This window comes from Rhodococcus sp. AG1013 (genome assembly GCF_003350365.1).
Lineage (GTDB): Bacteria > Actinomycetota > Actinomycetes > Mycobacteriales > Mycobacteriaceae > Prescottella.
The window spans coordinates 343725-400851 of the sequence record NZ_QQAT01000002.1; the positions used below are offsets into that span (position 1 = coordinate 343725).

A 57127-nucleotide genomic window follows, 5' to 3' on the forward strand; every position below is an offset into this window, starting at 1 on the left:
CGGTGGCAATTCGCTGCTGGGTACGCAGGTGGTGTCGCGGCTGGGTGTCGCGCTCGATGCGCAGGTGCCCGTGCGGACCCTGTTCGAGGCGTCGACGGTCGGTGCGCTTGCCGCGCACGTTGCCGCGCTGACGGGTTCGGGTTCACGCCGCCCGCTCACCGCGCGGCCGCGCCCCGAGCGGATCCCACTCTCGCTCGCGCAGCAGCGCATGTGGTTCCTGAACCGGCTCGATCCCGAGTCCGCCGTCAACAACATTCCGCTCGCGATCCGGCTGTCCGGCGAGCTGGACACCGAGGCCCTGCAGGCAGCGGTGCGGGACGTCCTGGCGCGGCACGAGTCGCTGCGCACGGTGTTCCCCGACACGGACGGGGTGGGCCACCAGTCGATCCTGTCCGCCGACGAGGTGGACTTCGGCCTCGGGATCGAACCGCTCACCGACGACGCACTCGTCGCGCGGATCGAGGATTGGGCACTGGCGGGCTTCGACCTGACCACCGAACTCCCGGTCCGTGCACGGGTTTTCGCCCTGTCGTCGACCGAGCACGTTCTTGTCCTGGTGCTGCACCACATCGCATCGGACGGCGTGTCGATGGGCCCGCTCACCCGGGACGTGATGACGGCCTACGCGGCGCGCGCGGCGGGGCAGGCACCGAGTTGGGCTCCGCTCGACGTGCAGTACGCCGACTACGCGCTGTGGCAGCGTGAGGTACTCGGCTCCGAGGACGATCCGGGCGCCGTGATCTCGCAGCAGGTCGAGTACTGGAAGACGGCCCTGGCCGGTCTGCCCGACCAGCTCGATCTGCCGTCGGACCGACCTCGACCCGCAGTGGCCTCCAACAGCGGTGCCACGCATCGGTTCTCGATCGGCGCCGAGCTGCAGGCCGGCATCGACAGCGTGGCCCGCGCGCACGGTGCGACCCCGTTCATGGTGGTCCACGCCGCGCTCGCGGTGCTGCTGTCCCGGCTCGGCGGCACCTCCGACATTGCCGTCGGCACGCCGGTCGCGGGCCGCGGCGAGGCGGCCCTGGACGACCTCATCGGCATGTTCGTCAACACGCTGGTCCTACGCACCGAGGTCGACGGGGGACAGTCGTTCGCCGACCTCCTCGCGCAGGTCCGATCCGCCGATCTGGCAGCGTTCGAGCGCGCCGATGTGCCGTTCGAGCGGCTCGTGGAGATCCTCGACCCGGAGCGGTCTCAGGCACGTCACCCGCTGTTCCAGGTGGCACTGGCCTTCCAGAGCGGGGTGGCCCGGCAGTCCCTCGAACTGCCCGGACTGACGGTCTCCGGTGTCGACTTCGACATCGCCCTCGCGAAGTTCGACCTGCAGGTGACGGTCGCCGACCTGTCCGTCGAGATGACCTATGCGACAGACCTGTTCGACGAGCCGACCATTCAGGCCGTCGGCAGGCGTTTCCGCGCGGTGCTCGAATCGGTGGTCGCGGATCCGTCGGCCGCAGTGGGCGACGCGATCCTGCTCGACGCGTCGGAACTCGACACCCTGACCCGCGTCGCGGGACCGGACGTGGCCTGCCGCGAGACGTTGACCGAGATCCTCGGGCGCCACGTGGACACGAACCCGGCGGCACCCGCACTGAGTTGCGGTGACACGACGCTCACCTATCGCGACCTCGACGAGCGGTCGAGCGCGCTGGCCCGTGAACTGATCGCCCGCGGGCTCGGTCCGGAGAGCGTCGTCGCGCTGTCGTTCCCGCGTTCGTGGGAGATGGTGCTGTGCGTGTGGGCCGTCGCGAAGACCGGCGCCGCCTTCGTCCCGGTGGACCCGACGTACCCCGACGATCGCATCGAGCACATGGTCACCGACTCCGCTGCCGCACTGGGTATCGCGGCGGCGGACGCAATCGACGACCTGCCCGAGGCCGTCTCGTGGTGGTCGCTGGGTGAGCTCGAGCGCGCGGCGGCCGACGCCGGCCGCGCGGTGACGCCCGTCGGCGACACCGACCGGACGAGTCCGCTGCGCCTGGACCACACCGCCTACGTGATCTACACGTCCGGATCGACGGGCAAACCGAAGGGCGTCGTCGTGACGCACCGCGGGCTGTCCGGCCTGGTGGATCAGTCCGTCGAGCTGTACGACGTGGATGCCTCCGATCGCGTGCTGCACATCTGCTCGCCCAGCTTCGATCCGTCGGTGTTCGAATGGGCGCTGGCCGCTGCTGCCGGCGCGGAGCTGGTGGTGGTTCCGCCGTCGATACTCGGCGGCGAGGAACTGCACGCGCTCCTGGCGCAGCGCCGTGTGACCGCCTCGATCATCACCCCGGCCGTGCTCGGATCGATGGACCCCGCGGGTCTCGACGACCTGCGCCTGCTGTCGGTCGGCGGTGACGCGTCGACCACGGAACTGGTGGGACGCTGGGCGCCGGATCGGCAGTTCTTCAACGCATACGGGCCCACCGAGACGACGATCGTGTCGACCCGTGGCGAGCTGTTCGCGGGCAAGCCGATCACGGTCGGCGGACCGGTACCCGGGGTCGGGGCGCTGATCCTCGACACCCGACTGCGGCCCGTCCCGGTGGGTGTCGCGGGTGAGCTCTATCTGTCGGGCGGTGCTCTCGCGCGCGGCTACCACGGCCGTCCGGCGCTCACGGCGGACCGCTTCGTCGCGAACCCGTTCGGGGAGGCCGGTGAGCGGATGTACCGCACCGGCGACGTCGTGCGGTGGACCGCATCGGCGAGCGGAGCGACGGGGGGTGTCTCGGCGAGCGGAGCGACGGGGGGTGTCTCGGCGAGCGGAGCGACGGGGGATGCCACCGACCTGTCGATCGAGTACGTCGGCCGGTCCGACTTCCAGGTCAAGGTACGCGGGTTCCGCATCGAACTCGGCGAGATCGACTCGGCGCTCACCGACTGCCCGGGCGTGTCGTTCGCGACCACCGTCGGGCATCGGATGCCTTCCGGGCAGACGGCGCTCGTGTCCTACGTCCTCGCAGACGACGGTGTCGACACCGACACGATGACGCGGCACGTGGAATCGCTGTTGCCGTCGTACATGGTCCCGGCGTCCATCGTCATCCTCGACGAGGTTCCGTTGACCGCGGTGGGCAAGTTGGACCGGCAGGCGCTGCCGGAACCGGTCTTCGAGGCCAAGGCATTCCGCGCGCCGGTGACCCGTGCGCAGGTGCTCGTCGCGGACGCCTTCGCCGACGTCCTCGGCGTCCATCCGGTCGGGCTCGACGACGACTTCTTCGACCTCGGCGGCAACTCGCTCGTCGCCACGCAGTTGGTGTCACGTCTCGGTGCGGTGCTCGAGACCCGTGTACCGGTGCGGGAACTGTTCGAGGCCTCGACGGTGGAGACCCTCGCCGCCCGACTGGGTTCGCAGTCCGGCGGCGGCCGCAAGGCTCTCTCGCCGCAGCCTCGGCCCGACCGCATCCCGCTCTCCCTCGCGCAGCGGCGTATGTGGTTCCTCAACCGGCTCGAGCCCGGATCGGCGGCCGACAACATCCCCACGGCGGTCCGCCTGTCCGGCAACCTGAACGTCGATGCGCTGCGTTCGGCGGTCGTGGACGTGGTGAGCCGGCACGAATCGCTGCGTACCCGGTACCCGGAGGAGGCCGGCGTCGGCTATCAGGTGGTGCTCCCGGTCGAGGAGGCGCTGTCGGGGTGGGACTTCGGTCCCGAGCGGGTCACCGCCGACGACGTGCGTGACCGCGTGGTCGCGATCGCATCGACCAGTTTCGATGTCACCGCCGAGGTGCCCCTGCGCATCCGGCTGTTCGAGTTGTCTCCGTCCGAGTACGTGCTCGTCGTCGTGGTGCACCACATCTCTGCCGACGGCGTCTCGATGGGTCCGCTGATCCGCGACGTGATGACGGCCTACACCGCGCGGTCGGCGGCGACGGCCCCGACCTGGGCGCCGCTGGACATCCAGTACGCGGACTACGCTCTGTGGCAGCATGATTCGCTCGGTGACGAGGACGACCCGACGTCCGTCATCGCCCAGCAGATCGCATTCTGGCGCGGTCGCCTCGCCGGCATTCCCGATCAGCTCGATCTCCCGACGGATCATCCGCGGCCCGCGCAGCAGACGTATGCCGGCGCGACGGTCGGCGCCGAGGTCGACGCACAGACCCACCGCGGCCTCGTCGAGCTCGGGCGGGCACACAACGCCAGCTCGTTCATGGTCATGCATGCCGCGCTCGCGGTGCTCCTCGCACGACTGTCGCGGTCGCAGGACATCGTGGTCGGCACCCCGATCGCAGGCCGCGGCGATGCCGCTCTCGACGATCTCATCGGCATGTTCGTCAACACGCTGGCACTGCGGGTCCAGGTGGATCCCGCGGAGACCTTCGTGGATCTGTTGGCGCGGGTGCGCGGCTCGGATCTGGACGCATACGCTCACGACGACCTGCCGTTCGAGCTGCTGGTGGAGGTCCTCAACCCGGTCCGGTCCACGGCCAGGCATCCGCTGTTCCAGGTCGGATTCTCGTTCCAGAACATGCGGATCGGGTCGCTCGCCCTGCCCGATCTCGAGATCGCGCCGCTCGAGATCGACTCCGATCTCGCAAAGTTCGACCTGCACGTGACCATCGTCGACAGCACCGACGAGGACGGGAACCCGGCGGACTTCACCGTCCAGTTCACGTACGCGACCGATCTGTTCACCGAGACCACCGCCCGGCGTTTCGCGCAAATGTATGCGCGCATCCTTCGGGCCGTGGTCACGAATTCGTCGGCGCCGGTCGGTGACCTCGAAATGATCGACACCGACGAGCGTGAGCAGGTGCTCGGACGGTGGAACACGACGCAGCGTCCTGTCGGTGCGGACCTCACGTTGGTCGATCTCTTCGACACGCAGGTCGCCGATGCTCCGGACGCGCCGGCGATCGTGGCTGCGGCCGAACGACTCTCGTACGCGGAGTTCGACGCACGGGTGAACCGCCTGGCCCGCCGTCTCATCGAGATGGGCGTCGGACCGGAATCTCGTGTCGCGCTGGCGATGCGGCGGTCGGTGGAGCTGCTCGTCGGCATGTACGCCGTCGCGAAGGCCGGTGGCGCGTACGTACCGATCGATCCGGACCATCCCGCGGACCGCACGGCCTACATTCTCGACACGGCGCAGCCCGCCTGCGTGCTGTCCACCACCCGAGAGGGTGTCGAGGTCGCCGCGCACATCCCGGTGCTGCACGTCGACACGTTCGACGGCGCAGAGTTCGACGCAGGCCCGATCGTCGGTGACGAGCGCACGTCGCCGCTGCGACCGACCAACACCGCGTACGTAATCTTCACGTCCGGTTCGACGGGACGGCCGAAGGGTGTCGCCGTCAGCCACGCCGCGATCGTCAACCAGCTCGAATGGAAGCGTGCCGAGTACGGTCTCGACTCGTCGGACGCCGCGCTGCTCAAGACCGCGGCCACGTTCGACCTGTCGGTGTGGGAGTTCTGGTCCGCGCTGACGTCCGGCGGACGGCTCGTCGTCGCCACGGCAGACGGCCACCGCGATCCCGGCTATCTCAACGCACTGATGCGCAGCGAGTCCGTCACCACGCTGCACGTCGTGCCGTCGATGTTGCAGGCGCTGCTCGTCGAATCCGGGGACCGGCTTCCCGAGTCGCTGCGCCGGGTCCTCGCGATCGGTGAGGTGCTGCCTGCCGACACCGCGGCGCGCTTCGCATCCGCGGGAACCGCAGACCTGTTCAACCTCTACGGTCCCACCGAGGCCGCGGTGTCGGTCACGGCGCAGCGCGTCGAGGACACCGACGGATCCGCGGTGCCCATCGGCGGCCCGGAATGGAACACGCGCCTGCTCGTCCTCGACGATCGGCTCCGCCCCGTCCCGGTCGGTGTGCCCGGCGAGCTGTACCTCGCCGGTGCGCAATTGGCCCGAGGCTACTTCGGCCGTCCGGCGCTGACGGCCGACCGTTTCGTCGCCGACCCGTACGGGCCGGCGGGGGAGCGGATGTACCGCACCGGCGACGTCGTCGCGTGGCGCACCGACGGCACGCTCGACTACGTGGGACGAGCCGACTTCCAGGTCAAGGTGCGCGGCTTCCGCATCGAGCTGGGTGAGATCGAGGCCGCGCTGCGGTCGTCGGACCGCGTGAAGGACGCGGCGGTCACGGTGTGGGCCGACGCCCGGGTGGGTGACCGGCTCGTGGCCTACGTGGTCCCGACGGACTTCGCGACCTTGGATGCTGCTGCGCTCGAATCGGAACTGTCGCAGTCACTCCCGTCGTACATGGTGCCCTCCGCCTTCGTCGGACTCGAGGCGCTGCCGCTCAACCTCAACGGCAAGATCGACCGCAAGGCGCTGCCGGCACCGGTTCTCGAGGCCCGGCAGTTCCGGGCACCGGTCACCCCGATCGAACAGACCGTGGCGATCGTGCTGTCCGAGGTCCTCGGTGTCGACCGCGTCGGTCTCGACGACGACTTCTTCGAACTGGGCGGCAACTCGCTGATCGCAACCCAGGTGGTGTCCCGGCTGGGCTCCGCCCTCGACACCCGGGTGCCCGTGCGCGTGATGTTCGAGGCGTCGACCGTCGAGCGCCTCGCGGCGGCGGTGGGTTCGCTGACCCAGGATCGAACCCGTCGGCCGCTCACGGCTTCCCCGCGGCCGGAGCGGATTCCGCTGTCACTGGCGCAGCAGCGGATGTGGTTCCTGAACCAGTTCGATCCGGCATCCGCCGTCAACAACATTCCGGTCGCGGTGCGGCTGTCGGGTTCGTTGGACCTGCCGGCGCTGCAGCATGCGGTGCGGGACGTCGTCGCCCGGCACGAGGCGCTGCGAACCGTGTTCCCCGGGCAGGACGGTGTTGCCTACCAGCAGGTCCTGTCCCCGTCGCAGGTGGATCTCGACCTCGCGCCCGTTGCGATCGAGGACGCGCAGGTCCTGGCCGCCGTGACCGAACTGGTGTCCACCGGCTTCGACGTGACGAGCGAGGTCCCGCTGCGGGTTCGCCTGTTCGCGCTGTCCCCGGTTGACCACGTGCTCGTGTTCGTCATCCATCACATCAGCGCGGACGGCTGGTCACTCGGACCCCTCACCCGAGATGTGGTGTCCGCGTACCTCGCCCGCTCTACGGGTGACGTACCGGCGTGGGCGCCGCTCGAGGTTCAGTACGCGGACTACGCGCTGTGGCAGCGTGAGGTCCTCGGTTCCGAGGACGACCCGGAGTCGATCATCTCGCGTCAGGTCGACTACTGGGAGACGGCGCTGTCGGGTCTGCCCGAGCAGTTGGATCTGCCGACGGACCGTCCACGTCCAGCGGTGGCGTCCGGTGCGGGTCGCTTGCACCGCTTCGAGATCGGTGCCGGTCTGCATCGCGGGGTGACCGAGTTGGCACGGCGCTGCGGCACGACGCCGTTCATGGTGGTCCACGCCGCGTTGTCGGTGTTGCTGGCTCGACTGAGCGGCACCTCCGACATCGCGATCGGCACGCCGGTCGCCGGTCGTGGTGAGCGGGCGCTGGACGACCTGGTGGGCATGTTCGTCAACACGCTCGTGCTCCGGACCGAGGTCGACGGCGGCCGGTCGTTCGCTGATCTGCTGGCATCGGTGCGGGAGAACGACCTGGCGGCATTCGGGAACGCCGATGTGCCGTTCGAGCGGCTCGTCGAGGTGTTGAACCCCGAGCGGTCGCAGCGGCGCCACCCGCTGTTCCAGGTGATGCTCGCGTTCCAGAACATGTCGCGTGCGCAGATCAGTACCGGCGAGCTGTCGATCGCGGAGCTTCCGTTCGACGCCGTTTCCGCGAAGTTCGACCTGTCGGTGACGCTCAGCGAAACGGCTCCGGGCCAGGCTGATTCGGCGTTGTCGGTGGAGCTGAGCTATGCGACGGACCTGTTCGACGAGCCGACCATGGTCCGGTTCGGGGAAAGGTTCGTGCGGGTACTCGAGTCGGTGACGGCAGACCCGTCGCTGCCGGTCGGTGAGATCGAACTGCTCGACGGTGCCGAGCGGGATCGGGTGCTCGTCGAATGGAATTCCACCGATCACCCGGTGCCGGACGCCACGCTGCTCGAGTTGTTCGACGCGCAGGTCGCATCGACGCCGGACGCGGTGGCCGTGGTGTGCGCGGGCGAGTCGCTGTCGTACGGCGAGTTCGCGGCCCGGGTGCATCGCCTGGCGCGGTTGTTGATTGCGCAGGGTGTGGGCCCGGACGTTCTCGTCGGCCTCGGTATGCGTCGTTCACTGGATCTGCTGGTCGGCATGTACGCGGTGCTCGCCGCGGGTGGTGGATATGTGCCGGTGGATCCGGACCAGCCCGCCGATCGCAACGACTACGTTCTCCGGCTGGCCGAACCCGCGTTGGTGCTGACCACGTCTCGTGACGGTTTCGCGACCACTCTGGCGAACGTCACGGACCTGAGCACACTGGACCTGTCGACGTTCTCGGACGCGCCGGTCACCGATACCGATCGGATCGCTCCGCTGCGTTCGGAGAACGTGGCGTATGTGATCTTCACGTCGGGTTCGACGGGTCGGCCGAAGGGCGTGGCGGTCTCGCACGGCTCGGTCGTCAACCAGTTGCGGTGGATGCAGTCCGAGTACGAGTTGAGCTCGTCGGATCGGGTGCTGCTGAAGACGCCCGCGACGTTCGATGCGTCGGTGTGGGAGTTGTTCTGGCCGTTGCAGGTCGGAGCGCAGCTGATCGTCGCCGCACCGGATGGCCATCGTGATCCGGTGTACCTGGCGACGACGATCGCAGAGCAGTCGGTGACGGTGGTGCAGTTCGTGCCGTCGATGCTGGCGGTGGTCGCCGACGAACTCGACGGCCGGCCCGTCGCGTTGACCCGGGTGTTCTGTGGTGGCGAGGCGCTCACCGCCGGCACTGTGGAGCGGCTCCGTCGCGTCAGTGGTGCTGCGGTGCACAACCTGTACGGCCCGACCGAGGTGACGGTGCAGGCGGCGCGTCACGCCGTGACCACGGACGACGTGGCGGGTGTGCCGATCGGTGCGCCGGTGTGGAACACACGGGCCTACGTGTTGGATTCGCGTCTGAAACCGGTTTCCGCCGGCGTCGCAGGCGAGCTGTACCTGGCGGGTGCTCAGGTGGCGCGCGGCTACTTCGGCCGCGGTGACCTCACCGCGGAGCGATTCGTGGCGAACCCGTTCGGGGACAACGGTGCACGGATGTATCGCACGGGCGACCTCGTGAAGTGGAATGCCTCGGGCGAGCTCGAGTACCTGGGCCGCACCGACTTCCAGGTGAAACTGCGCGGTCTGCGGATCGAGCTCGGCGAGATCGAGGCGGCGCTTCTCGACCGGCAGGCCATCGCACAGGCTGTGGTCCTGGTGAAGAGCGAGCAACTCGTCGCCTACGTGGTCCCGGCGGTCGACGCGGTGGTCGACACCGATGCGGTGAGATCCGAGCTGTCGACGTCGCTGGCGTCGTACATGGTGCCGGCAGCGTTCGTGGTCCTCGACGAGTTCCCGCTGGGTGCGTCGGGCAAGCTCGATCGCCTGGCCCTGCCGGAACCGACCTTCGAGGCCACGGTGTTCCGGGCACCGGCCACGCCGGTGGAGGAGATCGTCGCGGGTGTGTTCGCCGACGTCCTCCGTGTGGAGCAGGTGGGTCTGGACGACGACTTCTTCGCCCTCGGCGGCAACTCGCTGATCGCGGTGAGGATGATCGCCAGGCTTCGGAAGGCGTTCGGCGCGCAACCCCAGTTGCACTGGCTGTTCGAGGATTCCACCGTGGGGGCACTCGCCGACCGGATCGAGGCCACCTACTCGACGCCGGACACCGAGCGCGGGCTCGGCGTCGTTCTCCCGCTGCGGTCGCGTGGAGACGAGAGCCCGCTCTTCTGCGTCCATCCGGTGACGGGACTGTCGTGGGGCTTCGCCGGCCTCGCCGCGAACGTCGATTCGGATCGTCCGATCTACGGGCTGCAGTCACCTGCGCTCGGCGACGGAGGTGAGCTTCCCGCGTCGATCGAGGACTGGGCGGCGCTGTACATCGACCAGATTCGCCGGATCCAGCCGAACGGTCCGTACCACTTGTTGGGATGGTCGATGGGCGGCGCGATCGCGCATGCGATGGCGGTGCAACTGGCCGCTGTCGGCGAGGAGGTTCGCACGCTCGTGATGCTGGACAGCCACGTCGCGGACGAGACGGCTGCATCCGTCGCCGGGCCCGCGCCGTCGCTCGCCGACATGCTCGGCGGTCTCGTCGCGGAGACGGGGGAGACCCGGTCCCTGGACGATCTCGATCAGGAGACCGCGGTGGAGATGCTGCGCGAGATGCTCGCCCCGATCGGTGACTTCACCGCCGAGCAGATGGACCGCATCGTCTCCGGTGTGGTCCACGCCTCCGCGGTGGCCGCGTCCTACCGGCCGACCGCCCGGTTCGACGGGAGCCTGCTCTACTTCAGCGCGGATCTCGACGGTTCCCGCGGCGCCGATGTGTGGCGCGAGGTCGTCGAGGGTGAGGTGGAGGTGGTGGCGGTTCCGGTCACCCACTGGGACATGACGACCCCCGAGGCGATCGACGTGATCGGCCCGATCCTGAACCGACGCCTGCAGTCCTGACGCGGGCCGACGCACAGGGCCCCTCCCCGGACCTCGCGGCCGGGGAGGGGCCCTTACTTCTCGGCACTGCTCGATGTGGCGGGGGAAGGCCTTGTCAGCAGGGCGCCGCGCTGCGCGCCCCGTAGGTCGGGTCGAGGGCGCTCTGCACCCGGAAGACCGAGCGGGGGTCGTTCAGTAGGCCCACATGCGAGACTGCCGCGCCCGGGCAGGTGTCCTGGATCCACTCGTTGCGCACCGAGGTTCCCGGATCCGCTGCGAGGAAAGCCCCCTCGGGGGGAGTGACGATGTCGTCGCTGCGGGAGGCGATCACCGTGTAGTCGATACCGGGGAAGCTCTCACGACCGGTGTTGAGCTGGGTCAGGAAATCGGATCCGATCAGCTGCTGGTACGACGCCAGGCCGAATGCGAACTCGACGATCTTCTGATTGGTCGGTTCGTCGGTGATCCGGAGCGACGTGAACACCGAGTAGAGGTCCTGCATCCCGTTGAACGTGGTGCCGTGATTGGTCGGGCCGAGCATCACGAGGTGGCGCACCGTGTTGCGCGACGGATCGACCTGGTCGGCCCCGCCCTCGAAACGCAGGTACTGGCGCGCCATGGTTCCGCCCTGGGAGTGGCCGACGATGTCGACCTGGGCCGATCCGGTGCGAGCACGGACCGTGTCCACGAACGATGCGAGTTCGCGGGCGGAACCGCGGATGTCGCCGGTGCCCCACGAATGCGCCGCGGCGCCGTAGTTCAGTGCGTAGACGCAGTAGCCCGCGTTCCGCAGCGCCGGCGAGATCACATTCCAGCTCTGCAGCATGCTCATGCCGGTGCCGTGCACCAGGACCACCGGCCGGGGGTGTTGCGTGCTCGGGCGGCACGACCAGTCGTTGGCGCCCTCCGGCGCGGCGTCGGGTGGTGTCAGCGAGCGCGCGGCGGGGGCCGCCGACGGTAGGACGAGGCTGCCCGGAGCAGGCTCGGCGGTCGCGGCGGCCGGGTGAAGCCCCATTGCGCCGAGAAAGACCGCTGCCGTGGTGGCGAGGACTCTCGCCACCGAGCGTTGCCGAAGGGCCATTCTTGTGCTCCTGTAAACCTGCGGACGGGCAGTGATTCGCTGAATTGATATCAGACGAAAAGGGCATTCACCCTGGTATTCGGATGAACAATCGGGGGTGTTCCGGAGGCGCCGGGACAGAACCGATTCAGCGGCTCGTCTTCGGCTCGTCTTCGGCTAGTCTTCGGCCCGATCTTCGGGCCCGTCTTCGACGTCAGCCGGTGGCAGCAGCGCGCCGGTAGCCGCGGATCGCCGGGTAGATGAACACGGCCATCATCCCGAACGACCATGCCAGCGTCTGCAACACCGGTTCGAGGATGGGGCCGCCGACCGCGAGACCACGCATGGCGTCGATTGCACACGACATCGGCTGGGCCGCGACCACGGGCTGAAGCCATGTCGGATAGGCCATCACCGGGACGAACCCGGAGTTGAAGAACATCAGCAGTGTGCAGGCGATCGACACCAACTCGACGAGGGGGGCGTCGCCGGCCACCGTGGCCAACGCGGTGACCATCATTGCGAAGCCCATGCCGAAGATCACCGGGATCACCAGCAGCATGATGCTCGGGAGGAAGCCCTGCGTCATCCGGAACCCGAGGGCGAACCCGACTGCCAGGATGACGACGGTCGTCACCAGAACACGGACGGCCTCCGCCATCATGCGGCCGACGAGGCCGGCGGCGCGGTGGATCGGCAGCGTCCAGAACCGCGACAGCAGACCCGATTTTCGTTCGCCACGCAGACCCACGGCGCTCACGATCGAGCCGAACATCGCGCCGACGAGGATGATCATCGGAACCTGCCCGTAGATGGCGGGCATGCCCGTCGCGGCCGTCACGGTGTTGCCGATGACGACTCGGAACATGATCAGTGTCAGAGCCGGATACAGCAGCGCCTGGATCATCGTGGAGGGGTCGCGTGCCCACCGCGTCAGCAGTCGCTTGCACTGGATCAGACTGTGCGTCCACAACGCCTGCATCGAATTCTCGCCCCACACGTTCACGGGGAGCGGGAAGTCGAAGCCGCCTTCGTCGACCCTGCGTTCGGACGAGACCAGGGCGGACCGGGCTGGCCGGGTGGACTGGGAGTGCTCGCTCATTGGCGCCTCATACTTGCCCACCAGGCGAGCGGTGCGAACACCGCGGCCAATCCGACGCACCATGCGGTTGCGGGGAACAACGTCGATGCCGACAGCCCGCCCTCGGCCATGTCGCGCATGGCGTAGGAGAACTGGGAGATCGGTTGATTTCGGACGAACGGCCGGATCCACTCGGGGAACCCGGACTCCGGCACGAAACCACACGACAGCATGCCCAGGATCAGCTGCGGAAGGGCGAGTGCCTGCGCGGTCGCCTCGGGAGACTTCGAGAGCGTGCCGATCGCGTCGGCCCCGAGTGACAGGGCGAGGCTGATGGCGAGGGCCATCACGCAGAAGAGAACTGCCGGGGCGAATCCCGCACTGAACCGGAACCCGATCGCATAGCCGTATGCGAGTGCCGCCGCGAGCGCGATCGTCGACCTGACCAGCGCACTGGTCATGCGGGACAGCAAGGGAACCGGACCCGACACCGGCATCGTCTTGAGCCTGGTCGTCAGACCGTGCAGCGCCTCGACCGACGCCAGCTGCGACGCCGAGATCGCGGTGAAGGCCATCGCCTGCAACACGATGATCGGCATCAGGAACTGCGCGTAGTCGATGCCCTGCAGTTTCATGACGAACCGCAGAGGCAGATAGAAACCGATGGTGAAGATCAGCGGTGCAACGATGGCGACCGCGAGTTCACCCGTCTTCACCATTGTCTTGAGGGTGCGGCCGGTCAGCGCCATCCACTGCTGGAATGCGTTGGGGTCCGGACGTCGGTGCGAGCCGATCCTCTTCGCGGGCACACTCAGCGCGGCCTGTTTCGACGCCGCGGACACCGAGAGACTATTCGCGGCGCTCTTCGCCGAGGTCGTCATGGCTGCTTCTCCGGTGCGGAGTGACCGGTCAACGACAGGAAGACGTCGTCGAGGGAGGGGCGACGCAACGCGATGTCGGCCAGTTCGATTCCCGCGGCGTCGAGTCGCCGCAGCGCCTCTGACAGCGTGCCGGCCCCGTCGGGCGCCGGAATCGCAACCCGATCGCTCCCCTCGGAGATCTCGGCCCGGATCTCGATCGGAACGAGGTTGCCGAGCGCGTGCACGGCCCATGGCAGTTGCTGCGGATCGAGCGGGACGATCTCGCAGTAGCTGCCGCCGGTCCGCGCCTTCAGTTGGTCGGCGGTGCCCTCCGCGATCACGGTGCCGCGATCGATGACGATTATGTTGTCGCTGAGCAGGTCGGCCTCCTCGAGATACTGCGTGGTCAGCAATACCGTGATGCCCTGCGCCTTGAGCGAGCTGACGAGCGACCACACGCCTTGTCGACTGCGCGGGTCGAGCCCGGTGGTCGGCTCGTCGAGGAACACCACCTCGGGGCGGACCACCAGACCGCAGGCGATGTCGATACGGCGTCGCATGCCGCCCGAGTAGTGCCGCACCGCGCGCTTACCGGCATCGAGGAGATCGAACTCGGTGAGCAGGGCCTGGGCGCGCTGCCGGGCCGACGCGCGGTCGAGCCCCATCAGCCGGCCGAACAGTTCGATGTTCTCGCGGCCCGACAACGTTTCGTCGAGCGCGGCGTACTGGCCGGTCATCATGATCGAGCGCCGGACGTCGGCGGCGTGACTGACCACGTCGTGACCGGCGACCATCGCGCGGCCGCTGTCGGGTCGGATGAGCGTGGACAGCACCTTGACCGTCGTGGTCTTCCCGGCGCCGTTGGGCCCGAGAATGCCCAGGACAGTCCCGCGCTCGGCCTGGAAACTGACGCCCCGCAAGGCCTTCACATCGCCGAAGGATTTGTGGACATCGTCGACCAGCACCGCTGTGTCCTGGAATATGGGCATCGACACTCCGCTGTTTCACCTGGGTTCGGATGGGTGACCACTCTCAGGGTCCACGCGTCCATCCGTCGACGTGTAATCCCTCCGCTCCCGCCAAATGTTACCCGGCGGTGTGACGCGGGTCGTTCTGTGAGGTTTGCCCCGACCGCCGTCCCGCCGCGCGCGATCCGGCGATTTCCGGGTCGGTCGTTTGTTTGGTCAGTCCCAGATTCCGACGGTCTCCAGGTGTCGCACCAGGCGTTTTGCACCATCCTCGAAGTGGGCGCGGGTCTCGGTCGCCACGGCCACGGTGTCACGCGCGGCGAGGGCCGACAGCAGACGTGTGTGACTCGCCACCGCTTCGTGGCCCCAGTCCAGGTCCGATGAATAGAAGTGCACCGGGGTGTAGCGCGCCGCATTGAGGAGGAACCACGACAACTTCCGTGCTCCCGCGAGTCGATTGAGAATTCGGTGGAAGCCGAACTCGAGCTCCTCGATGCGGTCGGCATCACCGAGCTCGACGGCACGTCGCAACTGCTCGTTCATCGCCCCGAGTTCCGCGAGGGCGTCGTCGTCGACCAGTGTGGTGGCCCGAATCGCCAGTTCTTCGGCGATCCGCCCCTGCAGCCAGAAGAGGTCGTTGACGTCGTCGCGACTGAGTGGGGCGACGACGTACCCGCGGTGGGGGACCAGTTCCACGAGGCCCTCGCCGCGCAGCGTGAGCAGCGCTTCGCGAACCGGGGTGACACTGACTCCCAGCTCGGCGGCGGTCTCGTCCAGACGGATGTAGTCCCCGGGCCGCACGCCGCCCGACATGATCAGGTTTCGCACGTGCACCGCGACATCGTCGGAGAGTTGCGGACGGCGGCGCAACGCGCGGGCAGAACTGGGGCGAGAGGCGGCGGACGGGGTCATGAGCACTCCTTCACGGGACAGGAATCCCGCTGTCGTCTGCAGCCACCACATCGGGTTCGCGATCCGAACCGGCCGCTGTGACGCATGCAACAACTGATCCGGTCGAATATATCGGGTGGCCCACCTCGGCCGGCATCTCCGACCGCCCCGTCTCGCCCAGGCTGTCGCGCTCAGCCTGTCGCGCTCAGGCCGGGGTCACCCACACGGTGATGTCGGCGTGGACGACCTCGACACCGCCCCGGTCGGTGATCGTGATCGGGATCGCCAGTTCGGCGCCGCTGGTGATCGTCGGGAAGTCCGGTATTTCGGGCAGCATCGCGGTCGCGCGAAGCCGTGACTGCGCCTTCGCGAGGTATCGGACGTTCATCGCTTTGGGGATCCAGCGATGCGTGGTCGGCACGGTCGCCTCGGCCAGCATCCCCATCGCGGCCTCTGCGAGATTGCAGGCGGCGATCGCGTGGAAGGTCTTGATGTGGTTGTGGACTCCCCACCATTTGGGGGCGGAGATCACGCACAGCCCGGGCGCCAACTGCTCCACACTCGGCAGCACGGTCGCGAAGTAGGGGACACGGGCGCACATGCCGATCGAGAACAGTGCGCGGCCGAATCGGTTGGCGGGCAGTCGTTGCCAGCTGCGGTAGGTGGCGGTCGCGGGCGTCATGCAACGCAACCTTACTTGTCGGTAAGATACTGGACGGCGATTCGGGTGGGCGACATGGGCTGACCTCGGGCTTGTCGGTGAGCGTGGCTGGGGGTGCGATTTGAACTCTCGGGTCCGCTACGGCATACTGATCGGGTTGCCTTGACTGAGACGTGATCCGTCGCGACTCGAGTCGGGCGGGATGAACGTCGAAGATCGTGTCGAAAGACCTGGTCACGGCGAATGCAAGACGGAAGCAGTACCCAGCTTTGTACCCATTACGGGTGCATCCGGTTCGAGTTTCCGAGGCTCCTGGAGAGAGATTTCCGGGGCCCGGGAATGAGTGGCAGGGCGACACGCCCGACCGCGTGGACCGGAGAACCATGACAGATGAACAGCGGCAGCGGATCGAGTGATGTCTCGATCGCCATTCCAATGTTCGTGTCGTGTTTCAGTCCGGGGACTGTGCAGACGAGGTAGTCCCCGGCTCGTTCGGGTTCTACGAAACGCGGCAAGAAAAGGACACTAAGCGTGGCGGGACAGAAGATCCGCATCAGGCTCAAGGCCTATGACCATGAGGCGATCGACGCGTCAGCGCGCAAGATCGTCGAGACGGTGACCCGTACCGGGGCCCGCGTGGTCGGCCCGGTGCCGTTGCCTACCGAGAAGAACGTGTACTGCGTCATCCGCTCGCCGCACAAGTACAAGGACTCGCGCGAGCACTTCGAGATGCGTACTCACAAGCGGCTGATCGACATCCTCGACCCGACGCCGAAGACGGTCGACGCGCTCATGCGCATCGACCTTCCGGCCAGCGTCGACGTGAACATCCAGTGAGCTTGGGAAGACGCAGCGGAGATATCAAATGACTAATCAGATCAAGGGAATCCTGGGCACCAAGCTCGGCATGACCCAGGTCTTCGACGAGAACAACCGGGTCGTCCCGGTCACCGTCGTCAAGGCCGGACCGAACGTGGTTACCCAGATCCGGACCGAAGAGCGTGACGGCTACAGCGCTGTGCAGCTGGCCTTCGGCGCCATCGACCCGCGCAAGGTGAACAAGCCGGTCTCCGGCCAGTTCGCCAAGGCCGGCGTCACCCCGCGCCGCCACATCGTCGAGCTCCGCGTTGCCGACGCCTCCGAGTACGAGGTCGGCCAGGAGCTCACGGCTGAGGTCTTCGAGGACGGCGCATACGTCGACGTCACCGGCACCAGCAAGGGCAAGGGCTTCGCCGGCACCATGAAGCGTCACGGCTTCGCCGGTCAGGGTGCTTCCCACGGTGCGCAGGCCGTTCACCGTCGCCCGGGTTCCATCGGTGGCTGTGCCACCCCCGGTCGCGTGTTCAAGGGCATGCGCATGTCGGGCCGCATGGGCTCCGACCGCATCACGACGCAGAACCTCTCGGTCCACAAGGTGGATGCCGAGAACGGTCTGCTGCTGATCAAGGGTGCGATCCCCGGCCGCAAGGGTGGCCTCGTGATCGTCAAGACCGCAGTGAAGGGTGGTGCGTCGGCATGACCGAGACCGCAACCAAGCTGACCCTGGACGTCAAGGCTGCCGGTGGCAAGACCAACGGCACTGTCGATCTCCCCTCGGAGATCTTCGACGCGACCGCGAACATCGCTCTGATGCATCAGGTCGTTGTCGCGCAGCTCGCCGCCGCACGTCAGGGCACCCACTCCACCAAGACCCGCGGCGAGGTCCGCGGTGGTGGCAAGAAGCCGTACCGCCAGAAGGGCACCGGCCGCGCACGTCAGGGCTCGACCCGTGCGCCGCAGTTCGCCGGCGGTGGCATCGTCCACGGCCCGCAGCCGCGTGACTACAGCCAGCGCACCCCCAAGAAGATGAAGGCTGCCGCTCTCCGTGGCGCCCTCTCCGATCGGGCCCGCAACGAGCGCATCCACGTCATCACCGAGCTGGTCGCCGGGCAGGTCCCGTCCACCAAGTCGGCGAAGTCGTTCCTGGGTGAGATCTCGGATCGCAAGAAGCTTCTGCTGGTCGTCGGGCGCGAGGACATCGCCGCCTGGAAGAGCGTGCAGAACCTGGAAGGCGTGCACCCCATCGCACCCGACCAGCTCAACACCTACGACGTGCTCAACAGCGATGACGTCGTGTTCAGCCTCGAGGCTCTGAACACCTTCATCGCGGGCCCGGCCAAGAACGAGGAGGAGAGCAAGTGACCACCATCGCCGACCCCCGCGACATCTTGCTGGCCCCGGTCATCTCCGAGAAGTCCTACGGACTGATCGAGGAAGGCACCTACACCTTCCTGGTGCACCCGGACTCGAACAAGACGCAGATCAAGATCGCCGTCGAGAAGGTCTTCGGCGTCACGGTGACCAGCGTCAACACCGCCAACCGTCAGGGCAAGCGCAAGCGGACCCGTTTCGGTTACGGCAAGCGCAAGGACACCAAGCGTGCGCTCGTGACCCTCTCGGCCGACAGCAAGCCCATCGAGATCTTCGGAGGCCCGGTCGCGTAAGCGGGCGGGACTTGACGAGATATAGAGGACGAGAAGACTCATGGCAATCCGTAAGTACAAGCCGACTACCCCGGGCCGCCGCGGCTCGAGCGTCTCGGACTTCGCCGAGATCACTCGGTCGACGCCCGAGAAGTCGCTGGTTCGCCCGCTGCACGGTCGCGGTGGTCGTAACGCCCACGGTCGCATCACCACCCGTCACAAGGGTGGCGGTCACAAGCGCGCCTACCGGTTGATCGACTTCCGTCGCAACGACAAGGACGGCGTGCCGGCCAAGGTCGCTCACATCGAGTACGACCCCAACCGCACCGCTCGCATCGCGCTGCTGCACTACGCGGACGGCGAGAAGCGCTACATCATCGCCCCCAAGGGCCTGGTGCAGGGCGCCCCGATCGAGTCCGGCGCTACCGCCGACATCAAGCCGGGCAACAACCTGCCGCTGCGCAACATCCCCACCGGTACCACCATCCACGCAGTCGAGCTGCGTCCGGGTGGCGGCGCCAAGATGGCCCGTTCCGCCGGCGCCAGCATCCAGCTGCTGGGCAAGGAAGGCACCTACGCCACGCTGCGTATGCCGTCCGGTGAAATCCGTCGCGTCGACGTGCGCTGCCGCGCAACCGTCGGCGAGGTCGGCAACGCCGAGCAGTCGAACATCAACTGGGGCAAGGCCGGCCGCATGCGCTGGAAGGGCAAGCGCCCGACCGTCCGTGGTGTGGTCATGAACCCGGTCGACCACCCGCACGGTGGTGGTGAGGGTAAGACCTCCGGTGGTCGCCACCCGGTCAGCCCCTGGGGCAAGCCCGAGGGCCGCACCCGCAAGAACAAGGCGAGCGACAAGCTCATCGTCCGTCGTCGCCGTACCGGCAAGAAGCGCTAGTCAAGGAGGGAGTGAAGGATGCCACGCAGCCTTAAGAAGGGCCCGTTCGTCGATGACCACCTCCTTGCGAAGGTGGACGTGCAGAACGAGAAGGGCACCAAGCAGGTCATCAAGACCTGGAGCCGTCGTTCCACGATCATTCCGGACTTCATCGGTCACACGTTTGCCGTCCACGACGGACGCAAGCACGTTCCGGTGTTCGTCTCGGACTCGATGGTTGGCCACAAGCTCGGAGAGTTTGCACCGACCAGGACGTTCAAGGGCCACATCAAGGACGACCGGAAGAGCAAGCGTCGATGAGTACTGAAACACAGAACCCCACTGCGAAGGCGGTCGCGCGCCACGTGCGCGTGACCCCCATGAAGGCGCGCCGCGTCGTGGACCTGGTCCGCGGCCGCTCGGTCGAGGACGCACTGTCGATCCTCAAGTTCGCGCCGCAGGCCGCCAGCGAGCCGGTCGCCAAGGTGATCGCCAGCGCAGCTGCCAACGCCCAGAACAACCTGAACCTCGATCCCTCCACGCTGGTCGTCGCGACCGCGTACGTGGACGAGGGTGCGACCCTCAAGCGGTTCCAGCCGCGCGCACAGGGCCGGGCCTTCCGGATCCGTAAGCGTTCGAGCCACATCACGGTCATCGTGGAGAGCCGGGCCAACGTGTCCGGTGCCTCGGGCCGTAACCGCCGGAAGGGAAGTGGTCAGTAGTGGGCCAGAAGATCAACCCGCACGGCTTCCGTCTCGGCATCACGACCGACTGGAAGTCGCGCTGGTACGCAGACAAGCAGTACGCGGAGTACGTCAAGGAAGACGTCGCGATCCGTAAGCTCCTCGCCACGGGCATGGAGCGGGCCGGCATCGCGAAGGTCGAGATCGAGCGCACCCGTGACCGTGTGCGTGTGGACATCCACACCGCACGCCCGGGCATCGTCATCGGCCGCCGCGGCGCCGAGGCCGATCGCATCCGCGCCGAGCTCGAGAAGCTGACCGGCAAGCAGGTCCAGCTGAACATCCTCGAGGTCAAGAACGCAGAGGCCGAGGCCCAGCTGGTGGCACAGGGTGTCGCCGAGCAGCTCTCGAACCGTGTCGCGTTCCGTCGCGCCATGCGCAAGGCCATCCAGTCGGCCATGCGTCAGCCGAACGTCAAGGGCATCCGCGTGCAGTGCTCGGGTCGCCTCGGCGGCGCCGAGATGAGCCGCTCGGAGTTCTACCGTGAGGGTCGCGTTCCGCTGCACACGCTGCGTGCGGACATCGACTACGGCCTCTACGAGGCCAAGACCACCTTCGGTCGCATCGGCGTGAAGGTCTGGATCTACAAGGGCGACATCGTCGGTGGCAAGCGTGAGCTGGCCGCAGGCGCTGCTGCACCGTCGGACCGCCCGCGCCGCGAGCGTCCGAGCCGTCCGCGTCGCTCCGGTGCCGCAGGCACCACCGCGACCAGCACCGAGGCCGGTCGCGCTGCGACCGCCACCGCCGATGCACCCGCTTCGACTGAACAGAAGGAGGGCTGACGCATGTTGATCCCCCGGCGGGTCAAGCACCGCAAGCAGCACCATCCGAGCCGTTCGGGTGCCGCCAAGGGTGGGACCCAGGTGACCTTCGGTGAGTACGGCATCCAGGCTCTCGAGCCGGCCTACATCACCAACCGGCAGATCGAGTCCGCTCGTATCGCCATGACCCGGCACATCAAGCGTGGCGGCAAGATCTGGATCAACATCTTCCCGGATCGCCCGCTCACCAAGAAGCCTGCCGAGACCCGCATGGGTTCCGGTAAGGGTTCGCCGGAGTGGTGGATCGCGAACGTCAAGCCCGGACGGGTGATGTTCGAGATGAGCTACCCGAACGAGGAGATCGCTCGTGAGGCCCTGCGCCGCGCGATGCACAAGCTCCCCTGCAAGTGCCGGATCGTGACGAGGGAGGAGCAGTTCTGATGGCAACCGCAAGCCCTGCTACAGAGCTCCGCGAGCTGACCGAAGAAGAATTGGTCACCAAGCTCCGCGAGTCGAAGGAAGAGCTGTTCAACCTTCGCTTCCAGATGGCCACCGGTCAGCTGGACAACAACCGCCGGCTGCGCACGGTCCGTCACGAGATTGCGCGCATCTACACCGTCCTGCGTGAGCGTGAGCTCGGCCTGGCCGCTGGTCCGGACGCAGGTGACGCGGCATGAGTGAGGAAAAGGCAGTGAGCACCAACAGCACCGAAGAGCGCGGCAGCCGCAAGGTCCGCACCGGTTACGTGGTCTCCGACAAGATGGAAAAGACCATCGTGGTCGAGCTCGAGGACCGGGTGAAGCACCCGCTCTACGGCAAGATCATCCGTCGGACCACGAAGGTCAAGGCGCACGACGAGAACGGCGTCGCCGGCATCGGCGACCGCGTGCAGCTGATGGAGACCCGCCCGTTGTCGGCCACCAAGCGCTGGCGTCTGGTCGAGGTCCTCGAGAAGGCCAAGTAAGAGCCGAAGAGTGTATCCAGTACGATGGTGGGGTTGCCCTGCGAAAGCAGTGGTGGCCCCACCATCGGCGGGTACAGACCGCGCGCGTCGGGTCGGAAATCTGCCGCGCATGATCAGCGCGAGCCACTGTGGTTCGTTCTGGTCGAAACAAGCCAGGTCAAGGAGAAGTTAGTGATTCAGCAGGAGTCGCGACTGCGCGTCGCCGACAACACGGGTGCCAAGGAGATTCTCTGCATCCGCGTTCTCGGTGGCTCGTCTCGTCGCTACGCCGGGATCGGCGACATCATTGTCGCCACCGTCAAGGACGCCGTCCCGGGTGGAAACGTGAAGAAGGGCGAGGTCGTCAAGGCCGTCATCGTCCGCACCGCCAAGGAGCGTCGTCGTCCGGACGGCTCGTACATCAAGTTCGACGAGAACGCTGCCGTCATCATCAAGGCGGACAACGATCCTCGCGGTACCCGCATCTTCGGCCCCGTCGGCCGTGAGCTGCGCGAGAAGAAGTTCATGAAGATCGTCTCGCTCGCCCCGGAGGTGCTGTGATGAAGGTGCACAAGGGTGACACCGTGCTGGTCATCTCCGGCAAGGACAAGGGCGCGAAGGGCAAGGTCATTCAGGCCTTCCCCGCGACCAACAAGGTCCTGGTCGAGGGCGTGAACCGCATCAAGAAGCACACCGCGGTCTCTGCGAACGAGCGTGGCGCCTCCTCGGGCGGCATCGTGACGCAGGAAGCCCCGATCCACGTTTCCAACGTCGCGGTCGTCGACTCGGACGGTAACCCCACTCGCGTGGGCTACCGCACCGATGAGGAGACCGGCAAGAACGTTCGTATTTCCCGGAAGAACGGGAAGGACATCTGACATGACCTCCACTGAGAACAAGACCCAGCCGCGCCTGAAGGCCCGCTACCGTGCGGAGATCAAGGACGCGCTGAACGCGGAGTTCGACTACGCGAACGTCATGCAGATCCCCGGCGTCGTCAAGGTCGTCGTCAACATGGGTGTCGGCGACGCCGCCCGTGACGCGAAGCTGATCAACGGCGCGGTTGCCGATCTCGCTCTGATCACCGGTCAGAAGCCCGAGATCCGCAAGGCCCGCAAGTCCATCGCGCAGTTCAAGCTGCGTGAAGGCATGCCGATCGGCGCGCGCGTCACGCTGCGTGGCGACCGCATGTGGGAGTTCCTGGATCGCCTGGTGTCGATCGCGCTGCCCCGTATCAGGGACTTCCGCGGTCTGTCGGGCACCCAGTTCGACGGCAACGGCAACTACACGTTCGGCCTCAACGAGCAGTCGATGTTCCACGAGATCGACGTGGACAAGATCGATCGTCCGCGCGGTATGGACATCACCGTCGTGACCACCGCCACCAACAACGAAGAAGGCCGTGCGCTGCTCAAGCACCTCGGCTTCCCGTTCAAGGAGAACTGAGCCCATGGCTAAGAAGGCACTGGTCAACAAGGCCAACAAGAAGCCGAAGTTCGCGGTGCGCGCGTACACCCGCTGCCAGAAGTGCGGCCGTCCGCACGCGGTGTTCCGCAAGTTCGGCCTGTGCCGTATCTGCGTTCGCGAGATGGCACACGCCGGCGAACTGCCGGGCGTTCACAAGAGCTCCTGGTAACCCACTCCGGGTTACACAGACTTCCGTTCCGCACCCGCGGAACGGTGAAGGTAAGAACCACTTCGTTGTAGGCCCACGACCGGGCCGGCCCCGCTCCCTCCGATTCGTCGGGGGAGCGGGGCCGGGACCGGTGTTGCATGGGAACCCCAACGAGAAAGGTGCACAGGTCAACTCATGACCATGACTGATCCGATCGCAGACTTCTTGACGCGTCTGCGTAATGCCAACTCGGCGTACCACGACGAGGTGAAGCTGCCGCACTCGAAGATCAAGGCGAACATCGCCGAGATCCTCAAGCGCGAGGGCTACATCGCGGACTACCGCACCGAGGATGCCGAGGTCGGCAAGACGCTGATCGTCGACCTCAAGTACGGCCCGAGCCGCGAGCGCAGCCTCGCCGGCGTCCGCCGTGTTTCCAAGCCCGGTCTGCGCGTGTACGCGAAGTCCACCAACCTGCCCAAGGTCCTGGGCGGCCTCGGCGTGGCGATCATCTCCACGTCTTCCGGCCTGCTCACCGATCGTCAGGCGGCCAATCAGGGAGTGGGCGGGGAAGTCCTCGCCTACGTCTGGTAAGGGAGGCCACCACTATGTCGCGTATTGGAAAGATTCCGGTCGCCGTCCCCGCGGGCGTCGACGTGACCATCACCGGACAGGACGTCGCGGTCAAGGGCCCCAAGGGCACCCTGACGATGACCGTCTCGGAGCCGATCTCGGTCGCACAGGAGGACGGTGCCCTTCAGGTCACCCGTCCCGACGACGAGCGTCGCAGCCGCGCGCTGCACGGTCTGTCGCGCACCCTGGTGCAGAACATGATCATCGGTGTTACCGCTGGTTACACCACCAAGATGGAGATCCACGGCGTCGGTTACCGTGTGGCACTGAAGGGCCAGGACCTCGAGTTCTCGCTCGGCTACAGCCACCCGGTCCCGATCGAGGCTCCGGAGGGCATCACCTTCGCTGTCGAGTCGCCGACCCGGTTCTCGATCACCGGCATCGACAAGCAGAAGGTCGGCCAGATCGCGGCCAACATCCGTCGTCTGCGCAAGTCCGACCCGTACAAGGGCAAGGGCATCCGCTACGAGGGTGAGCAGGTCCGTCGCAAGGTCGGAAAGACGGGTAAGTGATATGAGCCAGACTGCAAATCAGAAAGCCAAGCGGATTCCGCTCGGCAAGGACGCGTCCACAACGCGTCGTCTGTCGAAGGCGCGTCGTCACTTCCGTCTCCGCAAGAAGGTCTCCGGCACCCCGGAGCGTCCCCGTCTGGTGGTGAACCGCTCCGCGCGGCACATCCACGTGCAGCTGGTGGACGATCTGGCCGGCAAGACCCTCGCTGCTGCGTCGACCATCGAAGCCGACGTGCGTGCGCTGGACGGCGACAAGAGCGCCCGTGGCGCGAAGGTCGGTCAGCTGATCGCCGAGCGTGCCAAGGCAGCCGGCGTGGAGACCGTGGTCTTCGACCGCGGTGGCCACACCTACACGGGTCGCATCGCGGCCCTGGCCGACGCCGCTCGCGAAGGCGGGTTGAAGTTCTGATGACCAACGTTACTAACGGAAGGAATGCCTGATGCCGGGACGTCAAAGGCGTGACGGCGGAAGCGGACCCGCCGGACAGAATGGGCCGAACAGCGGCAGTGGCGACAACCGTGGCGGCCGTGACCGTCGCGACAACCGCCGCGACAACGCTGCCGAGAAGTCGAACTTCATCGAGCGGGTTGTCTCCATCAACCGCGTCTCGAAGGTCGTCAAGGGTGGTCGTCGCTTCAGCTTCACCGCTCTGGTGATCGTGGGCGACGGCAACGGACTCGTCGGCGTCGGCTACGGAAAGGCCAAGGAAGTTCCCGCGGCCATCCAGAAGGGTGTCGAGGAGGCTCGCAAGAGCTTCTTCCGCGTGCCGCTCATCGGCAGCACCATCACGCACCCGGTGCAGGGCGAGGCCGCTGCCGGCGTCGTCATGCTGCGTCCGGCAAGCCCCGGTACCGGTGTTATCGCCGGTGGCGCGGTGCGTGCCGTGCTCGAGTGCGCGGGTGTCTCCGACATCCTGGCCAAGTCGCTCGGTAGCGACAACGCCATCAACGTCGTGCACGCGACCGTTGCTGCCCTCAAGGGTCTGCAGCGTCCGGAAGAGGTTGCGGCTCGCCGTGGCCTGCCCATTGAGGACGTTGCCCCCGCCGGTATGCTGCGCGCTCGTGCACAGGCTGGGAGCGTGAAGTAATGGCACAGCTCAAGGTCACTCAGGTCAAGAGCACCATCGGCACCAAGCAGAACCAGCGGGACAGCCTGCGCACCCTCGGACTGAAGGGCATCCGCCAGTCGGTCGTTCGTGAGGACAACGCGCAGAACCGCGGTCTGATCAACGTGGTGCGCCACCTCGTCACAGTTGAGGAGGTCTAACCATGACCATCAAGTTGCACCACCTGCGCCCCGCGCCCGGCGCCAAGACCGACAAGACTCGCGTCGGTCGCGGTGAGGGCTCGAAGGGTAAGACTGCCGGTCGCGGTACGAAGGGCACCAAGGCCCGGAAGAACGTGTCGGCCGCCTTCGAGGGTGGACAGATGCCGCTGCACATGCGTCTGCCCAAGCTCAAGGGCTTCACCAACCCGTTCCGCACCGAGTACCAGGTCGTCAACGTCGGCGACATCGCTCGTCTGTTCCCCGAGGGTGGACAGATCGGCGTTGCCGAGCTCGTTGCCGCTGGTGCGGTTCGCAAGAACCAGCTCGTGAAGGTTCTCGCCGAGGGTGAGCTCACGGTTGCCGTTCAGGTCACCGCGAACAAGTTCTCCGGCGCTGCCAAGGAGAAGATCGCCGCTGCCGGTGGTACCACCACCGAGCTGTGATTTCGCTCAGCTAGCTGTCGAATGGCCGCAACTCTGCCCAATCGGGTCGAGTTGCGGCCATTCGCCGCTCTGCAGGGTGTCTTGTCGGCATACTGTTGAGCAGCCGGCCCCAGGCAACGGGGCTGTGATTTCATGTGTCACTGTTAGAGTTCTAGAGTTCTGCAATCCATGGGACGGGTCATTCGACTTGGCTCCCCGTATGTCGTGCGCCAGGAGGATCTTTGCTTTCCGCCTTTGTCTCGGCCCTCAGGACGCCTGACCTGAGGCGGAAGATCCTCTTCACTCTCGGTCTCGTCGCCCTGTATCGCCTCGGCGCGACACTGCCCTCTCCCGGTGTCGACTACGGCAATGTCCGTGCATGTATCGACCAGGTGTCGGGTGGCGAGTCCGCCGGCATCTACTCGCTGATCAACCTGTTCTCCGGCGGTGCGCTACTGCAGCTGTCGGTGTTCGCGATCGGCATCATGCCGTACATCACGGCCAGCATCATCGTGCAGCTGCTCACCGTCGTCATCCCGAAGTTCGAGGAACTCCGCAAGGAGGGCCAATCGGGCCAGGCGAAGATGACGCAGTACACGCGTTACCTGTCGATCGCGCTCGCGATCCTGCAGTCCACCGGCATCGTCGCGCTCGCTGCGCGAGGGCAGCTGTTGCAGGGCTGTACGCAGTCGATCATCGCGGACGAGAGCGTCTTCGGTCTGATCATCATCGTCCTCGTCATGACCGCCGGCGCGGCGCTCGTGATGTGGTTCGGTGAGCTGATCACCGAGCGTGGTGTCGGCAACGGCATGTCGCTGCTGATCTTCGCCGGTATCGCCTCGCGTATCCCGTCCGAGGGCAAGACGATCCTCGACAGCCGCGGCGGACTGACGTTCGCGCTCGTGTGTGTGGCCGCGCTGGCCATCATCGCCGGTGTCGTCTTCGTCGAGCAGGGCCAGCGGCGCATCCCGGTGCAGTACGCGAAGCGGATGGTCGGCCGCAAGATGTACGGAGGTTCGTCGACCTACCTGCCCCTGAAGGTCAACCAGGCCGGCGTCATCCCGGTGATCTTCGCGTCGTCCCTGCTGTACCTGCCGAACCTGATCGCGCAGCTCACCGGTGCCAACACGAGCCCCGATCCGAGCTGGTGGCAGCGTTTCATCAACGAGTACCTGGTGAACCCGGCCAACCCGGTCTACATCCTGATCTACTTCGGCATGATCGTCTTCTTCACGTACTTCTATGTCGCGATCACCTTCAATCCGGAGGAACGCGCGGACGAGATGAAGAAGTTCGGTGGCTTCATCCCGGGCATCCGTCCCGGCCGGCCGACCGCCGACTACCTGAACTACGTACTGAGCCGTATCACCTTGCCGGGTGCCATCTACCTCGGCACCATCGCAGTCCTGCCGAATCTGTTCCTCGATATCGGCAATTCGGGCGGCGCAGCGAACCTGCCGTTCGGTGGCACCGCGGTGCTGATTATGGTCAGTGTGGGCCTCGATACCGTTAAGCAGATCGAGAGCCAGCTTATGCAGCGAAACTATGAAGGGTTCCTCAAGTGAGACTTGTCCTCCTTGGTCCTCCCGGTGCCGGTAAAGGCACCCAGGCCGCGATCCTGTCCGAGAAGCTGGGCGTTCCGCACATCTCCACCGGAGATCTGTTCCGCGCCAACATCGGGCAGGAGACCCCGCTGGGGCTCGAGGCCAAGAAGTACCTCGACGCAGGTGACCTGGTTCCCAGCGAGATCACGAACAACATGGTGAAGGCCCGCGTGGCCGAGCCCGACGCCGCCAACGGCTTCCTGCTCGACGGGTTCCCGCGCACGGTGGATCAGGCGAAGGCGCTGGAGGGCATCCTCGAGGGCCTGGACGCCAAGCTCGACGGTGTGCTCGCGTTCGACGTCGACGACGATGTCGTGGTCGAGCGGATGCTCGCCCGTGGTCGCGCCGACGACACCGAGGACGTCATCCGTAACCGCATGCGGGTCTACCGCGAGGAGACCGCACCCCTGCTCGACTACTACGCCGGCCATATCGTCACCGTCGACGCTGTCGGCGCTGTCGAAGAGGTCAACGCCCGCGCCCTGGCCGCGCTGGGGAAGTAATGGCATTCGGCCGCAAGCGCAAGGTCGTTCCGTTCCGCACGGCGGGTGAGCTCGACGCCATGGCGGCTGCGGGCGCGATCGTCGGGGCCGCCCTCGTGGCGGTGCGGGACGCGGCCAGGCCGGGTGTCAGCACGCTCGAGCTCGACCGCGTCGCCGAATCCGTCATCCGGGACGCCGGCGCGGTGCCGTCGTTCCTCGGATACCACGGGTTCACCGGATCCATCTGCTCGTCGGTCAACGATCGGGTCGTGCACGGTATCCCGTCCGCCGACGACATCCTGGTCGAGGGCGATCTGGTGTCGATCGACTGCGGGGCGATTCTCGACGGTTGGCACGGCGACTCCGCGTGGACGTTCGGCGTCGGCACTCTCAGCGAAGCGGACGCCCAGCTGAGCGAGGCGACCCGGCTCTCGATGGAGGCCGGTATCGCCGCCATGATCGACGGCAACCGGCTCACCGACGTCTCGCACGCCATCGAGTTGGGCACGCATGCAGCGGAGAAACTGCACGGCAGGTCCTACGGAATCGTCGACGGCTACGGCGGTCACGCGATCGGCCGTGAGATGCACATGGATCCGTTCCTGCCGAACGAGGGTGCCCCCGGTAAGGGCCCGCACCTGGTTGTCGGGTCGGTCCTCGCGATCGAGCCGATGCTCACGCTCGGTACGTACGAGACCGAGGTGTTGGGCGACGACTGGACCGTGGTGACCACCGACGGAAGCCGTGCCGCCCACTGGGAGCACACCGTCGCGGTGACCGAGGACGGTCCGCGGATCCTCACCCTGCGTCCCAGGGACAACTGAAGATCTCGAAGACGCCGAACGGGCAGTGGGTCACCCACTGCCCGTTCGGCGTTTCTGCGTTTCCTCGGACGGGCCGCGCGTCAGCCGTCGAGCAGGACGGTGACCGGTCCGTCGTTGACGAGGCTGACCCGCATGTCTGCGCCGAACCGGCCGGCCTCGACGGTGGCACCCAGTTCCCGGAGCGCTTCGGCGAAGGCGTCGACGAGTGGTTCGGCCACGGCGCGGGGCGCGGCGGGGGACCACGACGGTCGGCGGCTGCGGCGGGTGTCGGCCATGAGTGTGAACTGGCTGACGACGAGGATCGGCGCGTCGACATCGGACGCGGACTTCTCGTCGTCGAGGATGCGCAGTCGCCACACTCGTCGCGCGAGGTTCGATGCTGCGGTGGGGTCGTCGTCGTGTCCGACGCCGAGAAGGACGAGCAGTCCCTGCCCTCCGTCTCCCGGCTCGATCCGGCCGACCTCCTCGCCGTCGACCTCGACGGCTGCCGAAGTGACGCGTTGGACGAGTGCGCGCATGTGAGGTGCGTATCCCTTCTCGGAGGTTTCTCGGAGGTTTCTCGGAGGCTTCGGCGAGGCTTCGGCGAGGCTTCGTGGCGCTTCCGGGTGGCGGCCGGTCGTACCGACTCGAGGCCGCATTTGGCCTGGTTGGGAAATGTCGGTAAGATGGATCAACGGTGCGCCCTGCGTATCGGTTGTCTGCCTGTCCGGCCTCGTGCCGGGGAGTCGTTCTCGACCGATAACGCCTGCAGGGCCGCCCTGTAGCGGATACCGGTGACGGTAGCCGATGCATCCAAACGCCACTCAACGGATCGCGGAGGATATGGCTAAGAAGGACGGGGCCATCGAGGTCGAGGGACGAGTTGTCGAGCCGCTGCCCAATGCGATGTTCCGCATTGAGCTGGAAAACGGCCACAAGGTCCTCGCACACATCAGCGGCAAGATGCGGCAGCACTACATTCGCATCCTTCCCGAGGACCGCGTGGTCGTGGAGCTGTCGCCCTACGACCTGTCGCGTGGACGCATCGTTTACCGCTACAAGTAAAAGCTTCCCCGGCCACACCGGCCGGGGAAAACTGTGTCCGCCGTCCGGCGGACAGACAACAGGAGATCAGACGCAACGTGAAGGTTCAGCCTAGCGTCAAGAAGATCTGCGAGAAGTGCAAGGTGATTCGCCGTAATGGGCGCGTCATGGTGATCTGCGAGAACCTGCGTCACAAGCAGCGTCAGGGTTAATCCCAGCAGTTCACGGCTTCTTCGAGATCTGCTTGGCAACAAGCGCAAAGAAGACCTCTCAGCACCAACCGCTACCCGGGCCCAGGGAGATATCCCGAAGGCAGGTAACGGTCTACCCCCGGCACGGAGGCCGGGGCCCCACTGCGATTCGAACGCAGAGTCTTACGCAGGGGACGGACTGGGAGCAGACCTCCGCACACCGATAGGAATGCCACATGGCACGTCTCGCAGGTGTCGATCTTCCTCGCGAAAAGCGCATGGAGATCGCACTGACCTACATCTACGGCATCGGCCGTACCACCTCCAAGGAGATCCTGTCTGCCACGGGTGTCAACCCGGACCTGCGCAGCAAGGACCTGACCGACGAGGACCTCGCCAAGCTCCGCGAGTACATCGAGGAGTCGGTGAAGGTTGAGGGCGACCTGCGCCGCGAGGTGCAGGCCGACATCCGTCGCAAGATCGAGATCGGCTGCTACCAGGGCCTGCGCCACCGTCGTGGTCTGCCCGTGCGTGGTCAGCGCACCAAGACCAACGCGCGCACCCGTAAGGGTCCGAAGCGCACCGTCGCAGGGAAGAAGAAGTAATGCCTCCTAAGTCACGTAGCACCGGTCCGAAGAAGACCCAGAAGGCGCGTCGCAGGGACAAGAAGAACGTCCCGCACGGTGCCGCTCACATCAAGAGCACCTTCAACAACACGATCGTGTCGATCACCGACCCGGCCGGCAACGTCATCTCCTGGGCGTCGTCGGGCCACGTGGGCTTCAAGGGCTCGCGTAAGTCGACGCCGTTCGCTGCTCAGCTCGCTGCTGAGAACGCTGCCCGCAAGGCGCAGGAGCACGGCGTGAAGAAGGTCGACGTCTTCGTCAAGGGTCCGGGTTCGGGCCGCGAGACCGCGATCCGCTCGCTGCAGGCTGCAGGCCTCGAGGTCGGCACCATCTCCGATGTCACCCCCCAGCCGCACAACGGCTGCCGTCCGCCCAAGCGGCGTCGGGTTTAAGTAGCGGGAAGGATAGGTAAAAGAACATGGCACGTTATACCGGACCCATCACCCGCAAGTCGCGTCGTCTGCGCGTCGACCTCGTCGGAGGCGACCAGGCGTTCGAGCGGCGCCCGTACCCGCCGGGACAGCACGGCCGCGCGCGGATCAAGGAGAGCGAGTACCTGCTCCAGCTGCAGGAGAAGCAGAAGGCTCGCTTCACCTACGGCGTCATGGAGAAGCAGTTCCGTCGCTACTACCAGGAGGCGGTCAACCGCCCCGGTAAGACCGGTGAGAACCTGCTCCAGATCCTGGAGTCGCGTCTCGACAACGTCGTGTACCGCGCAGGCCTCGCTCGCACCCGCCGCCAGGCGCGTCAGCTGGTCACGCACGGTCACCTTCTCGTGAACAACAAGAAGGTCGACATCCCCAGCTACCGCGTCTCGCAGTACGACATCATCGATGTCCGCGAGAAGTCGCTGGCGACGCTGCCCTTCCAGATCGCCCGCGAGACCCAGGGCGACCGCCCGATCCCGGGTTGGCTGCAGGTGGTCGGTGGACGTCTTCGCATCCTGGTGCACCAGCTCCCCGAGCGTGCGCAGATCGAGGTTCCGCTGCAGGAACAGCTGATCGTCGAGTACTACTCGAAGTAAGGCGTAATGCCTGTGAGTGGCCGGTTCGCCGGCCACTCACAGGCCCCAAGCCTTTCCCATCGTGGGCGTCATATAGCGGACGCCCGTACAGGAGGAAATCCAATGCTCATTTCTCAGCGACCCACGCTGACCGAAGAGGTCATCGCTGAAAACCGCTCGAAGTTCGTCATCGAGCCCCTCGAGCCAGGCTTCGGGTACACCCTCGGCAATTCGCTGCGCCGCACCCTGCTGTCGTCGATCCCCGGCGCTGCTGTCACCAGCATCCGTATCGACGGCGTCCTGCACGAGTTCACCACCGTCCCGGGTGTGAAGGAAGATGTCACCGACATCATCCTGAACCTCAAGGGCCTGGTCGTGAGCTCCGAAGAGGACGAGCCGGTCACCATGTACGTCCGCAAGCAGGGCCCCGGTGCCGTGACTGCAGGCGACATCGTTCCGCCGGCAGGTGTCACGGTCAACAACCCGGATCTGCACATCGCCACCCTGAACGACAAGGGCAAGCTGGAGATCGAGCTCGTTGTCGAGCGCGGTCGCGGCTACGTCCCCGCCGTCCAGAACAAGGCGTCCGGCGCCGAGATCGGCCGTATCCCGGTCGACTCGATCTACTCGCCGGTGCTCAAGGTCACCTACAAGGTGGAGGCCACTCGCGTCGAGCAGCGCACCGACTTCGATCGGTTGATTCTCGACGTCGAGACCAAGAATTCCATCACCGCTCGGGATGCGCTCGCTTCGGCGGGCAAGACCCTGGTTGAGCTCTTCGGCCTGGCCCGTGAGCTGAACGTCGAAGCAGAAGGCATCGAGATCGGACCCTCGCCCGCCGAGGCCGATCACATCGCTTCCTTCGGACTCCCCATCGAGGATCTGGACCTCACGGTCCGTTCCTACAACTGCCTCAAGCGCGAGGGTGTTCACACCGTCGGCGAGCTGGTTGGTCGTACCGAGTCCGATCTGCTGGACATCCGCAATTTCGGACAGAAGTCCATCGACGAGGTGAAGGTCAAGCTCCATTCGCTCGGCCTCGCCCTCAAGGACAGCCCTGCGTCCTTCGACCCCACCACCGTTGCCGGCTACGACGCCGCCACCGGGACGTGGAGCGACACGGATGCCGGTTCCTTCAGCGACGCTGACGGGACCGAGCAGGACTACGCCGAGACCGAACAGCTTTAACCCGTAGCCCCCGGCACATGGGCAAATGTGCTGGGCGAGCCCTAGAGGAGCTCCAATGCCCAAGCCCAAGAAGGGTGCCCGCTTCGGCGGGTCGGCGTCGCACCAGAAGGCGATCTTCGCCAACCTGGCGACTGCTCTTTTCGAGCACGGCCGAATCACCACCACGGAGGCCAAGGCCAAGGCCCTGCGTCCGTACGCCGAGAAGCTCGTGACGCATGCCAAGGCTGGAACCCTGGCGCACCGTCGTGAGGTTCTCAAGGTGATCCGCAACAAGGATGTCGTGCACACCCTGTTCGCGGAGATCGGTCCGTTCTACGCCGACCGCAATGGCGGATACACCCGCATCATCAAGACCATTCCCCGTAAGGGCGACAACGCTCCGATGGCAATCATCGAGCTCGTCCAGGAGAAGACGGTCACCTCCGAGGCCGACCGCGCTCGTCGCGTTGCGGCTTCGCAGGCCCCCGCCGAGGAGAACGTGGTGGAGGCCGTCGAGGCCGACGCCACCGAGGCAGAGGTCGAGAACGCAGACGCAGTGATCGAGGCCGTCGAAGACGAGACCGCGACCGCAGCCGACGCCGACGAGGCCAAGAAGGACTAGTCCACTTGGTTTCGGCACATGCTGAATCGAACGAACCCGTCGTTCCCTCTGGGGACGGCGGGTTCGTTCGATTGCGGCTCGACATCTCGTACGACGGCACCGACTTCTCCGGGTGGGCGCGTCAGCCCGGCCGCCGCACGGTGTGTGGCGAGATCGAGGAGAAGCTCAGTGCGATCGTGCGCACCCCTGTTCTGCTCACGGTCGCCGGTCGCACCGACGCCGGCGTGCACGCGAGCGGCCAGGTCGCGCACGTCGACGTGCCGGCCGACATGATTCCGGACGATCCGTCGCGACTGGTCCGGCGCCTGGCCCGTTTCCTCCCGCGCGACGTGCGGGTCAAGAACGTCTCCTTTGCGCCAGAGCACTTCGATGCGCGGTTCTCCGCGATCCGCCGACACTACGAGTACCGCCTCACGACGGCACCGTACGGCGTCGATCCGTTGCGGGCCCGCGATACGGTCGCGTGGCCGAAGAATGTGGACGTCGACGCGATGCGGGCGGCGTCGTCGCGGCTGCTCGGGCTGCACGACTTCGCCGCGTTCTGCAAGCGGCGGGAGGGCGCGACAACGGTGCGCGAACTCCAGCGCTTCGATTGGGAGCAATCGGGTCACGAGTTGACGGCGTTCGTCACCGCCGACGCTTTCTGCTGGTCGATGGTGCGCAGTCTGGTCGGCGCCGCGCTGGCAGTCGGCGAGGGCCGTCGCACGGTCGACTGGATGGCGGGTCTGCTCTCCGAGCGTGAACGTGCCAGCGCAGTGGCCGTCGCTCCGGCACACGGACTTTCGCTGGTCCGGGTCGACTATCCCGCCGACGAGGATCTCGCCGCACGCAACGAGGCCACCCGGGAGACGCGCAGTGCGATCGATCCGGGCAGCCTCGGATGTTGCGGCGGCTGAGCGTCAGCCCGCGAGCTGGCGGGCGATGACCAGTCGCTGAATCTGGTTGGTGCCCTCGAAGATCTGCGTGATCTTCGCTTCGCGCATGTACCGCTCGACGGGGAAGTCCTGGGTGTAGCCGTAGCCGCCGAACACCTGGACCGCGTCGGTTGTGACCTTCATGGCCGCATCGGTCGCGACGAGCTTCGCGACGGAGGCATTCCGGGAGTAGGGCAGACCGGCGTCGCGGCGGCGGGCGGCGTCGATGTAGGTGGCGCGGGCCGAGTCGACGGCGGCCGCCATGTCGGCGAGCACGAAGCCCAGACCCTGGTGGTCGATGATTCGCTTGCCGAAAGCCTTGCGCTCCTTGGCGTATGCGACGGCGTCGTCGAGGGCGCCCTGCGCGAGTCCGACCGCCACCGCAGCGATGCCGAGGCGGCCCGAGTCCAGCGCGCTGAACGCGATGGGCAGGCCCTGTCCGGTCTTGCCGATCAGTCGCTCGCCGGGGACGAAGGCGTCGTCGTAGTGTGCGGCGGTGGTGGGGACCGCGCGCAGGCCCATCTTCTCCTCCGGCTTGCCGAAGCTCAGTCCCTCGGTGCCCTTCGGAACGAGGAAGCACGAGATGCCGCGGGCGCCTTCGTCGCTCGTGCGGGCGAACAGGGTGTAGAAGTCCGCCCGACCGCCGTTGGTGATCCACGCCTTGCTGCCGTTGATCCGGAATCCGCCGTCCACTTCGGTTGCCCGGCACGTCAGCGCCGCGGCGTCGGAGCCGGCCTGGGGTTCGGAGAGGCTGTAGGCGCCGATGGTCTCGCCGCCGAGCATGTCGGGCAGCCACTTCGCCTTCTGGTCGTCGGTGCCGTGGGTGGCGAGCGCGAAGCACGACAGGCTGTGCACGCTGGTCGCGACGGCCACGGCCGCCCATCGGGCCGCGATCTCCTCGAGGACCTGCAGGTACACCTCGTAGGGTTGGTCGCCGCCGCCGAACTCCTCGGGGTACGGCAGGCTCAGCAGTCCGGCACGGCCGAGGGCGGGGAAGACGCCGTCGGGGAACGTCTCGTTCTTCTCGTGTTCGTCGACGATCGGCGCCAGCACCTTGTCGGCGACCTCGCGGGTGAGGTCGATCAGGTCGTGGGCTTCCTGGGTGGGCAGCAGGCGTTCGACGGGCACGGTGGTCTCCTCATGGTGGACCGAGAGCGGAAAGTAGTACTGAGATCGATACTGCAGTACTGTTTCGCGTATGGCAACCCCGGTGAAGATGACGGCGCGACGCCTCGCGCTGTTCGACGCGCTCGTGGATCTCATCCTCGTGGAGGGCTTCGCGCACCTCACGCTCGACGATCTCGCGGCACGCCTGCACTGCTCCAAGTCCACGTTGTATCGGCTTGCCGACAGCAAGGAACAGCTGGTGCGGGCGGCTACGGTGCACTTCTTCCGAGGCGCTACAGACCGGGTCGAGGCGAGTCTCGCCGGTGCAGTCGGTGCCCGCGAACGGATCCGGATGTACCTGGAGGCGGTGGGGGAACAGCTGCGGCCGGCGTCGGCGCGGTTCATGGAGGATCTCGCGGGTGACTCGGCGGCGCGCGAGGTGTACGAGCGCAACACGCGGTTCGCGGCGCGTCGGGTGCAGGAACTCATCACCGAGGGCGTCGCCGCCGCTGAACTTCGCGACGCGCACGCGGCGTTCGTCGGCGACATCGCGGCGGCCGCGATGGTGCGGATCCAGCAGCGTCAGGTGGCGGCCTCGACCGGCCTCGACGACGCCCAGGCTTACCAGGAGCTGGCGATCCTGCTGACCCGCGGACTCTGACCGCGCGCTCTAGGATCGGACCGGGAAGGGAGTGTGCCGATGACCGAACCGATCCGGCCGCTGCGACTGGAAGTGATCGTGGGCAGTGTCCGCGCCGGGCGGTTCGCGCCGGTGGTCGTGGACTGGTTCGTCGAGCGGGCCCGTGTGCGCGACGCCTTCGACACCTCCGTCCTCGATCTCGCAGATGCGGCTCTGCCCCAGGATCTTTCGCACACGTCCGACGTCGAGCGGTTCACCGAACGTATCGGGAACGCCGATGCGTTCGTGGTGGTGACGAGCGAGTACAACCACGGATACCCGGCGGCGCTCAAGACCGCGCTGGACACCGTCAAGTACGAGTGGCGGGCCAAACCGATCGGGTTCGTCGCGTACGGCGGAATGTCGGGCGGGCTGCGCGCAGTGGAGCAACTTCGTCAGGTCGTGGCCGAAGTGCACATGGTGTCGATCCGGGAGGCCGTCAGTTTTCACCAGGCCCGCAAACATTTCGACCCGGACGACGGCGCCGCGAACGATGCCGCCGAGCGGATGCTCACGCAGCTGGAGTGGTGGGCCGACGCTCTCCGGTCACAGCGCGAGCGGAGACCGTATCCGGGCTGACGTTCAACGGGCGGCGGCCAGTCCCGCGGGGGTGCGTCCGCGCCCGATGAATGCGGTCTCGGACGAGATCGTTACCAACGCCAGTTCGACGTGGCGGTCGCCGGTGGTCAGCACCACCCGATCGCCGGCCGCTCCCGGCTGCACGATCGTCAGGTGCGGGGCCGTCGACGGCCACTGCTGCGGATGGCTGTGGAGATGGATGGTCGTGACGCCGGCCCGCGTAGGCGGGGCCGGGACGCCGTCCACGACGATCGTGTCGAATCCCGTATCGGACCACGAGGATTCGGCCGCCGCGCGTAGTCGGGTCGGGGTTGCGACGGTACCGATCAGCGTCGCCCACGCGTGTGGGCGATCGGTGTGGACCAGGACGCGGGCGCCGGTCGCGACCGCCCGGAAGACCATTTGCTGAGCCAGATACAGCTCGCCGGCGATGTACACGTCGCCGACGCCGCGTCCGGTGACTCGGGCCGTCACCGCGTGCCCGTGTGCGTCGGAGCCCACGAGCTGGCCGCAGCCCGCGACGGGCAGTGCGAGTGCGTCGAGATCCGCCCGGTCGAACTCGGACATCGGCGTCAGGCCGTCGAGTTCGGGCGAGGACGTGGGCAGGTGCGACAACAGGGCGTCGCGGTGGCGACCCTGCATCGAGATCGTGCCGGGAATGCCGAGACGTTCCGGTGCGGTCCGTACCGTTCGCCGGAAGGCTGCGCCGGCCCGCACGGATCCCGGTCGGTCCGACGGGCGCAGGCGAACTGCCACGGTGGTCCCGAGACTCGGCGCCGCCCACACGGCGGTGAGCACCTCCCGTGAGAGATGTCCGGGATCGACTGCGTTGCCGACGTTGAACACCCCCGGCAACGGCACGTGGGACCAGTCCTGGTCCATCGCGACCGGATGGACACCGCGGCAGATGCGTGCCGCAGCCGACTCGATCTCGGACGCCGTCAGGATGCGTGAGCGGCACCCGGCGTCGGCGAGCGCCCGGACCACCCGACGTGCCGCGACGGCCACGGTGCGCGACGCACCCTCCTCGCCGCCGCCCCTGCGGGCGATCGATTCCACGTGGTCGGCCGCATCGAAGCGCAGGACGATCCACACGCTGCGCTGCGCGGCGGCGGGCAGTGGTCCGACGAGGCTGTCGTACACGTCGGCAGCCGGAGTGCCGGAGACCGCGCGACTGCCGTGGCTGACGATGTCGATTCCGCTCAGGCTGACGTCGTGCTGCTCGAGGCAGTCGGCGAGGGCCGAAACCGGAACGTGCTCGCCCGAATCGAACGTCTCGCGCGTGATCCGGGTCCAGCCCCGCTGCGGTGGGAGCAGTTCCACGACCGCCTGGACCTGGCCGTCGACCCAGTGCAACCCCACGGACTCGCCGGGCGAACGGAAGTCCGCGGAGTGCCCCGCGGCGGGCCGCCGGTTGCGCACGAAGAGCCACGCCGCCTCGGCCCAGGACAACGTCATGCGGCCACCGACCCGCACGAACATCACGGCGCCGGCGACGACGGCTGTGACGACCGCGGCCCACAGCGGCAGCCCGGCGAGCAGCGCGAGCAGGCACGCGACGGCCGCGAGAACCTGTGCGACGATCACGGTCGCCACCAGTACGGCGGGCGTGTGCCGACGGCGTCGGGCACGGAATTGGTCCACGGATCCTCCCCGATACCTGAACCAGACGGACCGAGTAGTCGACCGCCGAAATGTGTTTTCACGCGAACTGTACTGTGTGGGTCCGTAGCGTGCGCCTCATGGGGGAGGGAACATGGCAGCACAGCCGACTACGCGATGGCAGGTCAGCGGGTATCGATTCCTGGTTCGTCGCATGGAACATGCGCTCGTCCGGCGGGACGTGCGCATGCTGCACGACCCGATGCGCTCGCAGTCGCGGGCGCTCGCGGTCGGTGTGGTCGTGGCGTGCCTCGGCCTTGCGGCGTGCGCGGCTCTCGCGCTGATCCGGCCGCAGGACAAGATCGGCGACGCCTCGATCGTCGTCGGAAAGAGTTCGGGTGCAATGTTTGTCGTCATGAACGGCACGCTGCACCCCGTGTTGAATCTGGCGTCGGCGCGGCTCGTGATCGGCGAGTCGGCCCGCCCGGTGATGATCAAGGAATCCGAGATCGACACGCGCCCTCGTGGTGCCCTCGTCGGGATTCCCGGGGCACCGTCCGCGCTACCCGACGGCGGCGGTGCCGACGGACAGTCCTGGACGGTGTGCGACACGGTGGCGCCGGGCGGAAGCCGTTCCGTCACAACCACGGTGGCTGTCGGCGAACCGACATGGAGTGAGCGCGCGGGTCGACTCGACACGGACGAGGCGCTGCTGGTATCCCACTCCGACGAGACGTTCCTGGTGTACGACGGCCGCCGCGCTCCGATCGACCTGAACGACCAGGCGGTGGCCCGGGCCCTGGGACTCGAAGGTGCGCGGCCACGCCCGGTCAGCCGGGGCATGCTCAACGCGATCCCCGAGGCGCTGCCGATCACGCCGCCCCACATCGAGGACGCTGGGAACACCCCGTCATTCGGAATGGCCGGACGGACAATAGGTTCCGTCGTCAAAGTCATGCGCGGCGACGACGCCCACTATTACGTGGTGTTGCGCGACGGTGTGCAGGAGATCAGCGCCGCGACCGCGTTCCTCATCCAGTTCTCCGACTCGCAGGGACAGTCGGAGATGGCCGCGGTCACGCCCGATGCCCTCGCCGACGTACCCACCGTGCACGGCCTCGACGTCTCGACCTTCCCGAGCGTCCCGCCGCGGCTCGTGGAGGCGGCCGACGACCCGGTCAGCTGCCTCACCTGGACTCCCCAGGGCGCCGCCGCGGGTGACGAGTCCGGCCGGGTCGACGCGGTGCTCACGGTCTCGGCCGGCCGCGCCCTGCCGATCCCGGACCAGGCGCGGACCGTCCGATTGGCACAGGCGGACGGGCCCGGTGACAACGCCGACGAGGTGTACGTGAGCCCCGGCAGTAGCGGATTCGTGCAGACGACCGGCCTCGAATCCGGCAGCTCCCGCAAGGGCGGCATGTTCTTCGTGGCGGACACCGGCGTCCGGTACGGCGTGAAGAACGCCGACGCGGCCAAGGCACTCGGCTTCGACACCCCGGGCGCCCCGGCGCCGTGGCGGATCGTCGAACTCCTCGCCCCCGGACCGACACTCGGCCGCGAGGAAGCCCTCGTCGCCCACGACGGCATCGCACCCGACAGCAACCCTGCACCGGTCGCGGCGGGGAACTGACCGGCGCCGCAGTTACTTGCGGTTACTTGCGCCGCCGGCGCAGGAATCTACTTGCGCCGCCGGCGCCGGAATCTACTTGCGCCGCCGGCGCAGTGGAAACGAGGCGAGTACGCCGAGCATCGCCACCGCGACGATCCCACCGGTCGCGGCCAGCGCCACCGTGCGCGGCCGCGTGTCCTCCTCGACCGGTTGCGGGGCCGCCACCGGGACCGAGACGGGTCCGCCGGCCGCGCCGCCGTCGAGCGGAAGATCGGCACTGACGGCGGCGGCCGGGTCGACGACGCCGTGCCCGACGAAGGGATTCCACCCCTCGGCCGGTGCGTGCGCGGTGGCCTCGATCCGCTCGATCACCTGCTGTGCGGTGAGCTGCGGGAAGCGGGCCCGGACGAGGGCGACGGTGGCCGAGACCAGTGGTGCGGCGAAACTCGTTCCGGCGAAGGGACTCTGCTGTCCCTGTGAGGTCAACCATGCGCTGGTCTGACCGCGCCCGTCCGGGCTGAGCGAGACGATGCCGGTACCGGGGGCCGCAACGTCCACCCAGGGCCCGCCGAGGCTGAAGCTCGATGCCGACCCGTCCGGATCCGCCGATCCGACGGTCAGCACATAGTCGTCGTACCACGCCGGGGTCGCGATGGTGGATACCGAATCCCACGGATCGGCGTTCGGATCGAGGGGGTCGGCCGGCGGGTTCTGGGCGGTGCACCCGCCGGATTGGTAGTTTCCGGCGGCCGCGACGACGACCGCGTTCTTCACGGTCGCCGCGTACTGGACCGCGGCGCCGAGGGATTGATCGCCGATGCCGTCCGCCGCCGAACGGCACGCCACTTCCGAGATGTTGATGACGGTCGCGCCCGCGTCCGCGGCCTCACGCACGGCCATCGCCATGGTCTGGGTGTTGCCGTAGCCACTCGAGTTCTGCACGTCGTTCGGGTCCTCGTTGCGGCGGACCTCAGAGAAGTTGGCGCTGGACTGGCGGATGGTGACGATCCGCGCGTCGGGTGCGCCTCCGGCGAAACCGGAGCCGGGAACGGGCGCGGCCGCGATCAGCCCGGCCACGATGGTGCCGTGGGCATCGCAGTCGCCGGTCCCGTCGCCGTTCGAGACGTAGTCGCCGCCCGCCGTCAGCTGTGGCAGCCGGGGGTGTCGTGACACTCCGGTGTCGATGACCGCGATCACCTGGCCGGCGCCGCGGGTCAGCGGCCACACCGACGCGAAGTCCATGGTGCGCTGCGGCAGCGGTACCTCGGGGCTCTCCTTCATCGGCAGTGCCGTCGCGCACGCGTTGCGTTGCTCGGTCGGTGCCAACGGTGCCGGTCGCGTACGCGCCGGCAGCTTGCCGGGATCGATCGGAGCCGGGACGGCGGCCCCGCCCACACCCGTGCCGATCGTCGCCGTCAGGGCAACCATCGCGGTCACCGCGGAGGCGCCCGACCACCGACGTCGTGGGCCCCGGTTCACGGCCGGGCTCACAGTCCCCGGACGGCGGCGAAGAGCCCGGACACCCAGCAGACCAGTGGGACAACAGTGGCGATCACGGCGTAGTCGACCAACTCGGCGACGCGCCGTTGGACGGGCGAGAAGTTCCGTTGTGGCGCGACGATTCCCAAGGCGAGGGCCGCGGTGACGACCAGCACCGAGACGGCGAACAGTCCCAGCGCCGCGGCGGGGACGGCGAACGCCGTGCCGGCACACAGCAGGACGACGATCGCGCCGCCGCCGCCGACCAACGGCACCGCCTGCTCCGCGGAGGTGTAGGTCCGTCCGCGGAACATCAGCACGGTCGCCGCGGCCAGGGCCAGTCCGGTCCCCGGCCAGTAGATCCCGGACGCCGACGTCGGCACGGAGGCCAGCAGTGCACCGGACGCCGTGAGCAGGGTCATCGCGCAGACCAACCCGGTGAGGTAACGCCGCGCGCGGTCCGCTCGGGTGGCGACGGACTCGAACGACGGGACCTTGCGGGCATCGTCGGGGTCGTCCTCCGCCGGGTCGACCGACGTACCGGGGGCGGGCACCGGCGGCAGTGGGAGCTTGGCGAGCAGCATCGCCACCCGCGCCGCGAACACGAGACCGATCAGTGCGGCGCCGACGAGCATCGATCCGACCGCGCGCGGCGACTGGTCGGTCAGCGTCGCCACCAGCGCGGTGCCGGACCCGATCAGCGAGACCGTCGCGGCCGCGGTGAACACGCCGTACCCGACCCCCGCGGTGCGCAGAGCGAGTACCGCGGTGGCACCGACCATGACCAGCCCCAGGAGAACATGGGGCGCACCGCGGTCGCCGGGAACGAGCAGCGCACCGGCCGCGAATGCCGTCGGCAGCGCGGCGGTGCTCAGCGTCAGGGCCGCGGCCGTGTCACCGTAGACCCTGCTCACGACCGCCCCGGCGACCACGAACAGGACCATCGTCACCAGTGCACACACCGCGCCCACGAGGGATTCGGTGGCGCCGTCGGTCTGCAGCAGCGCGAACGACCCGGCGACCGTCGCGGCGATCGCGAGGGCGGACCCGGTCAGGCGTGCGATCCGCGGAGTCCAGGCGCGGGTGTGGCCGGTGTCGGCGACCGCCACGTTGTACATGATGTCGTCGAACAGCGGTGGGGGAGACCCGGCCTCGATGCTGTCGAACACGAGGAGTTCGCCGTCGAGCACCCCGTGCTCGCGCAGGCTCAGCGCCGGCGAGAGCGGTGGCTGCCCCAGCCGCGCGAGGGTCCACCGCGCCGGTTCCGTGCGTTCGCCGGCGACATCGAAGTCGTTTGCGGCACTGTGGCGATCGACGAGGTCGGCGATGCCCGGGATCAGCAGTTCGACGGGAACCGTGTTCGGGAGGGCGAGATCGATCTGTGTGTGCGGCGCCAGAATCGTCAGTCGACACAGGTCGGCCGCTCCCCGCGGCCGTGAACCGGTAGCTGCACCGGCCGAGTGCCCGGCATGCAGAACTGTCACGCTCATCCCCCCCCCGGATTCCGCGGTCCGGATCCCCACCCGAACCGCTCGTTTCGAAACATCGGCACTGTACCGCTACTCGACGTCGGGCCTCTACCACGCGTTGTCGGCGCCGTACTGTAGCTTCACAGATCGCGAGTCCGGAGCCCGTGGGGGGTGACTCGGTCCGGTCGAATCGGCCGACCGCGCGAGGACTGGCATTTCACTGGGGGTGGAAGCATGGGCACCGCGCATTTCGTGCGGAAGGCACGTCGTGAGGCGCCGCGTACGCCGGGTGGCGAGGTGAGCCTGCAGACTCCGCCCGAGATCCCCCGGATCACCCCCGGCAACCTGGTGACGAAGCTGCTCCCGCTCGTGATGGTCGCCGCCATGGTGGGCATGGTGGCATTGATGTTCACGTCCGGGATGTCGGCGAATCCGATGTCGCTCCTGTTCCCCGTGATGATGATGGTGTCGATGCTCGGCATGCTCGCGGGATCCGGGCGCGGCGGGGGAGCGAAGGCGGCCGAGGCCAACGAGGAGCGCAAGGACTACCTGCGGTATCTCGATCAGCTTCGACGCGACGCCCTCGATACCGGGCGGCAACAGCGCAAGGCCCTCGAATGGAGCCATCCCGACCCGCAGGCGTTGTGGACGCTCTCGGGAACCGGCCGGATGTGGGAGCGCCGGATCACCGATCCCGACTACGGCCACGTGCGGGTGGGGCGGGGGAGTCAACGACTGGCGACACGGTTGATCCCACCGGAGACCGGTCCCGTCGAGGACCTCGAGCCGGTTTCGGCGGTGTCGCTGCGCCGGTTCGTCCGCGCGCACTCCGTGGTTCCGGAGCTGCCGACAGCGGTCTCGCTCCGCGGATTCGCGGCGATCTCGATCGACGGCGACCGGGACGACGCGCGAGGACTGGTCCGCGCGATGCTGCTCCAGCTGTGCACGTTCCACGGACCCGACCACCTGCAGATCGCGATCGTGTGCGGCCCGGACACCGCCCCGGAATGGGAGTGGGCGAAGTGGCTGCCCCACGCCCAGCATCCGGATTCGCTCGACGGGGTGGGTTCCGCTCGCATGGTCTACGGATCGGTGATCGAGCTGGAATCGGCCCTCGGCCCGCAGTTCTCGATGCGCGGACGATTCTCGCGGAGTGCGCCGCCGACCGCGGGGGTGCCGCAGATCGTCGTCGTGATCGACGGGGGAATCCTCGACGGCGACAGCGGTGCGGTCACCGACGGAGGCCTCGACTCGGTGACGCTGCTGGACCTCAGCGGCTACTGTCCCCGGCTCACCGCGACCCGCGGACTGCAGTTGGTGGCCGCAGACGGTTCCCTCGGTGCCCGCGGCGGGGCGGGGACCGAGACGTTTGCCGCGGTGGACACGCTCACCCCGCAGCAGGCACTGTCCGCGGCCCGTCGGCTGGCGCCGTACCGGATCGCGAGTCGGGCCGCGGCCGACGTCGGCGACGACGGTGGCGCTCCGGTCGCTGCGGGATGGAGCCATCTGCTCGGGCTCGGGGACATCGGGCAGTTCGACCCCGCCCGCGCGTGGGTGCCCAGGCAAGGCCGGGACCGGCTCCGGGTGCCCATCGGCGTCGGGGTGGACGGCAGCCCCGTCGAACTCGACCTCAAGGAGGCCGCCGAGACCGGCATGGGGCCGCACGGCCTGTGCATCGGCGCGACAGGGTCGGGCAAGTCGGAGTTCCTGCGGACGCTGGTTCTCGGGTTGCTCGCGACGCACTCGCCAGAGGCGCTCAATCTGGTCCTCGTCGACTTCAAGGGCGGCGCGACGTTCCTCGGGCTCGACGAGGCCCCACACGTCGCGGCGGTCATCACGAACCTCGCCGAGGAACTGGCGATGGTCGATCGGATGAAGGATGCGCTCGCGGGTGAGATGAACCGGCGACAGGAAGTGTTGCGGGCCGCGGGCAATTTCGCGAACGTCACCGACTACGAGAAGGCCCGCAGCGCCGGCGCAGACCTCGCGCCGCTGCCGGCCCTGTTCATCGTCGTCGACGAGTTCTCCGAGTTGCTCAGTCAGCAGCCCGAGTTCGCCGACCTGTTCGTCGCGATCGGGCGGCTCGGCCGATCGCTGCACATGCACCTGCTGTTGGCGAGTCAGCGGCTCGAGGAGGGCAAGCTGCGCGGCCTCGACAGCCACCTGTCGTACCGGATCGGTCTGAAGACGTTCTCGGCCAACGAGTCCCGGACAGTCCTCGGTGTGCCCGACGCCTACCACCTCCCGGCCTCGCCGGGCGCCGGGTATCTCAAGTGCGATTCGGCGGAGATCGTTCGGTTCGCCGCGTCCTACGTGTCGGGTCCGTACGAGTCCGAGCGCGTGCGCCGATCGGCGCACGCGGTGGCGTCCACGGCGGACCTGCGCCCGCGGGTGTTCACCGCCGCACCGGTCGCCGTGCCCGTCGTCGACGAACCGATCGTTCCGATCGAGCCCGAACCCGTGTGGGAGGGCGAGACCGATCCACGTTCGGTCCTCGAGGTTCTCGTCGACCGCATTCGCGGCCGCGGTCCGTCCGCACACGAGGTGTGGTTGCCGCCGCTGGACATCGCGCCCACCCTCGACCGGATCCTGCCGCCGTCCGCGCTGACCGACCCGGTCCCCGACGTCAGTTCGCTGCGCACACCGATCGGCGTGATCGATCGGCCGTTCGACCAGCGGCGGGATCTGCTGGTTGCCGACCTGTCCGGAGCGACCGGCAACGTCGCGGTGGTCGGCGGTCCGCAGTCCGGTAAGTCGACCCTGCTGCGGACCCTGATCATGTCGATGGCGGCGACGCACTCGCCGCAGCAGGTGCAGTTCTACTGCCTGGACTTCGGCGGTGGCACGCTCTCCGGTCTGGCGGGGCTCCCGCACGTCGGATCCGTCGCCAACCGGCTCGACGTCGATCTGGTCCGACGCACGGTCGCGGAGATGGCGACCCTCGTGCGTCAACGCGAACGCCGTTTCCGGGAACTCGGCATCGAGTCGATGGCGGAATTCCGGCGACTGCGTGGCTCGGCCGAGACCGGCGCGGCCGCAGTGGGCGCCGCGCAGGACCCGTTCGGGGACGTCTTCCTCGTCGTCGACGGATGGCCGAGTATCCGCCAGGACTTCGAGGCCCTCGAGGCGCAGATCAGTGCACTGGCCGGGCAGGGACTCTCGTTCGGCGTCCACGTCGTGCTCGCGACCCCGCGCTGGGCCGACATCCGCCCGGCCCTCAAGGACCAGCTCGGCACGAGAATCGAGCTGCGCCTGGGAGATCCGACCGACTCCGACGTCGGCCGCGCCAAGGCGATGCTGGTGCCCGCAGGCCGACCCGGTCGAGGTATCACCCGTGACGGCCTGCACCTGCTCACCGCCCTGCCCAGACTCGACGGCGCCTCCCGTAGTGACGATCTCGGCGCGGGCGTCGCGAATGCGGTCGCGCGGCTCGGCGTGCGCCCCGGTGCGGGCTCGGGTCCCGCTGCGCCGCGGGTGCGGATGCTGCCGGACCGGCTGTCCCGGGAGGATCTCCTCGCCGCCGCGGCCGGACGATGGCCGGAGGGCAGCGCGCGCAGCGGGGCGTGCCTGGCGGTACCGATCGGGATCGACGAGGCGGAACTCGCACCCGTGTACCTCGACTTCGCCGATCAACCGCACTTCCTGATGTTCGGTGACAGCGCGTGCGGCAAGACGACGTTGCTGCGCGGCATCTGTCTGGGCCTGATGGAGTCGAACACGCCGCAGCAGGCGAAGCTGATCATCGGCGACTACCGACGCACCATGCTCGGCGTCGTGGAGGGCGATCACCTCGCCGGATATGCCGCTTCGGCAACCACTTTCACGACCATGATGAATGATCTGGCAGGGATCCTGGCGAGCCGTATGCCTGGGCCCGATACCACGCAGCAGCAGCTCCGCGAACGGTCGTGGTGGTCGGGGCCCGAGATCTACGTCGTCGTCGACGACTACGATCTCGTCGCGACGTCCAGCGGCAATCCGCTGACGCCGCTCATCGACTACCTCGCACACGCGAAGGACCTCGGCCTGCACCTGATCATCGCTCGGCGGTCCGGCGGTGCGTCGCGCGCGCTGTACGAACCGGTGATCGCGAGGATGCGTGACCTGGTGCCGGCGGGCATGGTGATGAGTGGCAGCCGTGACGAGGGCAATCTCCTCGGTACCGTACGCCCGAGCGAGCAACCCCAGGGCCGAGGCACTTTCGTTGCGCGCAGCGGGACGTCGCTGATGCAGGTCGCCTGGCTTCCGCCGTTGTGACCGGCCCGGGTGCCGTCGTTCGTGTCCACCTCACGGACGGCGCCGTGTGGGTGGGATCCGCACGCGGGGCCGTCAGGGTCCCCGACGATTCGGTTCAGGGCGTCGTCGAGTGCATCGACGACGATTACATGTCGGTGGGTGGCCACACGGTCGCGACCGTGGACGTGGCGGCCGCCGCTATTCGACGAGCATTCGAAGCCGCGCTCGGCGGAACGGGATTCGTCGCGACGGCCACCGTGTTCCATCCCTCGCACTGGGGAGCCACCCGGTGTGCGGTCCTGGAATCGGCGACCCGTCGGTCCGCCCACGAGGTGCAGATGCTTCCCCTCGCGTTCTCGGCGCCGTGTCCCGACGCCGTCCGACGATGGAGTGTCGTCGAGTGCGGCCCGTTGTCGACGACGGTCGTGCTGGTCGAGCGCGACGAGCGTGGTGAACCGAGGATCGTTGCCTGCGAGCTGCTGTCGGACATCGGGATTCTCGATCTGCTCGAGGACTCCGATCGGGTCCGCGCGATCGGCCACGCGGTCCGCGCGATCGGTGGGGACCGCGCGCCCGATGTGGTCCTGGTGATTGGTGCGGACGAACAGGCGGCGGTTGCCGAAACAGTCTGCACAGGAATCGAATCAGAGGTGTCGGTGGTGTCCGACGCGGTCCTGGTGTCGGTTCCGGTCACCGAACCAGGAAGCGTTGCACCCGGCCCCGCACCGGACGCCGTGGTGTGGCAACAGGTGGCTTCGACGCCGTCGCCGGGGCGGCCCCGGCCGCACGGTTGGAGGGGACGACGCATCATCATCGTCGCCGCAGCGGTAGCGCTGGTACTGGGCCTCGGTGCCGGTGCGGCCGCGCTCTGGCAGGCGCGGGAGCCTGGGGCGTCCGCCTCGGCGGAATCCCTGCAGCGCTTCGAGGTCGGTCGGGTGAGTGTCGCGGTGCCGGATTCGTGGCGGGCGCGGGCGGGACGGCCGGGGCGGCTCGATCTGGTGCCCGACGGCGAGGCTGACCGCCGTGTCATCGTGATGCCCACCGAGTTGGCGGCAGGGTCCGATCTGGTGGCAGTGGCGCACTCTCTCGAGCAACGGATGGCCGAGCGCGGCCCGGACAGTCCGTTCTCGCAGTTCGTCTCCGAGATCGAGTTCGCCGGCCGCCCTGTCATCTCGTACCTGGAGTCGCCGGACGAACGAACCGGGGTGCGGTGGTACGTGCTCGTCGAGAACGACGCCCAGGTCAGTGTCGGCTGCCGGTTCCTCGACGGCGATTGGGACGCGGCCGCCGGGGCGTGCGAGCAGGCCGTCGGCGGTGTCACGGTCGGGTAGGCCTGAGAGGCGCCCCGCGAGAGTGAGGGTCACGGAAAAAGTTTCGGGACGAATGGAACCGAATCGGCGCACGCATGCGTCCAACCAGATGTAGGCGCGAACTGGCTGCGACGAGTCCCTGGGGGGATCGGTGGCCGGACGCGGAAGTGGGACAACGATGCCGAGCGCATCCGAAGGAGTTCGAAGTGGGCGGACAGGATCAGTTGAAGGCCACAACCGAGACGATGGAGGCCACCTCTCGTCGTGTCGGCGAGATGAAGGGCGACCTCGACGGATTGCTCGGACGCATTCGGGCCGAGGTCGACGGGATCCGTGGTAGCTGGGGTGGCGGCGCTGCGGGCGCGTTCCAGAACCTCATGGAGCAGTGGGACGGCAGCTCCAAGAAGCTCAATGATGCGCTGCAGTCGATCAGCGAGAACATCAAGGCGAACAGCGTGCAGTTCGATACGACGCAGCAGGATCACACCGCGGCGATCAACAACGTCGCGAGCAGCCTGAACATGTCTTGAGTATCTCGATCGCCTGAATTCGCAGACCTTTACCGACAGGAGCAGTCATGAGCACCCCCATCCATTATTCGTTCGGCGAGATCGAGGCGCTTCAGCAGCGGATCGACGGCCTTCAGAGTGAGATGAACGGGAAGCTGGAGGATCTCAAGAAGGCCGTCGCCCAGATGGTTGTGGACTGGGACGCCTCTTCATCCGACGCGTACCAGGAGCACCAGGCCAAGTGGGACGGCGCGGCGCTCGAGCTCAACCAGGTTCTCGACGCCGTCGGCCGTGTCGTCGGCCAGGGCAACTCGGACATGCGGGACGTGAACAACGCCGCCGCCAAGAGCTGGGCGTAGTCCGCTACGTCTGACGCGTGTGCCCCGACGGAAGGAGAGCCGTCGGGGCACACGCATGTTCCGGTGAGAACGATTGCCGCCGCGCGCCGGTCGGCGGATACTGGCGTGATCCGAATGCGGTGGCGCACAGCGCCGGACCGGAAGGCGGACCGCCATGACGACTGGACATCGTGTCGATGGAGGGCTCGTGCCGGTGACGGACGCGACGCGGGCCGAACTCGCCCGCGCCGACGTGCACAGTGCTCACAACTACAGCCCGCTCCCGGTGGTCATCGAGTCCGGGTCCGGTGCGTGGGTCCGGGGCATCGACGGAGTCGACTACCTCGATGTCCTGGCCGGATACTCGGCGCTGAACTTCGGGCATGCGCACCCCGAACTGGTCGAGATCGCGCGTGAACAGATCGGTCGGCTCACCCTGACCAGTCGCGCGTTCCAGCACGACCGGTTCGCGCAGTTCTGCGCCGACGTCGCGCGGCTGTGCCGCAAGGATGCGGTCCTGCCGATGAACACGGGCGCCGAGGCGGTGGAGACCGCACTGAAACTGGCCCGCAAGTGGGGATACGACGTCAAGGGCGTGCCGCACGATCGCGCCGAGATCATCACCTGTTCGGGGAACTTCCACGGCCGCACGATCGGCGTCGTCGGGTTCTCGTCGGATCCGGATGCCAGGGACGGTTTCGGGCCGTTCCCGCCGGGGTTCCCGTCCGTCGAGTACGGCAGTGTCGATGCGGTGGCGGATGCGATCACCGAGAACACCGTCGCCATACTCGTCGAGCCGATCCAGGGGGAGGCGGGCGTGCTGGTGCCGCCGGACGGATACCTGGCCGGTGTGCGTCGGCTGTGCGACGCCCGCGGCATCCTGATGCTCGCCGACGAGATCCAGAGCGGCCTGGGCCGGACGGGGGAGACGTTCGCGTGCGATCACGAGGGGGTTGTCCCTGACGTTTACATCCTCGGCAAGGCGCTCGGCGGTGGACTGGTCCCGGTGTCCGCGGTGGTCGCCGACCGCGACGTCATGGATGTCATCCACCCCGGTCAGCACGGCAGCACGTTCGGCGGGAACGCGCTCGCCTGCGCCGTGGGAAGCGGTGTCGTGCGGTTGCTCGAGACCGGTGACTACCAGCGGCGCAGCCGTGAGCTCGGGCGACATCTGCACGCGCTGCTCGCGGACCTGCCGGGGGACTGCGTCGCCGAGGTCCGGGGCCGTGGCCTGTGGGCCGGCGTCCAGCTGGCGTCCGGGCAGCCGTCGGCACGGGTGATCTGCGAGCGGCTGCTGGCCCGGAGGGTGCTGGCGAAGGACGCACACGAGGGCACGATCCGGATCGCGCCGCCGCTCGTCATCTCGCGTGAGGACGTGACCTGGGCGGTCGAGAAGCTGGCCGACGCCCTCGCCGAGTAACGGCACTTTGACCCTGGTCGGTCCCAGCCGGTATCGTTCTACGTCGGTGTGCCGTCTCTTACCGTGCCTTCGAGCGCGGGGAGGGGTGGTTCTCGGGTCTCAACTGGCCGCCGAGAACCATCAGCGCAGCACACTCGGCCAGCAGCAGAAACGAACAGACGAGGAAGTTCTGTGCCTACGTATTCCCCGAAGGCCGGAGACGTGACCCGTACCTGGCACGTCATCGACGCCACAGACGTGGTGCTCGGTCGCCTTGCCGTGCAGGCAGCAAACCTGCTCCGCGGCAAGCACAAGCCCACCTTTGCACCGCACGTTGACGGCGGCGACTTCGTCGTCATCATCAATGCCGACAAGGTTGCCATCAGCGGCAACAAGCGTACGGACAAGTTCCTGTACCACCACTCCGGACACCCGGGTGGCCTCAAGTCCCGTTCGGTCGGCGAGGTTCTCGAGAAGAACCCCGATCGCCTGGTGGAGAAGGCCGTCACCGGCATGCTCCCGAAGAACAAGCTGGGCCGCGCCATCGCGGGCAAGCTGAAGGTCTACGCAGGCCCGACCCACCCCCACACCGCGCAGCAGCCGGTGCCGTTCGAGATCAAGCAGGTCGCCCAGTGAGCAACGAAGACTTCAACGAGGCCGTCGAGGCTGTCGAGGCCGTGGCAGACGACGTCTCGGAGTACACCACCGAGACCGAGGTCGTCGAGTCGTACGAGGCTGCTCCGCAGGCCCCGATCGTCATCGATCGTCCGGTCCAGACCGTCGGTCGCCGTAAGGAGGCGGTCGTCCGCGTCCGCCTGACCCCCGGCACCGGTGAGTTCAAGCTGAACGGCCGCACCCTCGAGGATTACTTCCCGAACAAGGTGCACCAGCAGCTGATCAAGGCTCCGCTGGTCATGGTCGAGCGCACGGAGTCGTTCGACATCACCGCTCTCCTGACCGGTGGCGGCCCCTCGGGCCAGGCAGGCGCCCTGCGTCTCGCCATCGCCCGCGCTCTGATCGAGGTCACCGCCGAGGATCGCCCCGCGCTCAAGCGTGCCGGCTTCCTGACGCGTGACGCTCGCGCCGTCGAGCGCAAGAAGTACGGCCTGAAGAAGGCCCGTAAGGCATCTCAGTACTCCAAGCGCTGATGTGTCGCCGGAGCCGGCATTCGTGTCGGCTCCGGCACCTGTTCGATCACGAGAGCAGGCGTTCGTAGAGTTCTTCGCTACCGGACGCCTGCTTTTGTGCTTTACCTGGATACTCACCCGGATTGCTCAACCGGAATGCGAGGGATCGGTTCTATGGGTCGTATGTTCGGCACGGACGGCGTGCGCGGCTTGGCGAATGCCGAGTTGACCGCGGAGTTGGCACTGAAGGTGGCCGCGGCCGCGGCCGAGGTGCTCGCACCGCCGGGATCCGAGTCGGCCCGGCCCGTGGCAGTGGTCGGTCGTGATCCGCGGGCGAGTGGCGAGATGCTCGAGGCAGCCGTGACGGCCGGACTCACCGCGGCCGGCGTCGACGTCGTCCTGGTCGGCATCCTGCCCACACCGGCGGTGGCGTACCTGACCGGCGCCTACGGGGCGGCGCTGGGCGTGATGATCTCCGCGTCGCACAACCCCATGCCCGACAACGGCATCAAGATCTTCGCGGCGGGCGGGCACAAGCTCGACGACGAGGCGGAGGACCGGATCGAGGCCGCGATCGCCGCGGGACCCGCGCGACGTCCCACCGGTGCCGGCATCGGGCGTGTCGACGTCGCCTTCGACGCGACGAGTCGATACCTGGCCCACCTGACGAGTGCCCTCGACACTCGGCTCGACGGGCTCACCGTTGTCGTCGACTGCGCGCACGGCGCCGCGTCGACGGTTGCGCCCGATGCCTACCGCAACGCCGGTGCGACGGTAATCGCGATCAATGCCGATCCGGACGGGCTCAACATCAACGACGGCTGCGGGTCGACGCATCTCGAGGCGCTGCAACGTGCCGTCGTCGAGCACGGCGCGGATATCGGTCTGGCGCACGACGGCGACGCCGACCGCTGCCTCGCGATCGACGCGACCGGTGCGGTCGTGGATGGCGACGCGATCATGACGGTCCTGGCGATCGCGATGCGCGACGCCGGTGAACTCGTCGACAACACTCTTGTCGCGACGGTGATGAGCAACCTCGGCCTCCACATCGCGATGCGCGAGGCCGGGATTGCGTTGCGCACCACCGCTGTCGGTGACCGGTATGTGCTCGAGGAACTGCGCTCGGGCGGGTTCAGCCTGGGCGGTGAACAGTCGGGCCACGTCGTGCTGCCCCGCTACGGCACCACGGGTGACGGCGTGCTCACCGGTCTGCGGCTGATGGCACGGATGGCCGACACCGGTGCGTCGATCGCCGATCTGGCGGGCGCGATGACCGCGCTGCCGCAGGTGTTGGTCAACGTCCGGGTCGCCGACAAGTCCGCTGTCGCGGCCGCGCCGCAGGTCCGGTCGGCGGTGAGCGAGGCGGAAGCGGAACTCGGCGACACCGGCCGGGTGCTGCTGCGTCCCTCCGGCACCGAGCAGTTGGTGCGGGTCATGGTCGAGGCGGCCGATCTCGAGATGGCGCAGCGCATCGCGGAGACGCTGGCGGAGAAGGTGGTGTCCGCCTAGCGCACCTGGCCCACCGAACCCGCACACCTAGCGGAACCGCGGGCCGCGCCGCTGCGTCGAACAGGACGAAGGATCCGAATCGACAGGCACCGACAGGTGCGGAAGGCGGAACCGATGGCGGATGTGGTCGCGATCGACGTTGCGGGGGTGCGGGCGACGGCGCAGGCGTTGCAGGCGGGAGCGGAGCTGCTGACCGGGGTCTCCCGGACGGTGAGCGAGTGCGGTTTCGGCTCCTCCGATGCCGGTACGACTGACACCGCTCGTGAGCAGGCCGTACGGGACGGCTATGCGCGGCTCGCGCGGGCTATCGGCGCGTGGGCTGCCGGTTCGGCCGATGGCGCCCGTGCTCTCCGTGGTACCTCCGACGCGTACGAACGTCAGGAGTCGGCGAACGTCGTCGCGCTGGGTGGGCGGTAGTGGACGCGATCCTCGATGCCGGCGCAAGCGGTCTGCAGTACTTCGCGGTGTTCCTGCCCCGCGCCGCCCTCGTCGCGGACGGCACCGGCACCGGTGAGCTGTCGGCGACCCCCGACCAGGTCGAGGCGCGTTACTTCCAACAGCGGGGCATCGACCTGACCGCGCTCGACGCCGACATCGAGGCGATCGGGCGGATCACCTGCAGTCTGGATCGGACGTTCGACGATGAGACCCGGGCAGTCCGGGCTCTGCCGGAGGCATGGCAGGGGCCCGACGCCGAGCTGGCCTGTCGGCATCTGTCCGGCAATCTCGAGCGGGCGGATCGGTTGCGGAGCTCCGCACATGACGTCCGGACCGCGCTGGTGGCTGCCGAGCGCGAGCTGCGCGAGGTCGTGACCCGGAAGTCGGAGTGGGTGCGCGATCGGGACGCGTCGCAGCTCGGCGGGCGTACCGTCGCCGAGATCGACACGATGCTCGGGACGTCCGGATACCTGTCCGGTGGCGCTTCGGCCGGTGTCGGACCGTTCGAGGAGTCGTGCCGCGAATGGCTCGCCGGGGTCTTCCTGCCGCACGTTCGGGACACGCTGCGCGAGTTCACCGCGCTCTGTGACGCGACGGAGACGGCGGTCGACGACATCTACTGCACGCTCGCCCGCGTCTTCGCCCAGATCGACGACAGCGCCTTTCCCGCCCCCGGCACGCTCGCGGTGGACTGTCGGACGCGCACCCCGGTCGCGGCGGCGCAGTGCAGCGCCGCGCCCGTGCAGGCGTCGGCAGCGACGGCTGCGACACCAGCGCCAGCGCCGACATCCGTGACCGCGGTGCCGTCAGCGACACCAGCGACGGCGCTGACACCGGTGACGGCAGAGTCGAGCCTGAGCGGTCTCGAACGTCCGCCCGTGCAACCCGGCGCCACATTGCAGGGGTCGCTGGCGCTCGACGGCGCAGTCCGCGCGGTGGGCGCCGTTGTCGGGATGGTAGCGGATGTTGCGCTCGACATCGTCGACGGCCTCGTTCGCGTGGCGGCGGAATCGACTCTGTCGGGCGGCAGTCTCGATCTCGAATCGGAGCGGGGCTGTGACTGCGACTGCGCATGCGACTGTGCCCGGCCAGCCGAGGCGGCACCCGCGCAGGAGGCGCCGGCCACCGAGCCGCCGCCGGCCACCGAGCCGCCGCCCGCTCCCGAACCGGCACCCGCCCCAGAACCGTCGGTGACCCCGGTACCCGACTGCCCGGAGGACGAGGCGCCGGTTGTGGACGAGCCGGTGGAACAGCCCGCACCGCAGGCACCCCCGGTGGAGGAAGCGCCGGCCGACTACTGCGCTCCCGCGCCGGAACCGGCGGCGGGATCGGAGGTCGGGTCGACGGGCGCTCCGGCCGCGCATTCGGTCGTCGGAGCACCGCCGGGGTCGCCGCGCCGCCGGGCGGAGGAACCGGCGATCGCCGAGATGGGATCGCAGCCGTTGCCCGGTGAGGAGACCGGCGCCGTGCTCGCGGAAGCCGGTCCGCTGTGAGCTAGCGGCCGAGAAGCTGCCCGATCTGGGCGCTCGCGTGGTGCGCGGCGGCATCGCGGGCGTCGAGCGTGTCGTCGGTCTCGTCGCGCACGGCCGGATGGGTGCCGGGGAAGTGCGCGTCGGCGTCGGCGAACGAGGCGTAGGCCTTGTCGCCGGTGAGGTGGTGCAGCAGGAACCCGGTCACGAGCGCCCGCGTCACGTGCTGGGTGCGGCGCTCGAACCCGCCGACGCCGAGGAAACCGAGGAGTCGCCGCCCCTCGACGACGCCGGCGCTCGAACCCTTGTCGACGACCCGCAGCAGGCTCTCGCCCTTCCACGCGTCGGCGAGGGCCAGCGCGTCGCTGTTCAGGGAGTCGACGTCGTTCGCCCCGGCGAGGACGAGTCCCGGCACGTCGATCCGCGCGGCCGCGACCGTCGCGGACGGTGCGGTGGGGGCGGGGAACAGTGCGGCGACGGCCTTGACGCGGGCCGTCCGGGCCGCCGCGAGCACGGCCACACCGGCACCCATGCCGTGTCCGGCGAAGGCCAGGCGCTCGGGGTGGACGCTGATCCGGCCGGGACCGAGGCGCACACCGGTGCAGATGTCGAGGGTGGTGCCCAGGTCGGCGGCGAGCCCGAGGTGTGACGGCACCGGGCCGCGTTCGGTAGCCGGCGCCGCAGCGACGATGCCCCATGATGCGAGGTGTTCGAGCGTCGCGGCGTAGTTGACGGTGCTCGCCAGCCAGTCGTGCGCGAAGGCGACGGCGGGGAGATTGAACCCCTCGGCGGGGGTGTAGACCACGCCGGGTTGCCCCGCGAGCGCCAGGTCGCCGCGCAGCACCTTGTGTGGGCCACGCTTGGACAGCTTGGATACCAGGGACTTCGGTGTCTGCGCCACGGGGGAGACGTTATCCGATCGGGTGCGACCCCCGGGAGTTGCGCCGCATCGCCCGTCCGAGTTCGTTCCGGACTGTGGTCCAAGTACCCTGGTGAACCATGTGCGGAATCGTGGGTTACGTGGGCCACCGCCAGGCTTTGGGTGTTGTCGTCGAGGCGTTGCGGCGGATGGAATACCGCGGCTACGACTCCGCCGGGATCGCCGTGGCGGACGGTGTGGGCGGGCTGGCCACCGAGCGTAAGGCGGGGCGCCTCGCCAATCTCGAGGCGGAGCTCGCCGAGGTGGGCGCCGACAAGTTCGTCGGCACCACGGGAATGGGTCACACCCGCTGGGCCACCCACGGCAAGCCGACCGACCGCAACGCCCACCCGCACCGCGATGCGGGCGGCAAGCTCGCCGTCGTGCACAACGGCATCATCGAGAACTTCGCGCCGCTGCGCGCCGAGCTCGAGGCCGCCGGGGTGGACCTGCTCAGCGACACCGATTCCGAGGTCGCGGTGCACCTCGTCGCGAAGGCGTACGAGAGCGGTCCCACGGCGGGCGACTTCGTGGAGAGCGCGCTGTCGGTACTGCGTCGGCTCGAGGGCGCGTTCACGCTCGTGTTCACGCACGCCGACCATCCGGACATGATCATCGCCGCGCGTCGTTCGACGCCGCTGGTCGTCGGTGTCGGTGAGGGCGAGA

At 67.9% G+C, this 57127-nt stretch carries 59 protein-coding genes (1 of these 59 running past the window's edge); 47 read left to right on the forward strand and 12 right to left on the reverse strand.

The annotated features are described in order from the left end of the window. The coding region (locus DEU38_RS28265) for a non-ribosomal peptide synthetase (protein ID WP_181818662.1) at positions 1-10492 on the forward strand (10492 nt) is incomplete at its 5' end. A 94-nt stretch (positions 10493-10586) separates the two neighbouring features. Here DEU38_RS28265 and DEU38_RS04145 read toward each other — a convergent pair. The 6 genes from DEU38_RS04145 to DEU38_RS04170 form a co-directional block, all read right to left on the reverse strand. Further along, entirely contained in the window at positions 10587-11552 is a 966-nt protein-coding gene (locus tag DEU38_RS04145) for a triacylglycerol lipase (protein ID WP_114718840.1), read from the reverse strand. A gap of 193 nt (positions 11553-11745) precedes the next feature. Beyond that, positions 11746-12633, reverse strand: coding sequence for an ABC transporter permease (locus DEU38_RS04150; RefSeq protein WP_114718841.1), 888 nt, complete (start codon positions 12631-12633; stop codon positions 11746-11748). Next, positions 12630-13493, reverse strand: a complete 864-nt coding sequence (locus tag DEU38_RS04155) for an ABC transporter permease (protein WP_114718842.1) — start codon at positions 13491-13493, stop codon at positions 12630-12632. Before DEU38_RS04155 ends, DEU38_RS04150 begins: the two co-directional genes overlap by 4 nt. Further along, entirely contained in the window at positions 13490-14461 is a 972-nt protein-coding gene (locus tag DEU38_RS04160) for an ATP-binding cassette domain-containing protein (RefSeq protein WP_114718993.1), read from the reverse strand. The genes DEU38_RS04155 and DEU38_RS04160 overlap by 4 nt, the downstream gene beginning before the upstream one ends. A gap of 195 nt (positions 14462-14656) precedes the next feature. Further along, complete coding sequence (locus DEU38_RS04165) at positions 14657-15352, reverse strand: GntR family transcriptional regulator (protein WP_114718994.1); 696 nt, start codon at positions 15350-15352, stop codon at positions 14657-14659. Between the two features lie 184 nt (positions 15353-15536). Beyond that, on the reverse strand, positions 15537-16013 hold the full coding sequence (locus tag DEU38_RS04170; protein WP_114718843.1) for a hotdog fold domain-containing protein: 477 nt from the start codon (positions 16011-16013) through the stop codon (positions 15537-15539). 510 nt (positions 16014-16523) lie between these two features. On the opposite strand from DEU38_RS04170, the gene rpsJ reads away from it, so the two are divergent. From rpsJ to map, 24 genes are all read left to right on the forward strand, one after another. Next, on the forward strand, positions 16524-16829 hold the full coding sequence (gene rpsJ, locus DEU38_RS04175; protein ID WP_003938093.1) for a 30S ribosomal protein S10: 306 nt from the start codon (positions 16524-16526) through the stop codon (positions 16827-16829). 28 nt (positions 16830-16857) lie between these two features. Continuing rightward, positions 16858-17511, forward strand: coding sequence for a 50S ribosomal protein L3 (rplC, locus tag DEU38_RS04180; RefSeq protein ID WP_114718844.1), 654 nt, complete (start codon positions 16858-16860; stop codon positions 17509-17511). Beyond that, positions 17508-18173 carry a 50S ribosomal protein L4 gene (gene rplD / locus DEU38_RS04185; RefSeq protein WP_114718845.1) on the forward strand — a complete coding sequence of 222 codons (666 nt, stop codon included), beginning with the start codon at positions 17508-17510 and terminating at the stop codon, positions 18171-18173. Before rplC ends, rplD begins: the two co-directional genes overlap by 4 nt. Further along, positions 18170-18475 carry a 50S ribosomal protein L23 gene (gene rplW / locus DEU38_RS04190; RefSeq protein ID WP_005518367.1) on the forward strand — a complete coding sequence of 102 codons (306 nt, stop codon included), beginning with the start codon at positions 18170-18172 and terminating at the stop codon, positions 18473-18475. The genes rplD and rplW overlap by 4 nt, the downstream gene beginning before the upstream one ends. A gap of 40 nt (positions 18476-18515) precedes the next feature. After that, positions 18516-19349 (forward strand): 50S ribosomal protein L2, encoded by an 834-nt coding sequence (rplB, locus tag DEU38_RS04195; RefSeq protein ID WP_114718846.1) that lies wholly within the window; start codon positions 18516-18518, stop codon positions 19347-19349. A gap of 18 nt (positions 19350-19367) precedes the next feature. After that, the gene (gene rpsS, locus DEU38_RS04200) at positions 19368-19649 is read left to right on the forward strand and encodes a 30S ribosomal protein S19 (protein WP_005518370.1); all 282 of its coding nucleotides are present in this window, start codon (positions 19368-19370) and stop codon (positions 19647-19649) included. Continuing rightward, on the forward strand, positions 19646-20050 hold the full coding sequence (gene rplV, locus DEU38_RS04205; protein WP_114718847.1) for a 50S ribosomal protein L22: 405 nt from the start codon (positions 19646-19648) through the stop codon (positions 20048-20050). The genes rpsS and rplV overlap by 4 nt, the downstream gene beginning before the upstream one ends. Next, on the forward strand, positions 20050-20853 hold the full coding sequence (gene rpsC / locus DEU38_RS04210; RefSeq protein ID WP_114718848.1) for a 30S ribosomal protein S3: 804 nt from the start codon (positions 20050-20052) through the stop codon (positions 20851-20853). The genes rplV and rpsC overlap by 1 nt, the downstream gene beginning before the upstream one ends. A 3-nt stretch (positions 20854-20856) precedes the next feature. Then, complete coding sequence (gene rplP, locus DEU38_RS04215; RefSeq protein WP_114718849.1) at positions 20857-21273, forward strand: 50S ribosomal protein L16; 417 nt, start codon at positions 20857-20859, stop codon at positions 21271-21273. Next, complete coding sequence (gene rpmC / locus DEU38_RS04220; protein ID WP_114718850.1) at positions 21273-21509, forward strand: 50S ribosomal protein L29; 237 nt, start codon at positions 21273-21275, stop codon at positions 21507-21509. Before rplP ends, rpmC begins: the two co-directional genes overlap by 1 nt. Continuing rightward, complete coding sequence (gene rpsQ / locus DEU38_RS04225; RefSeq protein WP_114718851.1) at positions 21506-21796, forward strand: 30S ribosomal protein S17; 291 nt, start codon at positions 21506-21508, stop codon at positions 21794-21796. The genes rpmC and rpsQ overlap by 4 nt, the downstream gene beginning before the upstream one ends. A gap of 171 nt (positions 21797-21967) precedes the next feature. Then, the gene (gene rplN / locus DEU38_RS04230) at positions 21968-22336 is read left to right on the forward strand and encodes a 50S ribosomal protein L14 (protein WP_114718852.1); all 369 of its coding nucleotides are present in this window, start codon (positions 21968-21970) and stop codon (positions 22334-22336) included. Beyond that, positions 22336-22653, forward strand: coding sequence for a 50S ribosomal protein L24 (gene rplX, locus DEU38_RS04235; RefSeq protein WP_114718853.1), 318 nt, complete (start codon positions 22336-22338; stop codon positions 22651-22653). The genes rplN and rplX overlap by 1 nt, the downstream gene beginning before the upstream one ends. A 1-nt stretch (position 22654) precedes the next feature. Then, positions 22655-23221 (forward strand): 50S ribosomal protein L5, encoded by a 567-nt coding sequence (rplE, locus tag DEU38_RS04240; RefSeq protein ID WP_114718854.1) that lies wholly within the window; start codon positions 22655-22657, stop codon positions 23219-23221. 4 nt (positions 23222-23225) lie between these two features. Further along, a complete protein-coding gene (locus DEU38_RS04245; protein WP_107982812.1) occupies positions 23226-23411 on the forward strand; it encodes a type Z 30S ribosomal protein S14 in 186 nt (61 codons plus the stop codon). A 174-nt stretch (positions 23412-23585) separates the two neighbouring features. Then, positions 23586-23984, forward strand: coding sequence for a 30S ribosomal protein S8 (rpsH, locus tag DEU38_RS04250; RefSeq protein ID WP_031937772.1), 399 nt, complete (start codon positions 23586-23588; stop codon positions 23982-23984). 14 nt (positions 23985-23998) lie between these two features. After that, positions 23999-24535 carry a 50S ribosomal protein L6 gene (rplF, locus tag DEU38_RS04255; RefSeq protein WP_114718855.1) on the forward strand — a complete coding sequence of 179 codons (537 nt, stop codon included), beginning with the start codon at positions 23999-24001 and terminating at the stop codon, positions 24533-24535. A 1-nt stretch (position 24536) separates the two neighbouring features. Then, the gene (gene rplR, locus DEU38_RS04260) at positions 24537-24944 is read left to right on the forward strand and encodes a 50S ribosomal protein L18 (RefSeq protein ID WP_114718856.1); all 408 of its coding nucleotides are present in this window, start codon (positions 24537-24539) and stop codon (positions 24942-24944) included. A 31-nt stretch (positions 24945-24975) separates the two neighbouring features. Beyond that, positions 24976-25623 (forward strand): 30S ribosomal protein S5, encoded by a 648-nt coding sequence (gene rpsE / locus DEU38_RS04265; RefSeq protein ID WP_114718857.1) that lies wholly within the window; start codon positions 24976-24978, stop codon positions 25621-25623. Continuing rightward, the gene (gene rpmD, locus DEU38_RS04270; RefSeq protein ID WP_114718858.1) at positions 25623-25802 is read left to right on the forward strand and encodes a 50S ribosomal protein L30; all 180 of its coding nucleotides are present in this window, start codon (positions 25623-25625) and stop codon (positions 25800-25802) included. The genes rpsE and rpmD overlap by 1 nt, the downstream gene beginning before the upstream one ends. 2 nt (positions 25803-25804) lie before the next feature. Beyond that, entirely contained in the window at positions 25805-26245 is a 441-nt protein-coding gene (gene rplO, locus DEU38_RS04275; protein ID WP_114718859.1) for a 50S ribosomal protein L15, read from the forward strand. 221 nt (positions 26246-26466) lie between these two features. Next, positions 26467-27789 (forward strand): preprotein translocase subunit SecY, encoded by a 1323-nt coding sequence (secY, locus tag DEU38_RS04280; protein WP_114718860.1) that lies wholly within the window; start codon positions 26467-26469, stop codon positions 27787-27789. Continuing rightward, positions 27786-28331, forward strand: a complete 546-nt coding sequence (locus DEU38_RS04285; RefSeq protein WP_114718861.1) for an adenylate kinase — start codon at positions 27786-27788, stop codon at positions 28329-28331. The genes secY and DEU38_RS04285 overlap by 4 nt, the downstream gene beginning before the upstream one ends. After that, positions 28331-29134 (forward strand): type I methionyl aminopeptidase, encoded by an 804-nt coding sequence (map, locus tag DEU38_RS04290; RefSeq protein WP_114718862.1) that lies wholly within the window; start codon positions 28331-28333, stop codon positions 29132-29134. The genes DEU38_RS04285 and map overlap by 1 nt, the downstream gene beginning before the upstream one ends. Positions 29135-29214: 80 nt before the next feature. Here map and dtd read toward each other — a convergent pair whose 3' ends face one another. After that, positions 29215-29652: a D-aminoacyl-tRNA deacylase gene (gene dtd, locus DEU38_RS04295; RefSeq protein WP_114718863.1), complete on the reverse strand. Its 438-nt coding sequence runs from the start codon at positions 29650-29652 to the stop codon at positions 29215-29217. Between the two features lie 304 nt (positions 29653-29956). Here dtd and infA point away from each other — a divergent pair, with 304 nt between their 5' ends. The 8 genes from infA (at position 29957) to truA (ending at position 34662) form a co-directional block, all read left to right on the forward strand. Continuing rightward, positions 29957-30178 carry a translation initiation factor IF-1 gene (infA, locus tag DEU38_RS04300; protein ID WP_003418601.1) on the forward strand — a complete coding sequence of 74 codons (222 nt, stop codon included), beginning with the start codon at positions 29957-29959 and terminating at the stop codon, positions 30176-30178. A 77-nt stretch (positions 30179-30255) separates the two neighbouring features. Beyond that, the gene (rpmJ, locus tag DEU38_RS04305; protein WP_003938068.1) at positions 30256-30369 is read left to right on the forward strand and encodes a 50S ribosomal protein L36; all 114 of its coding nucleotides are present in this window, start codon (positions 30256-30258) and stop codon (positions 30367-30369) included. 215 nt (positions 30370-30584) lie between these two features. Further along, a complete protein-coding gene (gene rpsM, locus DEU38_RS04310; protein ID WP_114718864.1) occupies positions 30585-30953 on the forward strand; it encodes a 30S ribosomal protein S13 in 369 nt (122 codons plus the stop codon). Then, positions 30953-31366 carry a 30S ribosomal protein S11 gene (gene rpsK, locus DEU38_RS04315; RefSeq protein ID WP_005239680.1) on the forward strand — a complete coding sequence of 138 codons (414 nt, stop codon included), beginning with the start codon at positions 30953-30955 and terminating at the stop codon, positions 31364-31366. Before rpsM ends, rpsK begins: the two co-directional genes overlap by 1 nt. Positions 31367-31392: 26 nt before the next feature. Further along, positions 31393-31998: a 30S ribosomal protein S4 gene (rpsD, locus tag DEU38_RS04320; protein WP_114718865.1), complete on the forward strand. Its 606-nt coding sequence runs from the start codon at positions 31393-31395 to the stop codon at positions 31996-31998. Between the two features lie 102 nt (positions 31999-32100). After that, a complete protein-coding gene (locus tag DEU38_RS04325) occupies positions 32101-33165 on the forward strand; it encodes a DNA-directed RNA polymerase subunit alpha (RefSeq protein WP_114718866.1) in 1065 nt (354 codons plus the stop codon). 55 nt (positions 33166-33220) lie between these two features. Next, a complete protein-coding gene (gene rplQ / locus DEU38_RS04330) occupies positions 33221-33766 on the forward strand; it encodes a 50S ribosomal protein L17 (protein WP_114718867.1) in 546 nt (181 codons plus the stop codon). Between the two features lie 5 nt (positions 33767-33771). Continuing rightward, positions 33772-34662 carry a tRNA pseudouridine(38-40) synthase TruA gene (gene truA, locus DEU38_RS04335; RefSeq protein WP_174912318.1) on the forward strand — a complete coding sequence of 297 codons (891 nt, stop codon included), beginning with the start codon at positions 33772-33774 and terminating at the stop codon, positions 34660-34662. A 3-nt stretch (positions 34663-34665) separates the two neighbouring features. Here truA and DEU38_RS04340 read toward each other — a convergent pair whose 3' ends face one another. Then, entirely contained in the window at positions 34666-35808 is a 1143-nt protein-coding gene (locus tag DEU38_RS04340; protein WP_114718869.1) for an acyl-CoA dehydrogenase family protein, read from the reverse strand. A 70-nt stretch (positions 35809-35878) separates the two neighbouring features. On the opposite strand from DEU38_RS04340, the gene DEU38_RS04345 reads away from it, so the two are divergent. After that, positions 35879-36448: a TetR/AcrR family transcriptional regulator gene (locus DEU38_RS04345; RefSeq protein ID WP_114718870.1), complete on the forward strand. Its 570-nt coding sequence runs from the start codon at positions 35879-35881 to the stop codon at positions 36446-36448. Between the two features lie 39 nt (positions 36449-36487). Continuing rightward, positions 36488-37045 carry an NADPH-dependent FMN reductase gene (locus tag DEU38_RS04350; RefSeq protein ID WP_114718871.1) on the forward strand — a complete coding sequence of 186 codons (558 nt, stop codon included), beginning with the start codon at positions 36488-36490 and terminating at the stop codon, positions 37043-37045. Positions 37046-37048: 3 nt separating this feature from the next. Here DEU38_RS04350 and eccE read toward each other — a convergent pair whose 3' ends face one another. Then, entirely contained in the window at positions 37049-38689 is a 1641-nt protein-coding gene (gene eccE, locus DEU38_RS04355; RefSeq protein ID WP_114718872.1) for a type VII secretion protein EccE, read from the reverse strand. A gap of 112 nt (positions 38690-38801) precedes the next feature. On the opposite strand from eccE, the gene eccB reads away from it, so the two are divergent. Further along, complete coding sequence (gene eccB, locus DEU38_RS04360; RefSeq protein ID WP_114718873.1) at positions 38802-40277, forward strand: type VII secretion protein EccB; 1476 nt, start codon at positions 38802-38804, stop codon at positions 40275-40277. A gap of 72 nt (positions 40278-40349) precedes the next feature. Here the strand turns inward: eccB and mycP are convergent, their stop codons facing one another. Next, a complete protein-coding gene (gene mycP, locus DEU38_RS04365; RefSeq protein ID WP_114718995.1) occupies positions 40350-41684 on the reverse strand; it encodes a type VII secretion-associated serine protease mycosin in 1335 nt (444 codons plus the stop codon). A gap of 59 nt (positions 41685-41743) precedes the next feature. Then, entirely contained in the window at positions 41744-43225 is a 1482-nt protein-coding gene (gene eccD / locus DEU38_RS04370) for a type VII secretion integral membrane protein EccD (RefSeq protein WP_114718996.1), read from the reverse strand. 213 nt (positions 43226-43438) lie between these two features. Between eccD and eccCa the strand changes: the two genes are divergently transcribed. The 10 genes from eccCa (at position 43439) to DEU38_RS04420 (ending at position 55566) form a co-directional block, all read left to right on the forward strand. Then, positions 43439-47461, forward strand: a complete 4023-nt coding sequence (gene eccCa, locus DEU38_RS04375) for a type VII secretion protein EccCa (protein ID WP_114718874.1) — start codon at positions 43439-43441, stop codon at positions 47459-47461. Continuing rightward, a complete protein-coding gene (locus tag DEU38_RS04380; protein ID WP_114718875.1) occupies positions 47458-48771 on the forward strand; it encodes a type VII secretion-associated protein in 1314 nt (437 codons plus the stop codon). The genes eccCa and DEU38_RS04380 overlap by 4 nt, the downstream gene beginning before the upstream one ends. Before the next feature lie 185 nt (positions 48772-48956). Then, the gene (locus DEU38_RS04385; protein ID WP_254622616.1) at positions 48957-49280 is read left to right on the forward strand and encodes a WXG100 family type VII secretion target; all 324 of its coding nucleotides are present in this window, start codon (positions 48957-48959) and stop codon (positions 49278-49280) included. Positions 49281-49327: 47 nt separating this feature from the next. After that, the gene (locus DEU38_RS04390; protein WP_114718877.1) at positions 49328-49618 is read left to right on the forward strand and encodes a WXG100 family type VII secretion target; all 291 of its coding nucleotides are present in this window, start codon (positions 49328-49330) and stop codon (positions 49616-49618) included. 154 nt (positions 49619-49772) lie between these two features. After that, positions 49773-51017, forward strand: a complete 1245-nt coding sequence (gene rocD, locus DEU38_RS04395) for an ornithine--oxo-acid transaminase (protein ID WP_114718878.1) — start codon at positions 49773-49775, stop codon at positions 51015-51017. Between the two features lie 171 nt (positions 51018-51188). Continuing rightward, a complete protein-coding gene (rplM, locus tag DEU38_RS04400) occupies positions 51189-51632 on the forward strand; it encodes a 50S ribosomal protein L13 (protein WP_114718879.1) in 444 nt (147 codons plus the stop codon). Beyond that, the gene (gene rpsI / locus DEU38_RS04405; RefSeq protein WP_114718880.1) at positions 51629-52144 is read left to right on the forward strand and encodes a 30S ribosomal protein S9; all 516 of its coding nucleotides are present in this window, start codon (positions 51629-51631) and stop codon (positions 52142-52144) included. Before rplM ends, rpsI begins: the two co-directional genes overlap by 4 nt. Before the next feature lie 153 nt (positions 52145-52297). After that, complete coding sequence (gene glmM / locus DEU38_RS04410) at positions 52298-53635, forward strand: phosphoglucosamine mutase (RefSeq protein WP_114718881.1); 1338 nt, start codon at positions 52298-52300, stop codon at positions 53633-53635. Positions 53636-53749: 114 nt separating this feature from the next. Further along, positions 53750-54052 carry an N-acyl-D-amino-acid deacylase gene (locus tag DEU38_RS04415; RefSeq protein WP_114718997.1) on the forward strand — a complete coding sequence of 101 codons (303 nt, stop codon included), beginning with the start codon at positions 53750-53752 and terminating at the stop codon, positions 54050-54052. Then, positions 54052-55566: a hypothetical protein gene (locus DEU38_RS04420; RefSeq protein ID WP_114718882.1), complete on the forward strand. Its 1515-nt coding sequence runs from the start codon at positions 54052-54054 to the stop codon at positions 55564-55566. The genes DEU38_RS04415 and DEU38_RS04420 overlap by 1 nt, the downstream gene beginning before the upstream one ends. 1 nt (position 55567) lies before the next feature. On the opposite strand, the gene DEU38_RS04425 is transcribed toward DEU38_RS04420, so the two are convergent. After that, positions 55568-56443: a dienelactone hydrolase family protein gene (locus tag DEU38_RS04425; protein WP_114718883.1), complete on the reverse strand. Its 876-nt coding sequence runs from the start codon at positions 56441-56443 to the stop codon at positions 55568-55570. A gap of 98 nt (positions 56444-56541) precedes the next feature. Between DEU38_RS04425 and glmS the strand changes: the two genes are divergently transcribed. Then, positions 56542-57127, forward strand: the 5' portion of a protein-coding gene (gene glmS / locus DEU38_RS04430) for a glutamine--fructose-6-phosphate transaminase (isomerizing) (protein ID WP_114718884.1). 1277 nt of this gene lie beyond the right edge of the window; only the first 586 of its 1863 coding nucleotides appear in the window; the start codon lies at positions 56542-56544; its stop codon lies off the right edge, out of view.

Coding starts and splice junctions, on each gene's coding strand:
- eccD (WP_114718996.1), bottom strand. CDS start 43,225: ATGAGCGTGACAGTTCTGCATGCCGGGCACTCGGCCGGTGCAGCTACC.
- rplD (WP_114718845.1), top strand. CDS start 17,508: ATGACCGAGACCGCAACCAAGCTGACCCTGGACGTCAAGGCTGCCGGT.
- rplR (WP_114718856.1), top strand. CDS start 24,537: ATGAGCCAGACTGCAAATCAGAAAGCCAAGCGGATTCCGCTCGGCAAG.
- DEU38_RS04150 (WP_114718841.1), bottom strand. CDS start 12,633: ATGAGCGAGCACTCCCAGTCCACCCGGCCAGCCCGGTCCGCCCTGGTC.
- dtd (WP_114718863.1), bottom strand. CDS start 29,652: ATGCGCGCACTCGTCCAACGCGTCACTTCGGCAGCCGTCGAGGTCGAC.
- DEU38_RS04160 (WP_114718993.1), bottom strand. CDS start 14,461: ATGCCCATATTCCAGGACACAGCGGTGCTGGTCGACGATGTCCACAAA.
- rpsD (WP_114718865.1), top strand. CDS start 31,393: ATGGCACGTTATACCGGACCCATCACCCGCAAGTCGCGTCGTCTGCGC.
- rpmD (WP_114718858.1), top strand. CDS start 25,623: ATGGCACAGCTCAAGGTCACTCAGGTCAAGAGCACCATCGGCACCAAG.
- rpmC (WP_114718850.1), top strand. CDS start 21,273: ATGGCAACCGCAAGCCCTGCTACAGAGCTCCGCGAGCTGACCGAAGAA.
- rplV (WP_114718847.1), top strand. CDS start 19,646: ATGAGTACTGAAACACAGAACCCCACTGCGAAGGCGGTCGCGCGCCAC.
- map (WP_114718862.1), top strand. CDS start 28,331: ATGGCATTCGGCCGCAAGCGCAAGGTCGTTCCGTTCCGCACGGCGGGT.
- DEU38_RS04390 (WP_114718877.1), top strand. CDS start 49,328: ATGAGCACCCCCATCCATTATTCGTTCGGCGAGATCGAGGCGCTTCAG.
- rplO (WP_114718859.1), top strand. CDS start 25,805: ATGACCATCAAGTTGCACCACCTGCGCCCCGCGCCCGGCGCCAAGACC.
- rplP (WP_114718849.1), top strand. CDS start 20,857: ATGTTGATCCCCCGGCGGGTCAAGCACCGCAAGCAGCACCATCCGAGC.
- rplC (WP_114718844.1), top strand. CDS start 16,858: ATGACTAATCAGATCAAGGGAATCCTGGGCACCAAGCTCGGCATGACC.
- glmM (WP_114718881.1), top strand. CDS start 52,298: ATGGGTCGTATGTTCGGCACGGACGGCGTGCGCGGCTTGGCGAATGCC.
- rplE (WP_114718854.1), top strand. CDS start 22,655: ATGACCTCCACTGAGAACAAGACCCAGCCGCGCCTGAAGGCCCGCTAC.
- rpsH (WP_031937772.1), top strand. CDS start 23,586: ATGACCATGACTGATCCGATCGCAGACTTCTTGACGCGTCTGCGTAAT.
- rpsQ (WP_114718851.1), top strand. CDS start 21,506: ATGAGTGAGGAAAAGGCAGTGAGCACCAACAGCACCGAAGAGCGCGGC.
- DEU38_RS04165 (WP_114718994.1), bottom strand. CDS start 15,352: ATGACCCCGTCCGCCGCCTCTCGCCCCAGTTCTGCCCGCGCGTTGCGC.
- rplB (WP_114718846.1), top strand. CDS start 18,516: ATGGCAATCCGTAAGTACAAGCCGACTACCCCGGGCCGCCGCGGCTCG.
- eccCa (WP_114718874.1), top strand. CDS start 43,439: ATGGGCACCGCGCATTTCGTGCGGAAGGCACGTCGTGAGGCGCCGCGT.
- DEU38_RS04350 (WP_114718871.1), top strand. CDS start 36,488: ATGACCGAACCGATCCGGCCGCTGCGACTGGAAGTGATCGTGGGCAGT.
- rpsS (WP_005518370.1), top strand. CDS start 19,368: ATGCCACGCAGCCTTAAGAAGGGCCCGTTCGTCGATGACCACCTCCTT.
- rocD (WP_114718878.1), top strand. CDS start 49,773: ATGACGACTGGACATCGTGTCGATGGAGGGCTCGTGCCGGTGACGGAC.
- rpsE (WP_114718857.1), top strand. CDS start 24,976: ATGCCGGGACGTCAAAGGCGTGACGGCGGAAGCGGACCCGCCGGACAG.
- DEU38_RS04145 (WP_114718840.1), bottom strand. CDS start 11,552: ATGGCCCTTCGGCAACGCTCGGTGGCGAGAGTCCTCGCCACCACGGCA.
- DEU38_RS04245 (WP_107982812.1), top strand. CDS start 23,226: ATGGCTAAGAAGGCACTGGTCAACAAGGCCAACAAGAAGCCGAAGTTC.
- DEU38_RS04325 (WP_114718866.1), top strand. CDS start 32,101: ATGCTCATTTCTCAGCGACCCACGCTGACCGAAGAGGTCATCGCTGAA.
- DEU38_RS04415 (WP_114718997.1), top strand. CDS start 53,750: ATGGCGGATGTGGTCGCGATCGACGTTGCGGGGGTGCGGGCGACGGCG.
- infA (WP_003418601.1), top strand. CDS start 29,957: ATGGCTAAGAAGGACGGGGCCATCGAGGTCGAGGGACGAGTTGTCGAG.
- rpsM (WP_114718864.1), top strand. CDS start 30,585: ATGGCACGTCTCGCAGGTGTCGATCTTCCTCGCGAAAAGCGCATGGAG.
- rplF (WP_114718855.1), top strand. CDS start 23,999: ATGTCGCGTATTGGAAAGATTCCGGTCGCCGTCCCCGCGGGCGTCGAC.
- rpsK (WP_005239680.1), top strand. CDS start 30,953: ATGCCTCCTAAGTCACGTAGCACCGGTCCGAAGAAGACCCAGAAGGCG.
- DEU38_RS04170 (WP_114718843.1), bottom strand. CDS start 16,013: ATGACGCCCGCGACCGCCACCTACCGCAGCTGGCAACGACTGCCCGCC.
- DEU38_RS04155 (WP_114718842.1), bottom strand. CDS start 13,493: ATGACGACCTCGGCGAAGAGCGCCGCGAATAGTCTCTCGGTGTCCGCG.
- mycP (WP_114718995.1), bottom strand. CDS start 41,684: ATGGTTGCCCTGACGGCGACGATCGGCACGGGTGTGGGCGGGGCCGCC.
- eccB (WP_114718873.1), top strand. CDS start 38,802: ATGGCAGCACAGCCGACTACGCGATGGCAGGTCAGCGGGTATCGATTC.
- DEU38_RS04345 (WP_114718870.1), top strand. CDS start 35,879: ATGGCAACCCCGGTGAAGATGACGGCGCGACGCCTCGCGCTGTTCGAC.
- rplQ (WP_114718867.1), top strand. CDS start 33,221: ATGCCCAAGCCCAAGAAGGGTGCCCGCTTCGGCGGGTCGGCGTCGCAC.
- rplX (WP_114718853.1), top strand. CDS start 22,336: ATGAAGGTGCACAAGGGTGACACCGTGCTGGTCATCTCCGGCAAGGAC.